The organism is Vagococcus fluvialis, from assembly GCF_003337315.1.
Lineage (GTDB): Bacteria > Bacillota > Bacilli > Lactobacillales > Vagococcaceae > Vagococcus > Vagococcus fluvialis.
The window spans coordinates 1-57671 of sequence record NZ_QPJV01000012.1; the positions used below are offsets into that span (position 1 = coordinate 1).

Genomic DNA, 57671 nt, shown 5'->3' on the forward strand with positions numbered 1-57671 from the left:
TTTTACTAGATAGACGACATGTTTTATATTTAAATAAACTAAAAAAGGACTGATGAATCAAAATTTGATTCATCAGTCCTTTAAATTATAGAGCCGTCATAACGACTACATGCTTTTTACACTACTGATTTCTTTTTAATAGGTGTGGCCATAGAGATTTCTACGAGGCCTTTACTTCGAATGATATTTAAATCGTCACTTTCAATGCCACGACTCAAGATAACGTCTAATACATGATTAACTTCAAAATCTTTAACTTCACGAGATTTGTTAACAATAACAACTTCAACATGTGTATCTGCGATACTGTGAACAACCAATGTTTTCCCTAATGAATAAACTTTGACGTAAGTCGCATCTGTATTTTCTAACTGTTTTGAGACGAGTGTTGCATAGCTGTTTGTTACGTCGATTAATTTCATTCTAATCACCTCTCACGTTATTAGGATAGACTCCTTCTATACTTCTATTATACCATAAAAAAACGGTTGCTAGTTGAATAACGCTTTTTATTTAAGGTTCGTACACTTAATATCGTTATTTGTTCAATAACAATGATAAAAAATGTTATTTTTCTTCGTTAACTTTTTTTGAAACTAAAATCTCGTCATTTTTTAGTGTTGCAACAAGATTTTTCTCATTAGGATGATCTAAATAAAAGTCAGCGATAGCATCTTCAATTTGTTCCTGGATAACTCTTCTTAGAGGTCGTGCTCCCATTTTAGGATCGTATCCTAAATCAACTAGTTTTTCTTTGACATCTTGGTCGGCTTCAATGTGAATTTCTTGATCTTCAAGTAAGTAATTCACTTCGTCTAGCATCAGAGAAACAATACTTAATAAGTTTTCTTTTGATAGAGGCTTGAATTCAATAATACCGTCAAATCGGTTTAAAAATTCTGGTTTAAAGAAGTCTTTTAATTGTCCTAAGACAGATTGACTAGTTCCGTCTACTGTCGCACCAAAGCCAACGCTTGCTTCAATTGCTCCAGTTCCAGCATTACTTGTCATAATGATAAGTGTGTCTTTAAAGCTAACAGTGCGTCCCTTAGCATCTGTTAATCGACCGTCATCTAATATTTGTAAGAACATATGTAATACATCAGGATGGGCTTTTTCGATTTCATCTAAGAGAATTAAGCTATAGGGATTTCTACGAACTCTTTCTGTTAATTGTCCCGCTTCTTCGTAACCCACATAACCAGGGGGAGAACCAATTAATTTAGCGACACTGTGTTTTTCCATGTACTCACTCATATCAAAGCGAATCATAGAATCCTTATCACCAAATAATTCAAAAGCTAATTGTTTAGCTAATTCTGTTTTTCCGACACCTGTTGGTCCAACAAATAAAAAGGAACCAATCGGACGATTCTTTTTATTTAAGCCGATGCGGTTACGTCTAATGGCACGAGTGACTTTGTCCACTGCTTCATCTTGACCAATCACATGTTTCTTAATATCAGTGTCAAGATTTCTCATTTGTGTTTGTTCTTTTTCTTTTAATTCCCCAACTGGAATACCAGTCATAATCTCAACAACTTGCTCCATATCTTTAATGGTTACTGTTGGTATGTCTTCGTCAGCGACTTCTTTTTCTTTTAGATTATTTAAGTTTTTCACTTGATCCCTGTAATAAGCAGCTTTTTCAAAATCTTCCTCTTGAGAGGCGATTTCTTTTTGTTTTTCAGCTTCAACTAAACGCTCCTCAATAACCTTAGGATCAAGTGCTTGAATCGTTAAGTTTTTCTTAGAACCAGTTTCATCTAATAAATCGATAGCTTTATCTGGTAAATGTCTATCTTGAATAAAACGGCTAGAAAGTTTAACTGCTCCAACAATCGCGTCATCTGTATAAGAAACATGATGGAAATCTTCATAGCGTTTTTGGATTCCTTTAAGAATGGTAATAGTTTCTTCTTCTGTAGGTTCATCTACACGAACAGGTTGCATACGTCTTTCAAGTGCTGCATCTTTTTCAATAATACGGTACTCAGATAAAGTGGTAGCACCAACTAATTGAAGTTCGCCACGAGCAAGAGCTGGTTTTAATATATTTCCAGCATCCATATTCCCATCCCCTGCAGAACCAGCACCAACGATTTCATGAACTTCATCAATAAAGAGAATAATATTATTATTTTCTTTTAGTTCTGAAATAAGTTGTTGCATTCTTTCCTCAAATTGACCTCTAATGCCTGTACCTTGAATAAGAGAAGCGACATCTAGTCTAATAACTTCTTTATTAAGTAATTTCTGAGGAACATTGCCTTCCACAATTCTTAAAGCTAATCCTTCGACAACTGCTGTTTTACCAACTCCAGGCTCACCAATTAAGACAGGATTATTTTTTGTTCTTCTATTTAATATCTCAATAACTCGAGTTGTTTCTTCGTCTCGTCCAATAACTGGGTCAATGTTTCCGTTTCTAGCAGCATCTGTTAAATTATCACCAAACTCTTGAAGAAGTGAGCCGCCACTTTTATTTGGTGGCATAGGAGGTCCCATTCGACCCGCTTCAGTTGGTGGTATTTGATTATTAGATGTTGGTTGTTGTTTGTTTTGTTCTTGTAGTTGACGGAATAAATCATTTAAAGATCCAAAACCAAAAGGATCTTGTGTCATACGTTCTCTGTGTGCTAAGTCTTCTTGCTGTTTGATTTGACGATAGCATTGTTGGCACAAATCAACTTGTTTTTTTTGACCTTGTACTTGTGTGTAAAGATGTATAGTAGCTTCGTTTGATTGACAATTTTGGCAAAGCATACATTCACGCTCCTTATTATTCATTTTGAAAGGTAAAAGGATTTGATTGACCTTTTTTGACCTTGATTTAATTATACTTACTTAAAGTATTTTTTTCAAGAATTTGAACTTTACTTCTATTATAATAAAATAAAAGAAGTGCTATACTCTTATATATAAATATAAGATAAAGGAGAGAGATTTATGGAAAATCCTTATGTAGAAAAAATAAATTTATTAATCAGTGGAGAACTAGAAGAATTAGTTATAGAAAAGCCGGATTTTTTCGAGTTTAGAGAAGCTTGGTTAGCTCATCCTGAGAAAAATAATTTAAAAGGTGAAGCTGGTTTAGGTGGAAAAGTAATCTATAGGAAAATATTAGAAAACTAAACGGGAACTTTTGTCAATGACAACGTTTTCTTAAATGAAAAAAGTTGTTTATAGATAGAAAACATGGTATTCTTTATCATTGAAAGGGTTACTTTTTTTTTTAACGCTATATTGTTTGAATAAAAGTAGTCCTCAAATCAAATTCGATTACAGAGGAGAATGATTTATTATGGAGAAAAAAGATTTTCACGTTGTAGCAGATACAGGGATTCACGCGCGTCCAGCGACTTTATTGGTGCAAACTGCAAGTAAATTCAGCTCAGACATTAACTTAGAATACAAAGGTAAATCAGTAAACTTAAAATCAATCATGGGCGTTATGTCTTTAGGTGTTGGCCAAGGAGCTGACGTAACTATTTCAGCTGAAGGTGCTGACGAAGCAGAAGCAATCGCAGCTATTGAAGAAACAATGAAAAAAGAAGGTTTATCAGAATAATGGCAAAGCAATTAAAAGGTATTGCGGTTAGTGATGGCATTGCAGTTGCAAAAGCTTATCTTTTAGTTGAGCCAGACCTTTCATTTGAAAAAAAATCAATTGAAAATGTCGATCAAGAAGTTGCTCGTCTTACTGATGCACTAGGTCAATCAACAGTTGAGTTACAAGCTATTCGTGACAAAGCTGCTAAGAGCTTAGGTGAAGAAGAAGCGCAAGTGTTTGATGCTCATTTAATGGTACTTTCAGATCCAGAATTAATTGGAGCTGTTGAAGGAAACATTAAAGATAACAATGTTAACGCTGAATCAGCATTAAAAGAAGTAACAGATATGTTTATCGGTATGTTTGAAAGCATGGAAGACAATCCTTACATGCAAGAGCGTGCTGCTGACATTAAAGACGTAACTAAACGTGTTATGAGTCACTTAGTAGGTGTTAAATTACCAGATTTATCAATGATTAACGAAGAAGTTATCATTGTCGCTGAAGATTTAACTCCAAGTGATACTGCTCAGTTAGATCGTAATTTCGTTCGCGCCTTTGTTACAAACATTGGTGGACGTACATCTCACTCAGCTATTATGGCTCGTTCATTAGAAATCCCAGCAGTAGTTGGAACAAAAAATATTACAGAAGCTGTATCTGAAGGCGATGTTTTAGCTTTAGATGGTAGTGAAGGTGATGTTCTTGTTAATCCATCAACTGAAGAAATAGCTGAATTTGAGGCAAAGAAACAAGCATTTGCTGATTTGAAAGCTGAATGGGATAAATTAAAAGATGCTAAAACAGTAACAGCTGATGGTAAACATTTTGAATTAGCTGGAAATATTGGAACACCTAAAGATTTAGAGGGTGTTAATGGTCATGGTGGAGAAGCAGTTGGTTTATACCGTACTGAATTTTTATACATGGACTCACCAGATTTCCCTAGTGAAGATGATCAGTTTGAAGCTTATAAAGCAGTACTTGAAGGTATGAATGGTAAACCAGTTGTGGTTCGTACAATGGATATCGGTGGAGATAAAGAGTTACCTTACTTAACACTCCCTGAAGAAATGAACCCATTCTTAGGTTACCGTGCTATTCGTATCTGTTTAGCTGAAGACGCTATGTTCCGCACACAATTACGTGCTCTTTTACGTGCATCTGTATACGGTAACTTACGTATTATGTTCCCAATGATTGCTACATTACAAGAATTCCGTGATGCTAAAGCAATGTTATTAGAAGAAAAAGCTAAACTAGTTTCTGAAGGTGTTGAAGTTTCAGAAGATATCCAAGTTGGTATCATGATTGAAATTCCAGCTGCAGCAGTTATTGCTGACAGATTTGCTAAAGAAGTGGACTTCTTCAGTATCGGAACAAATGACTTAATCCAATACACAATGGCTGCAGACCGTATGAACGAACGTGTTTCTTACCTATACCAACCATATAACCCTGCAATCTTACGTTTAATTAAAAACGTTATTGATTCAGCTCACGCTGAAGGTAAATGGGCTGGTATGTGTGGAGAGATGGCTGGAGATCAAACAGCTGTTCCATTATTAGTAGGATTAGGTTTAGATGAGTTCTCAATGAGTGCTACAAGTATTTTACGTACTAGAAGCCTTATGAAACGTCTAGATTCAACTAAGATGGAAGAATTAGCTAATAAAGCGATTACTGAATGCGATACTGCAGAAGAAGTTGTGGCATTAGTAGAATCTTACACTGCTGAATAATATACAAAAGAGGATGACTTTTTAGTTATCCTCTTTTTTTGTGGTATAAGACTACTTTTTCTTCACCTTATTTTATTTTTTAATAATAAAAATTGTGCTATAATAAAAAATTGTAAACTTAAGACTATGGTATGATGTTTAAAATATTATTTTCAAGTATAGTGATAATTAAGGAGTGAATTAATTGCTGAAGATTAATATGTTTTCTTCTGCTGATAAAGTAAAAGGTCAAGGTGTAGGTAGTGCCTATAACGAATTAGTAAAAATGTTAAAAGAGCAGTTTCCTGAAGAGTTTGAAATCAGAATTAATAAATATTCTAAATCTGATATCTCTCACTATCATACAGTTGATCCACTCTTTTATTTATCAACTTTTTTCAAAAAAAGAAGAGGCACAAGAATTGGTTATGTTCATTTCTTACCAGAAACACTAGAAGGAAGCATTTCTATTTTTGGACCTTTTCAAAAAATATTTAATCGTTACTTGATTTCTTTTTACAAACGAATGGAGCAATTAGTAGTTGTTAATCCGTCTTTCATAGAAAAATTAGGAGAGGCTGGAATCGATACAACAAAAGTAATCTATATTCCTAATTTTGTTTCCAAAGATGTTTTCTACGAAGCGGATACAGTAACTAAACAAACTTGGCGTAAAGAAGCAGGTTTTGAAGAGACTGACTTAGTTGTTCTAGGTGCTGGTCAAATTCAACAAAGAAAAGGTTTAGATGATTTTATTAAACTAGCTATGGACAATCCTGATATTCAATTTATTTGGGCAGGTGGTTTTTCATTTGGAAAAATTACAGATGGCTATGAGCGTTATAAAAAAGTCTATGATAACCCACCGAGTAATTTATTATTTACAGGAATTATTGACCGTAGTGAGTTAGTTAAATATTATAATTTAGCAGATATCTTTTTACTACCTTCATTCAACGAGTTATTTCCGATGTCTATTTTAGAAGGATTTAACTGCGGAACACCTATTATGTTAAGAGACTTAGAGTTATATCATTCAATAATAGATGGTAAATATATTAGCACTGATAATGTAGTTGATATGGAGAGAGAATTAAGAAAAATAAATAAACAAAGAGACTTACTAAATACATATCAAGAAGCTTCAAGAGAAGCAGGGGCCTATTATTCTAAAGAAAATGTCTCTAAAATTTGGTATGATTATTATACAAAGTACAGCAACAAATAAAGGGAGGTGAGAGTTGTGAAGATTGGTTTTTTTACAGATACCTATTTTCCACAAGTGAGTGGTGTTTCGACATCTATTAGAACATTAAAAGAAGAGTTAGAAGCTTTAGGTCATGAAGTCTATATTTTCACAACTACTGACCCTAATGTTCGCGAGTTAGAAAATCGCATTATTAGAATGCCAAGCGTCCCTTTTATTTCCTTTAAAGAGCGTCGTGTCATTATTCGAGGAATGCTTTATGCCTATTATGTGGCAAAAGATTTAGAGTTAGATATTATTCATACCCATACAGAATTTGGTTTAGGCATGCTGGGTAAACAGGTTGCTAAGGCTTTAGGTATACCATGTGTGCATACCTATCACACGATGTATGAGGATTACCTTCATTATATTGCTAATGGTAAATTAATCCGTCCCGTCCATGTTAAACAGTTTTCAAAACTTTATACAGCTCATATGTCAGGCATTATTTGTCCTAGTCAACGAGTTGTTGATAAGTTGGAAGAGTATGAAATTGAAATACCTAAATATATTGTACCTACAGGAATTGATGTGTCTAAATTTAGACCTGTACCTAAAGAAGCCACTGATAAAATAAAAGCAGATTATGATATTACAGATGAGCATATTTTCTTATTATCAGTGAGTCGTATTTCATATGAAAAAAACATCCAAACAATTTTAGCTGGAATGCCAGAAGTTATTGCAGCTTTTCCAAATGTTCGTTTACTTGTTGTGGGAGAAGGGCCTTACAAAAAGGATTTAGAAGAACAAGCAGCGGAATTAGAAATTAATAAAAACGTGATTTTTGCTGGGGAAATTCCTAATGAAGAGATATCTCCTGTCTATCAAGCAGCTGATATTTTTGTTAGTGCTTCTGATTCTGAAACGCAAGGTTTAACTTATACAGAAGCAATGGCAGCTAAAACACGAGTTGTGGCTAAAGGGAATGCCTATTTAGATCCATTATTTGACTCATTAAGTTTAGGTGTGACATATAAAGAAAATGAGGATTTTGCTAAAAGTTTAATTGCGTATATAAATGGTGACTATCCAGAGGACGATGAGATACTTAAAAACAAACTTTATGAAATCTCAAGTGAAGCTTTTGGTAAGACAGTTTCAGCTCTTTATGAAAAAATTATTTCAGACTATGAGTACAGCGAAACTGAAATAGAGGATGAAGACGAGGGGCTTAGTTCTCTTAGAATCTTTAGAAAATAAAAAGATGAGGTAGCTCATGAACAAAAAAAATAGTTTTTATTTGATATTAGTCTTTGTATTAGGCTTTTTAGTTATATGGAATGAGCTTCGCCAAGTGAATCTGCAAGACTTTTTACTAGAGGTTGCCAATGTTAATTTGTTGTGGATAGGCGTAGCCATTCTTCTAATGCTAATACACTGGGGTGTGGAAGGTAAGATTACTCAAATGTTTTTGAGAAAAACAAATCCAGATTATTCTTTTAAAAATTCTTACAGAATCCCTTTGATTCAACATTTATTTAACGCTATTACACCTTTTTCTACTGGGGGACAACCAGCTCAAATAGTAGCAATGGGAACTTCTGGTGTAGATTACGGAGTAGCAGCCTCAGTTTCTTTAATGAAATTTGTTGTTTATCAGGTTTGGGTAGTTCTTAATTTTATTGTCTGTTTGCTCTTTGGTTTCCACTGGGTATCTAGTAATTTTAATAAACTGTCTTACCTGATAATTTTAGGATTTGTTGTTCATTTTGTCGTTGTTTTTTGTTTACTATTGATTATGTTTTGGCATAGCTTGGCTAAAAAAATAGTTCTAGGATTTTTTAATATCACGTCTAAATTTAAATTAGGTCGAAGATTAGCAAGATTTAAAGAACCTGTAATGGAAAAACTAGAAAGCTTTTACGAACAGAGTCGCGTAATGAAAAGCTCTCCTAAGTTAATGATAAAGACAAGTTTAATGACTATTTTACAGTTGATGATTTACTATGTAGTTCCTTATTTTGTGCTACTGGCTTTACATATTGAGGATGTAAATGTGTTTAAAGTCATTGTCTTTCATGCTTTTATTATCATGATTATCTCTTTATTTCCAATTCCTGGTGGCACTGGTGGGGCTGAATATAGTTTTAGTCTATTATTTGGAACTTTTGTTGTTGTCCCAGGGAAATTAGTTTTAGCCATCTTTTTATGGCGTATTGTGACTTATTATTTAGGTATTGTTTTAGGACTATTTGTCTTAATGATCAAACCAGATAAAAAGTTGAGGTTGTGACATATTTATGTCGCAGTCTCTTTTTTGTGTTCAACTTAAGCACTTTCTTATTTCCTTAGACTTGTCTATAATAAAGATATTAATCAAGAGAGGTGAACCAAGAATGAAAAAAATAGGCTTTATTGGAACAGGAGTTATGGGTGCTTCGATTGTTAAGCATTTACTTAATGCTGATTATGATGTGGCAGTCTATAACCGTACGAAATCTAAGACAGATGAATTAGTCGAAAAAGGTGCTACGTGGTATGATACACCTCAAAAAGTAACAGAAGTCAGTGAGTTAATTTTTACAATGGTTGGTTTCCCACAAGACGTTGAAGAAATTTACTTTGGAGAAGCAGGTGTTTTAAGTGCAGATATTACTGGTAAAATAGTAGTAGATATGACAACAAGTACACCCTCTCTAGCTAAAAAAATTGCTGATAGAGCTAAGTTTAATCACGGGTTTGCATTAGATGCTCCTGTATCAGGTGGTGACTTAGGGGCAAAAAATGGTACTCTGACAACTATGGTTGGTGGAGAGGCTGAAATTTATGAAGAAATCAAACCAGTTTTAGAAGTTTTCAGTGGTAAAGTTAATTTACAAGGAAAAGCCGGTAGTGGTCAACATACGAAGATGGCTAATCAAATCATGATTGCTGGAACAATGACTGGAATGACTGAATTATTAGTTTATGCTAAAGCAGCTAATTTAGATGTGGAAAAAGTTCTTGATACAGTAGGCGGAGGAAGTGCAGCTAACTGGTCATTAACTAATTATGCTCCTAGAATATTAAAAAGAGATTACACACCAGGCTTTTTTGTTAAGCATTTTGTTAAAGATTTAAACATTGCCTTAACAGAAGCAGAAAATATGGGAATTGATTTACCAGCCACAAAAGAGGCTAGAAACCTATATAATCAGTTGATTGAGAAAGGTTTTGAAAATGATGGTACACAAGCTTTAATCAAACTTTGGTGGGATGAATAAAATATTTTTATAATAATGAAAAAAAAGTAGTATTTTAAATGCATATTGAGTATCTTTCTGTTACAATAAAGCAGAAGAAATTTTAAGGAGGCTAGCTCTATGAAAAATTCTAAATTGATAGCAATCATTAAAAGATTGAGCGCTATGGTAGAGGCAAACGATACAGAGGTACAAGTTCGTCGTTTTGAAAATGAAGGACAAGAGCGATGCATCGTAACATTTGATAGTAGTACTGAAATGTTCGAGTTAACAGAATCTGGTTCTCAACAAGTTTATCAATTTGATGACATTGATTTAGTGGCATTGGAAATCTTTGAATTATTACAAGATTAATTAAGAAATAAAGAAATGTAGGTGAGACCATGTTGTCCACCTCTTTTTTTTGCTTAGAAAGTGGAGTGAGTTAATGTTAGAGATGCCAGATTTATTTGAAAGAAATATGACATTAGGTAGTCAAGCATTTGATGATCAAAACTATGAAATGGCTAGAGATTACTTTGAAGCAGCATACAATATAAAAGATGATTTAGTAGCAAATACGTCACTAACAAAGTCTTTAGTGGAATTAAAAGAATTTGAGGCAGCCTATAGTATTTTGTGTGAGAAAAAGATATCTTACTTAAAAACAAGTGAGTTGCAACTTTTATATTTTAATATTTTACTGCAGTTAAATTACTTTTTTGAAATAGAAAAACTATTAGTAAGTTTAGTAGTTGAGAATTCAGGTGACTTAAAAAAAGCTTATGATATTTCAAAAGAATATCACTTAATGATTAACAAAACTAAGTATCGAAAACTTCAAGATGATATTAGGGCAATGGTTGATTTACCAAAATTAAATCAAGGTATCGTTTTAAAAAAAGTGAAATTTTTGCCAAAAGAAATGGTTGTAGATGTAGCTAAGGATCTTTTGGTTGATGAAAGAGTTTCTATTTTTAGTCGCAGTGAAATTTGTCAATTACTTGTACAAGTAAAACTAGATGAAGAAATAGAGGTCTTAACATTTAATGGTGAAATAAAAAGTTTTAGACCTAAAACAAAAAAAGTATTAGCAAAAGAGTATGGAGAGAGCGTCGTCTTAAAAGAAGTGTCACACTTCTTTGATACGAATAATCCAAGTATTAAAAATGAAGTCGAAAAATCAATTAAACTTCATATAGGATGTTTATATCCTTTTGTTAGTGAAGTGATGAAACCCACAGACAAATGGATAACAAGCTACATTGAAAAATTTCAAGGAAATACTAGCGAAACTGATTTTAAAAAAATTAGCCAGATTCAAAATCAAATTGATTCTGAAGTGTTGAAAATGATGTCTTTTAATTAAAATAGGTCAAGGAAAAATGTTTACAATTTAGGTCCTTTAGTGTAAGATTGAAAGGTATGCAAGGAACTAAAAAAATTACAAATAGATACTGTGGAGGTACATATTAATGTCTGCAAAATGGGAAAAAACAGGAACTAACGAAGGTACTTTAACTTTCGAAATCGCTGAAGAAAAAATCCAAGAAGGTTTAACTGCTGCATTTAACAAAGTTAAAAAAGATATCAGTGCACCAGGATTCCGTAAAGGTAAAATCAACCGTCAAATGTTTAACAAAATGTACGGAGAAGAAGCTTTATACGAAGATGCTTTAAACCACGTATTGCCAGAAGCTTATAGCGCTGCAATTGACGAGTCTGGAATTGAACCAGTTGCTCAACCAAACATCGACGTTAAAAGCATGGAAAAAGGTCAAGCATGGGTTATCACTGCTGAAGTAACTGTAAAACCTGAAGTTAAATTAGGTGAGTACAAAAACTTAACAGTTCCAGCTCAAGACCGTGAAGTAACAGATGCTGATGTAGAAGAAAACTTAGCACAAAAACAAGCTAGCCAAGCTGAATTAGTCATTAAAGAAGACGTTGCTGCTAATGGCGACACTGTAGTTATCGACTTTGAAGGATTTAAAGGTGAAGAAGCTTTTGAAGGTGGAAAAGGTGAAAACTATTCATTAGAATTAGGATCTAACTCATTCATCCCTGGATTTGAAGACCAATTAGTTGGAACAAAAGCTGGAGATGATGTAGAAGTTAAAGTAACTTTCCCAGAAGAATACCAAGCTGAAGACTTAGCTGGTCAAGAAGCAATCTTCAAAGTTAAAGTTCATGAAGTTAAATCTAAAGAATTACCAGAATTAGATGATGAGTTTGCTAAAGATGTTGACGAAGAAGTTGAAACATTAGCAGAATTAAAAGCTAAAATCAAAGAACAATTAACAGCTGCTAAAGAAGAAGCTGCTAAAAATGCTATTGAAGAAGCAGCTATTGCTCAAGCAGTAGAAAATGCTGAAATCGTAGAATTACCACACGTTATGGTACATGATGAAGTACACCGTGGCATGAACGAATTCTTAGGAAACATGCAACGACAAGGTATCTCACCAGAATTATACTACCAAATGACTGGTACTACTGAACAAGACTTACACGTTCAATTCGAAGGTGAAGCTGAAACAAGAACTAAAACTAACTTAGTTATTGAAGCTATCGTTGAAGCTGAAAACTACGAAGTAACTGACGAAGATCTTGAAGCTGAAATCAAAGATTTAGCTGCACAATACAACATGGAAGAAAGTGCTGTACGCGGTGCATTAAACAATGAAATGCTAGCACATGACATTAAAATGAAACGTGCAGTAGATGCAATTGTTTCATCTGCTAAAGAAGAAGCTTAATTTTAACTTGTTCGTAAAAAAGGAGGCTGACTCATGTGAGTTAGCTTCCTTTTATTTTGTAAGGGAATATTAAGAGAACACCTTTTTTAATGCATGGAATAAGTTGTTGTGTTAGAATATACGGGATGAGAAACAAAAGCTTTGTGAATAAAGACTTTTGTTCAACAGGAGGGAAGTCCATGTACGACAATACAGATGAGAACAATGATGTGCGTTGTTCTTTTTGTGGGAAATCACAAGATGAAGTAAAAAAATTAGTTGCAGGCCCTGGCGTGTATATCTGTAATGAATGTATTGATTTATGTAAAGAGATCATTGATGAGGAAATCCAAGAAGAAATCTCTTCTGATTTAATCAATGTCTTAAAACCTAAAGAAATTTTAGAAGTTTTAAATGAATATGTTATCGGTCAAGAAAGAGCTAAACGAGTTCTTGCTGTTGCAGTATATAATCACTACAAACGAGTTCAACAAATGGCTCTTGAAGAAGAAGAAGATGCTATTCAAGACGAAGTAGAATTACAAAAAAGTAATATTTGTTTAATCGGACCAACTGGATCAGGTAAAACATTCTTAGCACAAACATTAGCAAAAACACTTAATGTGCCATTTGCTATTGCTGATGCGACAAGTTTAACTGAAGCAGGTTATGTAGGGGAAGATGTGGAAAATATTCTTCTGAAGCTTTTACAAGCTGCGGACTACAATGTAGAAAAAGCTCAACGTGGCATTATCTACATTGATGAGATTGACAAAATTGCTCGTAAAAGTGAAAATGTTTCGATTACTCGTGACGTTTCTGGTGAAGGGGTACAACAAGCTTTACTTAAGATTTTAGAAGGAACAGTTGCTAGTGTCCCACCTCAAGGAGGACGAAAACATCCTCAACAAGAGTTAATCCAAATTGATACAACAGAAATTCTGTTTATTGTTGGTGGGGCTTTTGCGGGAATCGAAAATATTGTTAAAGAACGTTTAGGTGAAAAAATTATTGGTTTTGGTACGACAAATAAAAACCGTGACGAAGAAGTAAGTATTATGTCACAAATTATTCCAGAAGATTTACTTAAATTTGGTTTAATTCCTGAATTTATTGGTCGATTACCTGTGATTGCTTCATTAGAAAAATTAACTGAAGAAGATTTAGTTAACATTCTAACTGAACCGAAAAATGCTTTAACAAAACAATACAAAAAATTATTATCACTTGATGAGGTTGCCTTAGAATTTACACCTGGCGCATTAAATGCAATTGCTAACCAAGCGATTGAAAGAGACACAGGTGCTCGTGGTTTACGCTCAATTATTGAACATGTCATGATGAACGTCATGTACGAAATTCCAACAAGAGATGATGTTGAAAAAGTCGTTATTACAAAAGAAGCCGTTATTGGTGAAGGCGAACCTGAATTACAAAAGAAAAAAGTAAGTTAAAATAAAAGAAACTATTACTTTGTAGTGACCCCCAAAAAGTTAGAACAAAAATCTAACTTTTGGAGGTCGCTACACTTTAGTTAATAGTTTCTTTTTTGTTATATTCGTTATAAATTTTACTTTCTCGAGATGAAATTTACATTAAATTGACTAAAAAAATTTAAAATGTAAATAAATATTCAAAGATTTACTATTTTTACGAAACTTTTACAAAGAACAGACATTATTTTTTACATTAACTTGTTAAACTCTGTTTGTAATCAAAACAAACGAACAAACAAAGGAGATTTACAAACTTATGAAAAAAATATTATTGTCTTTAACAACTGTAGGGATTCTATTCACATTAGCTGCTTGTGGTGGAGGAAACGATAAAACAGATTCTTCTTCAAAAGAAGGAGCAAAAGAATCAGGTTCTAAAACTGAACAAGTATCAATTACATCAGTTGGTTCTACGGCAATTCAACCATTAGCAGAAAAAGTAGCAGAAATTTATATGACAGATAATCCAAATTACTCAATCACTGTTCAAGGTGGAGGAAGTGGAACAGGACTTACTCAAGTATCAACAGGAGCAGTTGATATTGGGAATTCAGATGTATATGCTGAAGAAAAAGATGGTATTGATTCATCAAACTTAGAAGATCACTTAATTGCAGTAGTAGGAATTGCACCAGTTGTTAATAAAGAAGTTGGTGTAAAAGATATTACTAAAGAACAATTAAAAGATATCTTCACAGGAAAAATCACTAACTGGAAAGAAGTTGGTGGAGCAGATCAAAAAATTGAAATTGTTAACCGTGCTGAAGGAAGTGGAACTCGTGCGACATTTGAAAAATGGGCACTAGCAGGTGAAGCACCAGCAAAAGGACAAGAACAAGATTCATCTGGAACAGTTAGAAAAATCGTTGCGGAAACACCAGGAGCAATTAGCTACTTAGCGTTCTCATATATTGATGATTCATTGCAAGGTTTAAGTCTTGATGGTGTTGAACCAAAAGATGAAAATGTAGCAGATAACTCATGGACAATCTGGGCATATGAGCATATGTATACACAAAAAGATGCTAAAGAAGAAGTATTAGATTTTGTAGAGTATATGAAGAGTAAAGATGTACAAGAAAATGTTATCAAAGAATTAGGTTATATCTCAATGGCTGACATGAAAGTTGAACGTGATATGGAAGGTAACATTAAGTAAACTGGTCATTTAAAAGCTCATCTATTCTATGGTATAGTGTAGTTAATTAACAAATGCTAAGAAAGGGTGTGCTTTTTAATGAAAAAGATTCTAGTAGTAGATGATGAACCTTCTATTACCACACTGTTAAAATATAACCTTGAAAAAGAAAATTTCGAAGTAGATGTGTGTCATGACGGAGAAGATGCGATTAACAAAGCTCTAACAAATCAATACGATTTTATTATCCTTGATTTGATGTTACCTAAAGTAAATGGCTTTGATGTCACTAAAAAACTTCGTAAAGAAAGAATCTCGACACCTATTTTAATGCTAACAGCAAAAGATGAAACAGTAGATAAAATTATTGGACTTGAAATTGGGGCAGATGATTATTTAACTAAACCATTTAGCCCAAGAGAATTAGTAGCACGTATTCGTGCCGTAGAAAGACGATTAGACATATCTGGTGACAAAATTCCTGAATCAGCACCGAAAGAAGTTATTCAAGTAGGAAGTCTGATTGCTTACCCGAAAGATTATCGTGTGACTAAAAATGATGAAGAACTTAATTTTACAAAAAAAGAATTTGAGCTGCTGATTTATTTAATGGAGCGCCAAAATAGAATTATTAGTCGTGATGAATTAATGACATCTATCTGGCAAGATGATATGTATCACTTATCAAGAACTGTGGATATTCATATTTCTCATCTGAGAGAAAAAATCGAAGATGATCCCAAAAAACCACAGTATATTAAAACAGTCAGAGGATTTGGTTACAAGTTTCAGGAGATAGAAGAATGAAAAAATTAACTCCTAAATTAATTGTTATCTTAGTAATCAGCTTATTAGTAGGTGGTGGCCTTTACACCACCTACTTTTTTAAACAAGAAGTCCTGAATCAACAAAGAGAGAAATTAAGTAGTGAAATTGATGTGTTAATCCCTTACTTATTTGATAAAGGAAAATTGGATTTAAATGAAGAAAAAATTGATAAAAGTGTTGAGAATACTGGCAGACTAACCATACTAGATAAAACAGGCATGATATTGTATGATACTTCCCACAAACAAACAGCCAAAGGAACAAGAGAAAAACGCTCCGAGATTAAAGAGATTCTAGTAGATGGTAAAGAGGAAGGTTACGCCGTTAGAGAAAGTACAACCTTAGATGAAAAACTAATTTATGTGTCAAAAGCAGTTTTCGTTGATCAAGAATTAGTGGGTATTTTAAGACTTTCAGAAAAATACACAGGTGTAAGTCAAGACTTAAAACAATTCCAAGGCTATGTTCTAGCTTCATTAGTGGTGATTAGCGGGATTATTTTGTCGATGTATTTTTATATTTTAAGACAAAGCCGTAAGCCGATTCAGTTTATTCTTCCTATTTTAAGAAATGCCATAAAAAATCCTGAGAAAAAACAAGATGTTGTTGACGCACCAAGTGAATGGCAGGAGTTGTATCAAACTGTGTATGAATTAATGGATGAAACTAAATTGCTATATTACAAGCAATTACAAAATGAAGAAAAATTAGCCTTTCTTTTTGAAAATTTAGATATTGGTATTTTCATCTTAAATAGTGACTTGGAAGTTGTTTTAGCAAATGGTGTCACAGAAAAACTATTTGCCTCTCCTAAAAAATCAGCAAACTATGAAGAGTGGTTTGGACATAAAAAAATGAACCGCTTGATTAAAGAAGCAGTTTCAACAAAAGAGCAAGTTCAAGGTGATATTCATTTAAAATCTCCTAAAAATCATGAGCTTAACGTGATTATTAGAATTTTAGAATCTAGTACAACAGAATATGTTGGTATTATTTATGACGTGACGGAGATGAAACAAATTGAAAAAGTTCATGAAGACTTTATAAGCAATATCTCTCACGAATTAAAAACTCCAACCACTTCCATTATCGGCTTTGCAGAGACATTACTTGCAGGAGCTAAAGATGATCCTAATGCTTCAGAAGAATTTATTCAGATTATTGAAAGTGAAGGTAAGAGATTACTTGCATTAATTCAAAATATTATGATGTTACTAAAAACTGAGAAGGATATTTATATGCTTGATACAGTTGTCAGTAACCCAGTAACAGTGATAGAAGAAGAGCTAGAAAGATATCTCTTTAAATTATCTGAAAAGAATATTCGAGTTACTTTTGATAGCTCTTTATCCAAAGAAGTTGCATTACCAGGAAATGCCTTTCAATTAATTGTTAAAAATTTAATTGAAAATGCTGTTGAATATACAGGGGAAAATGATTCGATTTTTATCTATTTGAAAGAGATGGATGATGAATTGATTTTAACTGTAGAAGATACTGGAATTGGAATCTCTGATGAGGATCAGAAAAGAATTTTTGAAAGATTTTACCGCGTCAGTCAATCAAGACAACGAAACACTGGTGGCTCTGGCTTAGGTTTATCCATTGTACAACACTATACTGAAATTTTAGGTGGTACAATAAAACTAGCTAGTGATTTAGGAGAAGGAACTACAGTGATTGTCAAAATTCCAATGACTAATAATTGAAAGAGGTTGTGACTTAATATGTCACAACTCTTTTTTAAACTTTACAATTGACAATTGTAAACTATAAAGTTATGATAGATTTGTAAATAGCTATTGAGGAATTAAAATATAAGGAGGTCATCTTATGACTAACAAACAAATCGAAACAATCACTGATGCAGAATGGGAAATTATGAGAGTTGTTTGGACTAAAAAAGAAACAACAAGTACAGAAATAATTAATGTCTTGGAAAGTAAAACTGAATGGAAACCATCAACAGTTAAGACGTTACTTTCAAGATTAGTTGCTAAAAATTATTTATTTACAAGAAAAGAAGGTAAACAATTTGTTTATCAAGCTTCTGTTCAAGAAGATGATGCGATTAAAGAGGCACGTAATGAATTATTTGATAAAATTTGTAATAAAAAAATCGGTAGCACTTTAATTGAAACTGTAAAAGAAAGAGAATTATCTATTTCAGATATCGAGATTTTAGAGAAATTACTAAGAGAGAAAAAAGATTCAGCACCTACTGAGGTGTCATGTAACTGTATTCCTGGTCAATGTAATTGTTAGGAAGGAGGAAAAAGAAAAATGAGTAACCAAAGAGTTTATAATATTGAAGGGATGACTTGTGCGTCCTGTGCTCAAACAGTGGAAAAAGTAGTCAGTAAAGTTCCAAGCGTTGAGGAAGCAAGTGTTAACCTAGCAACGGAAAAATTAACAGTTTCATTTGATGAAAATAGTGCTAATGAAGAAGCGGTTATTAAAGCAGTTGATGATGCCGGTTATCAGGTAGTTATGCCTGGAGAGCATATGCAGTATGACATTGTTGGAATGACCTGTGCTTCATGTAGTCAAACGATTGAAAAAGTTATTAACAAATTAGATGGTGTTCAATCAGCAAGTGTCAACTTAGCCACAGAAAAAATGGTTGTTGATTTTAACCCAAGTGAATTATCATCTAATGATATTATGGAAGCTGTAAAAAATTCAGGTTATAGTGCTAAAGAAAGTTTATCTCAAGAAGCTCAAGCTGATTTAGATAAAGAGAAAAAAGAAAAACATATTAAAAGAATGTGGTCACGTTTCTGGCAATCAGCTGTATTAACAGTACCCCTATTATATATTGCAATGGGTGAGATGGTTGGCTTACCGATTCCAGAAATGATTCATCCGATGGTTTATCCAGAAAGATTTGCTTTACTGCAACTTGCTTTAACGATTCCAGTACTCATTATTGGTCGTCCGTTTTTCATTGTTGGATTCAGAGCATTATTTAAAGGGCATCCTAATATGGATTCCCTTGTAGCTCTTGGTACAAGTGCTGCAGCCCTTTATAGTTTATACGGCACAATCATGGTCTTATTAGGTGATCATCATTTTGCTATGAACCTGTACTATGAATCAGCAGCGGTTATTTTAACTTTAATTACATTAGGAAAATACTTTGAAGCAGTATCAAAAGGGAAAACTTCTGAAGCTATCAAAAAATTAATGGGACTTGCTCCTAAAACAGCGATTGTGATTAGAGATGGTGTTGAAACTGAAATTTCAGTAGATGATGTGGTATTAGGTGACGTGATTGTTGTTAAACCAGGAGATAAAATTCCAGTTGATGGTGTTATTGTTTCTGGGACAAGTGCTGTTGATGAGTCAATGCTAACAGGGGAAAGTATTCCAATAGAGAAAAAAGCTGGGGATAAAGTCATTGGAGCAAGTATTAACAAAAATGGTTCTTTCCAATTTGAAGCAACAAAAGTTGGAAAAGACACAACTCTTTCTCAAATTATTAAATTAGTTGAAGACGCTCAAGGCTCAAAAGCACCAATTGCCCAATTAGCCGATAAAGTATCCGGGGTTTTTGTACCAATTGTTATTGTTTTAGCAATTCTTTCAGGTATTGCTTGGTATTTTTTAGGCCAAGAATCATGGGTTTTTGCTTTAACCATTACAATTTCAGTTTTAGTCATTGCTTGTCCTTGTGCCCTAGGCTTAGCGACTCCAACAGCTATTATGGTAGGGACAGGTAAGGGAGCAGAAAATGGTGTGTTAATTAAAAGTGGTAACGCTCTTGAAACAACTCATAAAATTGAAACTATTGTGTTTGATAAAACAGGAACAATTACAGAAGGAAAACCTGTTGTAACAGATATTTTAGTAACAGGTAGTCTATCTAAGGATGATTTCTTATTATTAGCAGCTTCAGCTGAAAAAGGCTCAGAGCATCCACTAGGCGAAGCGATTGTTTTAGCAGCTGAAGAACAAGGAATGACCTTCAAAGAAATTGATCATTTTGTAGCTATTCCAGGTCATGGGATAGAAGTAGAGATAGAAAAAGAAACATTCATTTTAGGTAATAAAAAGTTAATGCTAGAAAAACAAATTGATTTACTTGATTTTGAAGAAGAATCAAATCGATTAGCAAAAGAAGGTAAAACACCAATGTACATTGCTAATAGTCATGAATTACTAGGAATTATTGCTGTAGCAGATACAATTAAAGAAAGTAGCTTAAAAGCTATTGAAAAACTTCATCGTATGGGGCTGGAAGTTGCTATGCTTACAGGAGATAACAAACGAACAGCTGAAGCCATTGCTAAACAAGTTGGCATTGACCGCGTTCTAAGTGAAGTATTACCTGAAGATAAGGCAAATGAAGTGAAGAAACTTCAACAAGAAGGTAAAAAAGTGGCAATGGTTGGTGATGGAATTAATGATGCTCCAGCACTTGCACAAGCTGATATTGGGATTGCTATTGGTTCAGGAACAGATGTGGCAATAGAATCTGCTGATATTGTATTAATGAGAAGTGATTTAATGGATGTACCAACAGCTATTGAATTAAGTCACGCAACTATTAAAAATATTAAAGAAAATCTTTTCTGGGCATTCCTATATAACACATTAGGTATTCCAGTAGCTATGGGACTTTTATATTTATTTGGTGGTCCACTACTTAATCCAATGATCGCTGGAGCAGCCATGAGTTTTAGTTCCGTTTCAGTTTTATTGAATGCTTTAAGATTAAAAAGATTTAAACCAAGTAAATAAAAAGAACCAGTATCATAAGTTTTTACTTTTGATACTGGTTCTTTATTTAATTAAAAAAGAATAAGGCTAGCGAGGGAGAGTTTATTTACTGATTGGTCTTACTTTTTACTTTTACTACTTAAAGTTGAGCTAAATTATTATGCTTTTTTCGTTGGAAATTAATTGTTGTTCTGTCTTCTTTCATTACTAACTTAAAGTACTTGAAAAATGTTGAAACGCTAACTAATTAAAAATGTGTTACGCATAAACTCGCTAACCTTATCGATAACAAGTAAGGAGTACCAAATTCCCACTTCCTTTACTACTTATGTTGCCTAGATACATATAAACTCGATCAATTGTTGATGTTTTGTTACCTTCACTCTTCAACTTCGGGAATCTATATGCTCCTTACACCTTATTTATACCATGGATTTAAAAATAATGCAAACGTTTACATCTTAAACTAAAAAAAAGCTGATAAACAGCTTTTTTTTTGTTTTTTTAGATTAGTACCAACCGTTACTCATCCAAAAGCTTTGTGCATTTTCCCATGAACCATAACGATCGGCAACATATTGATCCGCAACACGTTCTTGATTTTCTGGTGAGTAGTCACCATTTAAGTAACTATCAGTTAATTGGTAACGTCCAACATATTGACCGTTCATAGCTGAATAGCTACCATTAGATTCTCTTTGAGCAATCCATTCTTTAGCACTTGATGAGTTTCCTGAGTAAGCAGGAGCTTGTGCTACAGGAGCAGCAGGAGCTACGTAAGTTTCTTCAGCAACAGGAGCTACATAAGTTTCAGCAGGTGCTTGTGTTTCAACGTAAACCATTTCACCATCTGTTGTAATTTTTAATTCTTGACCAACATGAATCAAGTCAATATTTTTAATGTTGTTTTCTTTAGCGATAGTATTGATTAGGCTATTATCTCCAACAAAGTTATGAGAGATAGTTGATAAAGTGTCTCCTGATTTTACAGTATATAAAGTATCAGCAAGTACAGTAGTTCCAAAAATTCCAAAGCCTAATGCCATAGTAGTTCCAAGTAATATTTTTTGTAGTGATTTCATAAGATTAAAAAATCCCCTTCTCATTTAAATAATTTTTTGTCGCTCTTAACGACTGAACATACTTTACCATCGAAAATTATTTCGTAGGTAAAGAAAATTGTTTAATTTGATTACAGAAAGGTTGATTTTGTAACAATTTATCTCAATTAGAAATATTTAATAAAAGGATTTTGTTTTGAAAATAAGGTGTCGTTAGTTTGTTAAAATAAAGTACACGGAGAAAAGAAATGTGTGATAAAATCAGTTATAACGAATAAATAGATTAAGATTATTCACTTGTTTTTGTTTTAAGAGGGTTTTAAAAAGACGAATGTTCGTTCTTTTCATAGTGAATCAGTTATTCATTTATTACAAGGTTTACTCTTGTTTCTGAAAAGACACATGTTTGTAGCGTAAAATCAAGCTTTCTTTTTTGAAAATATTAAGAAAAAGCTGCTTTTTTCAATAAAAAAAGAATAAAATTAATAGAAGGGGGCTATTTTTTATGTTAGTAGATTCAAATTTACCTGTAGATCGTGACCGATTGAAGAATCGTTTAATTCGATTAGTGAAAGAAGATGAAGAAATATTAGGTTGTTTCTTTAGTGGGTCTATAGGCACAAAAACTGAGGATAATTATTCTGATATTGATGCCAGAATCATTGTAAAAGATAATATTAATTTAAAAAGAAAACAAGTTGAGATTATTCGAGCTATTGGAAAATACTTATTTATTGAAAAACTTGAAGAAAAAAGTTCTATTATTCATTATGATACATTTATAAAGTTAGATTTATTTGTTTACACTGTTGAGGACTTAACACCAAGTATTTGGATGAAAAACATTGCCATTGTAAAAGACTTTGGCTTATTAGAAGATTTATCTAAAAAATCTCAAAGTTTAAGTTATTCAATTACTCAAAAAGAATTCGACGAGCTAATTAATAATTATTATGCGGATTACTTTGAATTATATCGTTGCTGGAAAAGAGAAGAATATAATTATTTAGAACAGTTAATTTTATCTATGAAGCATTGTTTAGTTTCTATGTGGTATGTTTCAAAAGGTTTTGCTCCTAATCCTGCTATGGATTGGGCTAAATATGAAGGTCGAAAAACAAAATTAACTCACTTAGAAGCGAATTTTATTTTGTCCTACACACCTTTTGAATTAGAACAATTAGAAGAATTCACTAAAAAAATGGAAATTTTAGTATTTGAAGCAGCTGAAAAGATATCAACGTATAACCGATTATCTTTTTCTCAAGAAACCTTTAAAAAAGTACATCGACGAATTTCTTTCAAAGTAGAATTACCTGAGGAAAATAAAGAGTAAGTAAACTATGGTATAAGTTTAAAACTTATACTATAGTTTTTTATTATGCTCAATACTTATTATTAGTAATTAAACTAAATAAATAGTACAATTCAACTAATAAAAAGTAAGAGAGGTTTTAATGATGGAAAACAATCAAACAATCCAATTAGGAGCAGTTACATTAAATGTAAATAACTTAGAGATACAAGGGAGATTTTATGAGGAAGTAATTGGGCTGCATATAATAGAAGAAAGTAGTCAAAAAATTTCTTTAGGTATAAAAGAAACAGGGGAAATATTATTGAATTTACTGCCTTTAGAACCAAAAAAAAATAGATTAAGAGAGACAGGTTTATACCACGTTGCCTTTTTATTACCAACACGTGGGGCTTTAGGTGGCATATTGAGACATCTATTAGAAATTAAAGCACCATTAGGTGGGGCGGCAGATCACGGTTACAGTGAGGCTTTATACTTAAATGACCCAGAAGGAAATGGAATTGAAATTTACTGGGATAAACCAAGAGATGTTTGGAATGTTCAACCAAACGGCAAAATACCTGGAATTACTATTGAAATGGATGCTCAAGGAGTACTTGATGCTTCAGTTGGGAGTTTATCTAAAATGCCAGAGGGAACAAAAGTAGGTCATGTCCATTTAACAGGTGTCGATTTTGAAAAAAATGTTTCTTTCTATCAAGATATACTTGGCTTTTCTTTAACTGATGATTTAGGCGGACATGCAAGATTCTTTGGAATGGATGGCTATCATCATCAAATCGGTGTGAATAACTGGTTAGGAGAAGGAATTCCCACAAGAGAAGAAAACTCTTTAGGAATTAATCAATATGAAATTATTTGGGAAAGTGCTTTAGACTTTATAGAAATGAAAGAAAAATTAGCGCAAAAAAACTATCCAATTGAATTAAAGAGTGACAACGTATTCAAAATAGTTGATCCAAATGGTATCATAGTATATATGGAATTAAAAAAATAAGAACATAAGCGCCAACTTATGTTCTCGTCATGTTACTTATTTAAGGCTTCTTGAGCAAGAAGGTTTAGGTAATTCCATGGACGGTCGAAGTGAGGCTGGAAGAAGAAATCACTGATAGCTAAATCTTCGACTGTCATTTTATTTTGAATAGCTAATGATAACGTATTTGCGGATTGAGTGATGTCATATTTAGACATTAACTGTGCTCCTAAGATACGTTTTGTTTGTTTTTCAAAGACTAATTGCATCATAACGTTCTCAGTTGTTGGCATAAATTCTGGGCGGTAGTTATCTTCTAGATAAACAAAATCAGCATCAATGCCACTGTTTAGTGCATTTTCAATAGTCATTCCTGTTGAACCAATTTTCCAACCGAATAAGTAAAGGCCAGAAGTTCCTTGTGTTCCGCGGTAAGCTAGAGTATCTTCTTTAATATTAGCGCCAACTAATAACCCTTGTCTAACAGCATTTGTAGCAAGTGTAATATAGCTTACAGAATCAGTTGGGTTGTAGTGAACAACAGCACTGTCACCAGCAGCAAAAATATCAGGATTACTTGTTTTCATGTATTTATCAACAATAATCGCACCATTTGGTAACATATCAACTTTGTCTTTTAATAATTCTGTAGACGGTCTAAAACCAACACACATAATAACCATATCTGCATCAAATGAAGAACTTGGTGTGTGGACTGTTTTAACTTTACCATTTTCATCCGCGTCAAATGATTGAACATTTTCCCCTAAGGCAATGGTTACACCACGTTCTCTTAAATCTTCTTCTAATTTATCAGTGAAAGACTTATCTAAATATTTATTTAAAATACGATCTAAGCCATCAATTAAAGTAACTTCTTTACCAGATTCTACAAAGGCTTCAACTAATTCAATCCCAATATAACCACCACCGACAACAACTATTTTTTTAGCTGTTTCAGCTTTTGCGATGATTTCATTAGCTTGATTGAAGTTTTTACATAGTAAAATGTTCTCTGCTTTTATACCAGTAATAGGAGGGACAATTGGCCAAGAACCTGTTGTCATAACAAGTTTGTCATAACTACTTGTTTCAACTTCGCCTGTATTTAAATTAGTTGCTGTTACTTGTTTATTTTCAGTGTCAATGGATGTCACATTATGCTCCATTTTAAGCACTGCACCTAGTGAGGCAAGCTCGGCAGGATTTGAGTAGAACAGGTCGTTGGCATTTTTTACAACGCCACCAACATATAAAGCAATACCACAAGATAGGAAAGAGACATTGTTGTTTCTTTCGTATACAAGTACTTCAGCATCTGGTTGATGCTTTAAAATATTTTTTACAGCTGCTGTTCCAGCGTGGGTACAGCCAATAACGATAACTTTCATATGAAGTTACTCCTTTATAATTATTTGTATCACAAAGGTTTAGTTTCGTAATACTTCTTGAATATATCAGATAAAAAATGAGTTTTCTAAAGTTATGCTTGTGATAAAAATTTAAAAAAGGAGTAATAAAAAATAAAAATAAGTTTATTTGTGAAAATAATAATCAATGTTTTCTAAGGGTTGGTGCGTTAGTGAACAAACTTTTTAACTTGTTTTTTATGTGAAAAGAAAAAATGATTAAAAATATTTTTTTAAAGAGAGGTATTTAGAATAAAAAGTCAAAATAAAGAGATGAATAATACAATATAAGATATAATGATTAAGTAAAATAAGCAGATTGAAAACAGTTGAAGGTGGTTGTTTGGTATGAAGTATTTGATTAGTAATTTTAAGAAAACATGGGAGTTTATGAGTGAGTCTAAAGGTTTTTATTTAGATGTTTTATTAATGCATGGATTTATTATGTTTTTCTTTACTCCTTTTTTAGTAAGTGTAACTCAGTTTATTTTAAGACAAGGTGGTATTCCTTACATTTCTTATGATAATTTAGGAGTGATTATGTCCCAGCATCCATTTGTCTTCTTAGGATTAATAGGAATGTCACTTCTATTAGTAGTTTCTGTCTTTTTTGAATTTACTTTCCTATTACTAAGTGTTTATTTTATTAAAATTAGGAAGAAAATATCCTTAAAACAGTTGCTAAAAGGAACATTTTTACAGCTTAAGAAAATCAGTATAGGAGCTCTTTTATTTTTCTTATTTTATTTCTTTTTAGTACTACCTTTAAGTGGTATTAAATTTAACTCTGAATTATTAGCGAAGTTTCAAATTCCAGTCTTTATTTTAGATGTGATTTTTGAAAACCGTGTCTTGTTTATAGCTCTATTTATTTTGTTTTATATTATATTGATTTACTTAGCGGTTCGCTTTATTTTTACTTTACCAGAAATGATTTTAAAAGACCGTTCTTTCAAAGAATCTGTTAAATTTTCTTGGGAAGAAACAAAAGGTAACTTTTTAAAAGTCTTAATTCAGTTTGTCATTGTGATGGGTTCTTTTATTTTAATTTCGGGATTAGTTACATCTTTAATGATATACATCCAACATTTAATTGAAGCTAATATGGCTAAATATGCTCTAGGTTCGGCCATTGTATTAATGACAGGTATTCAAGTAGTTTGGTTGTTAAGTTTAGTATTTTCACTTGTGGGGATTTTCTTTGTCACGATAGATTACTTAGGAACAAACAACTTTTTACCAGAAACTTTATCTTGGTATAAAGTAAAAACTCAAAAAGAACAAGCTAGTTGGATGAAATTTTCAAAAGGTTTAGGTATGGTTCTTTTAGTCATTGGTTTAACAGTTGTTGTTGGAACAGCTAATGCAGAGTTTTTAAGTAATCCAGCCTCAGTTGAACCAATCAGAGTGTCACATCGAGGAGTTGATAATGGTAATGGCGCTCAAAATTCAATAGATGCCTTAGTTAAAACAAGTAAGACAACACATCCAGATTATGTTGAAATGGACATTCAAGAAACGAAAGGCCAAAAATTTGTGGTTTTCCATGACTTTAATATGAAAGCATTAACTGGAACAAGTGTGAAACCAAATCAATTAACTTTAGAAGAAGCAACAAAACTTACAGTTAAAGATAATGGTAAGGAAGAACCAGTTGCTTCATTTGATGATTATTTAGCAAAAGCTAATGAAATTGACCAAAAATTAATGATAGAAATCAAGCCAACTAAAGATGATACACCAGAAATGATTGATAATTTTATTGAGATGCATGGTGATAATATTTTAGAAAAAGGTCATGTCATTCAGTCTTTATCTTTTGATATTGTTAAGGAGTTAAAGAAAAAAGCACCAGAGATGGTAGTAGGTTATATTATGCCATTTAGTGTTGTTGGACCGCCAGAAGGAGAGATGGACTTCTTTACCTTAGAGTACACAACTTTAAATGCTAACTTTATAAAATCAGCCAATGCTCAAGGAAAAGCTGTTTATGCTTGGACACCTAATGATGAAGAAACCATGTCACGTATGATGTTCTACGGCATTGATGGGATGATTACAGATCAAATGGAATTATTAAATGAAACAATTACTGATACAAGTAAAGAAGATATTACTTACTCTGATAAATTACTTTACTTTGTTATTGGAATTGGTTAATAAACAAAAATAATAAACTGGAAAATAAGGATAAAAACTTATTTTTCAGTTTTTTTAGTAGTTATATGCTATCTTTGTATGTTTAAACTGTGTATAAAGTAAAGTTTAAAAAACACAAGTCGCTGTATTAGTTTAATTATTATCCAAGTGGTATAATCGTTGGCGTTGGAATTTTTTATAGAGAGCAAGGGAAAATACAAAATGAAGAAAAAAATGCTTATAGCAGTAGTTGTAGGAACATTAACAAGCGGTATTGTTTCACCAATAATTGGCTATGCTGCTACTAACGAATTTGTGACTAAAGAGAGCCAAACTGAAACTTTAGTAACTGAAGAAGAACAACTTTCAGAAGAAGAAACAGTTGACACATCTGAGGAAGAAACAACAATAAGTTCAGAAACAGAAGCGTCAACAGAAACAACTGAAAAAGAATCAACAACGACAACAGAATCTTCAGAAATAGAAGAAACAACAACTGAAACTAGTAATGAAACAACAGAAAGTTCGACAACAGAAGGAACAACTTCAAGTGAAGAACCTAAAAAAGAAGTGGTGACACCAAAAGAACCTGTTAAAGAAGTAGCACCGATTATTTCAGAAATAGAGCAACCAAATACTGAAGTTTCGACTTCAGAAATAACAGTAGTTAAAAACCAATCAACAGAAGAATTTATCGAAAGTATTGGGGACAAGGCTAGAGAAGTTGGTCAAGAATATAATTTGTATGCCTCTGTAATGATTGCTCAAGCAATTCTTGAAACAGGATCAGGAACAAGTAAATTAAGCCAAAGTCCAAACTATAATCTTTTTGGTATCAAAGGTTCTTACAAAGGACAATCAGCTAATTTTTATACAAATGAAGATAATGGAAAAGGTCAACTTTATACGATTCAAGCATCATTTAGAAAATACCCAAGTTATAAAGAATCTTTTGAAGATTATGCTGAACTTTTAACAAATGAAAAAGAAGGTAATGGTAGATTTTATAAAGGTGTTTTAAAAAATCAAGCCAAAGATTATAAAGAAGCAACTAAGTTTTTAACGGGTCGCTATGCTACTGATACTCAGTATGATCAAAAATTAAACAAATTAATTGAAACTTATGATTTAACTTTCTTTGATAAAAAGTTAGAAAAACAAGGTAGTATCCAAGCTGTTTACCACGATGTAAAAGAAAAAGACACAATCGATAACTTATTAACTGAATACAAGATTACTAAAGAAGAATTATTAGCTTGGAATAAAACTATTAAAGAAGCTGATTTACTGAAACAAAGTAAACTTGTTGTTGGACAAGAAAAAGTAACTAGTTACCCAATTAGAAACATTAAAACAAAACAAGAAAGTCGTTTTATTGTGCCATTAAAAGAAGGTTATGTTATCTCTAGCTCATTTGGTGATAGAGGGGCAGAACACCATAACGGAATTGATTTAGCTGTTCCTGAAAATACGTTAATTTATGCAAGTTCTAAAGGAAAAGTTACGGCTAAAGGATTTGACTCTTCTGCTGGTAATTATGTGATTTTAGAACATGAGAATGGCTTAAAAACAAGTTATTTCCATATGAACCGTGTAGTAGTTAGCTTAAATCAAACTGTAGAGATGGGTGAGATGATTGGTTTTGTTGGTTCAACAGGGAACTCAACAGGTGCTCATTTACACTTTGCTATTAATACAGAACTATGGTCAGGTTACATGAATCCAGCAAATTATTTAAATTTTAAATAGAAATCAAGTAGAAATGGATACTCCTAGTGTTCATTTCTTTCTTTTTTTGTTAAGATAGGAAAGACTAAAGAAAGAAAGTGGCGATAACATGAAAGTACATAATGCCGAAATCGTAATTAGTGCGGTTCAACCAGAACAATACCCGAATACAAAATTACCAGAGATTGCCTTAGCAGGCCGTTCAAATGTTGGTAAATCTTCATTTATAAATACGCTTATTAACCGTAAAGGCTTAGCAAGAACATCTGGTAAACCAGGAAAAACTCAAACACTTAACTTCTATTTAATTGAGGAAGCTCTTCATTTTGTAGATGTTCCAGGCTATGGTTATGCTAAAGTTTCTAAAACAGAACGTGCTAAATGGGGTAAGATGATTGAAACTTATATTACTGAAAGAGAGCAATTAAAAGCAGTTGTTTCACTTGTAGATATGAGACATGATCCAACAGCTGATGATATTCAAATGTATGAATTTCTAAAATATTATAATATTCCAGTGATTGTTGTAGCAACAAAATGTGACAAAATTAAAAAAAATCAATGGAATAAACATGAATCAGCTATTAAGAAAAAATTGAATTTTGATCCTAGTGATGATTTTATTGTTTTCTCTTCTGAAACAAAAGAAGGCAAAGAAAAAGCTTGGGAAGCTATTGAAAAATATTTATAAAAAATAAAACAGACTCATGAAAGAGTATTTATCTTTTATGAGTTTTTTTGTTTAGAATTATTTTTTTGACAAAATACTTATATTATATTTAAGAAGGAGAATAGAAGAATAAGATAAATCTTTTTATTTTTTAAGAAAGACAAAGGATGTTAGATATGAGTATAAAAGAATACTTAATTCTGAATTGTTTAATTTTTATGTTTGGGAGTAGTTTGGGATCATTTTTTATTTTGGTTATTTCTAGAGTTGCTAATAAGCAGTCTATTGTATTACCTAAATCTCATTGTACTAGTTGTAAAAATAAGCTTAGTTGGTACGAGATGATTCCAGTTTTTTCGTGGATTTATTTACATGGAAAATGTCGAAAATGTAAAACACGAATCCCTATTAGTTATGTACTAATTGAGAGCTTTTCAGGACTTTTGATGCTTGTTTGTTATCATTTATTAGGATGACACAATCAAACAGTTGGAAAACCATCTAAAAAAAGTGATTCCATTTATTTGGAATCACTTTTTTCATTGTCTTTAAATGTGACAGTTGCATTTGTTATATCCACTTTAAATTGCGTGTTTTTGTTAATGGCTTTTTCGTTTTCTTTTTTATCTGGGTCAATAGCAAATTCTTCAAATAATTTTTCTAAACTATCTTTTTTCTTAAAGGTCATTCCCATAAGTAATCCCCCTTTATTTTTTACTATCATATCACAATTTTAGTTAATTAGGGTAGATATAGCTATTAGGTTTGCTGCGATAATTTTCAAAATCTGTGCTTTTTTCAAGACACCAATCGGCCAATGTTTTACCGATAATCGGTCCAGTTGTTAAGCCAGAGGAACCTAATCCGCTAGCCACTAATAAATTAGGTAAGGTACTAATTTCTCCAAAGAAGGGAGAAAAATCAGAGGTATAAGCACGAGTTCCGATTCTAGTGTGTTTTATATCGAAATTAGCTAAGTCTTTCATTATGTTTGTTCCTTGTTCTTTTAAGGTATTTAATACGTCTGGTTCTTTTTCTAAGTTAAAACCTGCTTCGTTTTGATGAGTTGCTCCAATTAAAATTTTTCCTTGATCAAATGGAATAATATCTGTTTCACCAACAGGCATAATAACAGGCCAGTTTGTTGTATCTAGATTAGTATCTAATTCAATTAATTGCCCCTTTTGAGGTCTAACATCAACATAAAAATTTAAAGGACGTAGCAACTCACCAATCCAAGCACCGCTTGCTAAAACTAATTGGTCAAAGGTATAAATGTTATTATTACTTGTTACTTGCCACTGATTATCAATGTAATTAATAGCAGTTACTTTATCTGAGATAATAGTATTTCCTAGAGATTTAACTTCATGTGTTAGAGCAGATACTAAAGCAGCTCCATCAATTTTAGCACCACCTGAAATATATAAAGCATCATCCTCAATGGAAATATTAGGAATGTATGTCTTAATTTCTGTTGGTGTTAAAGTAGCAATCTCACCAATTTCTGGTGCATCAATCTTTCGTTCAGTTGCTAATTTTTCAAGTTTTTCTAATAGTTTTGGATTTTTTTTATATAGTAAGGTTCCTGTTTGCTGATAAATAGGTGCTGTATCTGTTGTTTCACTTAAGTCTTTTATTAAGGTGTGGTAAAATTTAGCTCCTTCTTTTGCTAAAAAATACCATTCTTTATTTCTTCTTTGAGATAGCCAAGGGGAGATAATTCCAGCTGCTGCTGAAGTAGCTTGTCCAACGCCATCATCAAAAACAGTAATCTCTTGCCCTTCTTTTGCTAAGTAGTAAGCAGTAGTAGAACCAACGATACCAGCTCCAATAATACCAATTTTTTTTGTCATATTTATTGCCTCTTTCAAAATATAATTATTGTTCTTAGTATAACAAAAAACTAGTTAAGAACTAAAAAATTCTTAACTAGTTTTGATTTATTCAACTGGTTCTACGTGAACATCAATATCAAAAATATCAAAAGTTGCTTTTAATTCTTGTTCCATACAATCCACGATTTCATGACTTTCTCTAACAGTTAAGTCAGGATTCATTCTTACTGTAATATCAAGAAAAACATTAGCACCAAGAGTTCTAGCTCTTAAAACAGTTACTTCTTCAATGCCAGATGTTTTAAGGATTTCTTCTTTGTAAGCAACTAATTTTTCACGGTCAAAACCATCTGATAGTGAGAAAGTACTTTCTCTAAAAATATCAAAGGCAGTTTTTAAAATAATTAACGCAATAATTAAAGCAGTTAGTGTATCTAACCAAGCTAAGTTGAAAGTAGCAGTAAAGACGGCAATAGCAGCACCTAAACTTGTTAGCATATCGCTAAAATTATCTTTAGCGACAGCTTGGAGGGAACTACTATTATATTTTTCACCAAGCTTTTTATTGTATAAATAAACTAAAAACATCACAACAGCTGAGAAAATACCAACAGCTGCAGCAATTGGTTCAGGTTGTTGAATATTTCTATTAATAACGGATTTAATACCGCTAATTAAAACTTCAAAACCAACAGCAAACATAATCAATGAAGTTAGTAAGCTAGCTACATTTTCAGCTTTCCAGTGTCCGTATCTGTGTTCATTGTCAGCAGGCTTTCTTGAAACCATTAATCCAATTAGAATTGCAACAGAAGCAATCGTATCTGTAAAGTTGTTAAGTCCATCTGCGTAGAGGGCCTTTGAGTTAGCGTAACTTCCGACACCTAATTTTAAAAGAGCTAGGAAAACGTAGGCGATAATACTAACAATAGCTCCTTTTTCTGCTTGTTTTAATTCGGCACTTCTTTTTGACATGTATGGTTCGACTCCTTTTTTATGACTGAATGAAAGTATAACAGACCAAATAGGTTTTAGAAAAGGTGGAAAATAATAATTAAGCACTCCTAAAAATATCTACTAGGGGAAACAAAAAATAAGAAGAACACTAAGCTTGAGCTCCAGTATTCTTCTTAATATAGGTTTTAAATTTTTTCGTTAATAGAAACGCCATTAATATTGTTGACTGCTGATAAATTAATACGCTCATCATAAGCAGAGTCAGTCCCAACAATTGAGAAGTTTAGGTAAAGATCTTCTCCTTGATAAACTAGTTCAAAGAAATCGATATCTAGGTGAACACTTCTTTTTGTATTGTTATAAACAATAATTAGTATCCCTTTTTCAAGATAAAGAGATGTCTTTAAAATACTATTTGTAATCTCAACTAGAGATAATTTTTTTCTAGACATATACATCACTCCTTAAAATAAGTTTATCATAGCAATTAACAGAGGAAAAGTAAAAAATCTTATTTTTTAATAGATTTATTAAACAACTGAACCTATTTTTAATGTTATTAAAATTCTAGTTTTTCAATTTTGTCAAAGGCTTCTTTTAATACATCAATACTTTGTGTAGCGGCCAGTCTGATGTAGTTGTCTCCAGAATTTCCAAATGCTTTACCAGGAATTACTAAGACTTGTTGTTCTTGAAGTAACTTAGTTGCAAAATCCATGGAAGTTAAACCAGATGCTGAGATATTAATAAAAGCATACATACTTCCTTTAACAGGATGTAAACTTAAGAATGGAATCTCCTTAACACGTTTTTCAACATATTCTAAGCGTTCTTTAAAAACAGCAACAACTTCAGGCACTAATTCTTGGTAGTTATTTAGAGCATAAATACCAGCTCGCTGAGAGGGGGTTGGTGCTGAGAAAGTAATGTCCTCGTTTAATAATTTGCAGGTAGCATTAATATAATCTGGTGCAATCATGTAGCCAATTCTCCAGCCAGTCATAGCAAAAGCTTTAGAAAAACTACTAAAAGTAATCGTATGATTTGGAGCAAAAGTTGCCATAGGTGTGAAGCCTTCATAGAAACTAAAGGCCTCATAAACTTCATCTGATAAAATAAAGAAATCGTGCTCAATAGCTAAATCAGCAATCTCTTTAAATGTTTCTTTAGAGAAAACAGCACCAGTTGGGTTATTTGGTGAATTAATAATAATCGCTTTTGTTTTAGATGTAATTGCCGCTTTCAAGATATCAATATTGATTTGGAACTCATCCTCCTCAAAAGTTGGGATGATAACAGGTGTTCCACCTGCTTCAATGACTTGAGTTCTGTAAGGCGAGAAGAAGGGCTCGTGAATGATAACTTCGTCCTCTTTATTAAGTAGAACTTGTAATGTTAAATACATCCCTTGTAGTGCTCCTACAGTGGCGCGAACTTGATTTTTTTCAAAGTTTAAATCATATTGTTTTTGATAAAAATTAATCACGCTTTCAATAAAATCAGCACTACCATCTGATGCTGTATAATGAGTATGTCCATTTTTAACATCTTCAAACGCAGCTTGGCTAATGGCTAAATTAGTAACTAAATCTGGGTCACCAATTGATAAATTTAAAAGGTTATCCATTTGGCTAGCCATAGTTGTAAAATCCATTAAAATATTTTCTTCAGGGTGTTGATAAAAGGTTTTTAAGTATCTTGAATCCATCGTAATCCTCCTATTATGTCAAAATAAAAAAGGCAGCTTTTTATAGTTGCCTTTTTATTTATGTGTCTATTTGTATTATAACACTTTACTTAAGAAATCTTGTGTTCTGCTGTTTTGTGGGTTTGTGAAAATCTCTTCTGGAGTAGCATCTTCTTGAACAATTCCATCAGCCATAAAAATGACACGATCTGCTACTTCTCGGGCAAATCCCATTTCATGAGTCACAACAACCATCGTCATACCTTCTTTAGCTAAGTCTTTCATAACTGCTAATACTTCACCAACCATTTCTGGGTCAAGGGCTGATGTTGGTTCATCAAAAAGCATGACATCTGGATTCATAGCAAGAGCTCTGGCGATTGCCACACGTTGCTGTTGTCCACCTGAAAGTTGAGAGGGGAAGCTAGTTGCTTTATCTTTAAGACCAACACGCTCTAAAAGTGTTAGAGCAGTTGCTTCGGCTTCTTTAGGGTCTTCACCTTTTACTTTAATAGGGCTAATAGTTAAATTTTCTAGCACTGATTTATGAGGGAAGAGGTTAAATCCTTGGAACACCATTCCCATTTTTTGACGTAGTTGATTGATATCTGTTTTTGAGTCAGTTAAATCAACACCTTCAAAATTAATGGTTCCTGTTGTAGGTTGTTCCAAAAGATTTAAACATCTTAAAAAGGTACTTTTACCACTTCCAGAAGGGCCGATTACCACAACTACTTCACCTTTATTAATAGTCAGGTCAATTCCTTTTAAAACTTCATTTTTATCAAATGTTTTTGTTAAACCTTCAATATTAATCATTGGCCATTCTCCTTTCAGCAACACCTAAAATTCTAGATAGTGTAAATGTTAAGACAAAGTAAATCAGTGAGGTAATCATAATTGGTAAGAAAGGCTTGAAGCTTGCTCCTTGAACTACACCAGATTGGAACATCAACTCTGATACACCAATAACAGATACAACAGATGATTCTTTAATAACTGTGACAAATTCGTTTCCTAAGGCAGGTAAAATATTTTTAATCGCTTGTGGTAAGACAATATGACGCATAGCTTGTGCTTGATTCATACCAAGAGATCGTGCTGCTTCAGTTTGTCCTTTATTAACGGCATTAATACCGGCACGCACAATTTCAGCCACATAAGCACCACTGTTTAAAATAAGAGCTAAACAACTTGCTGTTAAGGCACTTAATTCTAAACCTAATACATTTGAGCCAAAGAATACTAAGAAGATTTGAACAAGTAAGGGAGTTCCACGAACGTATTCAATATAAACAAAAGCAATACCTTTTAGTAATTTGTTTTTTGATAGTTTCATAAGAGCTAAAACAGCCCCTAAAATAGAACCGAAGAATACACCAACAAAAGCAAGGAAAACAGTATATCCAGTTCCTTTAACGTAATAAGGTAAATATTTTTTTAAGAAAGATTCTTCATTAAACATTAATTCGTAAGCATCTTTTTTGTAGCCAGCCATTAAATCTTCATCTAAGACTTCTTTAATTGATTGGTTAATTGAGTCTGCAAAATCTGTTGAATCTTTTGGAATAGCAACAGCAGTTTGTTTTGTGCCATCTTTAAATTTAATATCAGAGAAAGATAAAGCTGAGTTTTGAGAAATATAAGCTTCAGCAACTGGCCCCTCAATAACAGCACCTTCAATTTTATTGTTTTGTAGTTGCATTATGATATCAGGTAAACGTTGTAGAGAAACTGTATCTGCAAGTAATTCATTCATAGCTAATTCTTCTTGAGTACTTTGTTTTTGGGCACCAACTTTTAAGCCTTCTAAACTATTTAACTCATCATATTTACCAGCATCACTTGTACGCACGACAACTCTTTGTTCTACAGTCATGTAAGGATTAGAGAAATCAACTTCTTTTAATCTCTCAGGTGTTGGGGACATACCGGAAATAATCATGTCGATTTTTCCAGTTTTCAAAGCGCCAATTAAAGCGTCAAAACCATACTCTTCAACTTTTAGTTCAACACCCATATCATCAGCAATTTTTTGTGCGATATCGATATCCATACCAACAATCTTGTCTTTTCCATCAACAGTGGCATGAAACTCATAAGGTGCGTAGTCAGCAGAAAGTCCCACTGTTAAAACACCTTTATCTTGAACTTTTTTCAGGGTTGGATCATTTGTTTCAGCTTGGACAAAAGTTTGTCCGAATAAACTGAAAATAAAAATAAGGGCAATCGTTAATTGTTTTTTACATTTATTTATCATTCGTTGTACTCCTTTTATTTTTGTCGATGTTTGAATTATACATATAAATTGAATAATATTCAAGTTAAAAATGAATATTTGTATAAAATTCTGAATATTTGTTGATTTTTATGCATAAAAAGTCTATTCTTTATTTAATGAAATTAAGGGAGGGCTATTTTTTATGAATAGTTTGATTGTTAGAGGTGCGCCAGAAGAGTATATTTGCGAGGTTGGAGCATGGAGTTATTTAGAAGAACACTTAATAAGAAGGCAAATAGATAAAGTATTAATTTTGCATGGTGAAAAATCTTTAGCAGTAGCAAAACCATTTTTACCAGAATTTAAAAAGGTAGAAGGCATATATGCTCATTATCAAAATGAATGTCAGTTTGAAATTGCTGATTATTTTATAGAACTTGTTAAAAAAGAAAATATTAATGGAATTATTGGGATTGGTGGTGGAAAAGTACTAGATTTAGCAAAATTAGTAGCAGACTCTCTAAAAATAAAAAGTATTTGTCTGCCTACATTAGCATCAACTTGTGCAGCTTATACACCTGTAAGTATTGTTTATAATCAAAATCATGAGATGGTTGATTTTAAAATCTTATCTCAAAGTGTTAGTTTAACTTTAATTGACCCAAGTATTTTATTAAACTCGCCAAAAGATTATTTAGTAGCAGGTATAGGTGATACACTAGCAAAATGGTATGAGGCAGATCCGATTATTTCAATTATTAAAGAGCCATCAGTTGAAATCTCAGTGGCTCATTTTGCAGCTAAATCCTGTCAGGAAAACTTAATGACAAACAGTGAAAAAGCTCTTCAAGATTTAGAAGATAATCAGTTGTCATCAGAGTTTATTAAGGTGATTGAAACGAATATTTTACTTGCGGGAATGGTCGGTGGTTTTGGAGATAAATACGGGCGAACATCAGGGGCTCACAGTATTCACGATGCTCTGACCTTTATCCCAAAAACAAGTAGTGTTCTTCATGGTAAAAAAGTAGCTTATGGTATCTTAGTCCAACTAGGAATTGAAGAAAAATGGAATGAAGTCAAAAAATTATTACCATTTTACAAGTCACTTGGTTTACCAACTAAATATTCTGAAATGGGTATTTTAAAAGAAGAAATGGAAAAAGTAGCTGATTTGGCAAGTAAAGACGAGTGTATGCTCTTGTTACCACTAGAAATTACAACAGAAAAAGTATTAGCAGCCATTGAAAGTTTAGAAGAGCTGTAACTAATGACAAGAACGGGTGAGGTAAGTTTATCCTTATCTCACACCTTTTTTATGAAACCGTTGACTTTTTTTGAAACACTTGTTAGTATTAATTTTATAAACAACAACTTAACGGATAGTGACATTTAGTTGGCTAAACCTAATTTTTCTAAAGACGAGGCATTTTTGTACTCATTTTTAGAAAGGTTGGGTTTTTCTTTTTATCCAAGTGACCTTGAAGTTTAAGAAAATATAGACGGAGGTAAGGAATATGGGCTTTAGAAAAGATTTTTTATGGGGCGGAGCAACTGCTGCCAATCAGTGTGAAGGTGGATATGACAAAGGTGGACGTGGCTTAGCTAACGTTGATTTAGCACCAGTTGGAAAGGACCGTTTCCCAGTTATTACAGGTGAAATGAAAATGTTCAATTTTGATGAGGATCATTTTTATCCAGCAAAAGAAGCTATTGATATGTACACTCATTTCAAAGAAGATATTGCTTTATTTGGAGAGATGGGATTTAAAACATATCGCCTGTCAATCGCTTGGAGTCGTATTTTCCCTAAAGGTGATGAAACAGAACCAAATGAAGAAGGACTACAATTTTACGAAGATTTATTCAAAGAATGTCGTAAATATGATATTGAGCCTTTAGTAACGATTACTCACTTTGATTGTCCAATGCATTTAGTTGAAAAATACGGGGCATGGAGAAGCCGTGAATTAGTAGGATTTTACGAGAATTTATGTCACGTCATTTTTAATCGCTATAAAGGCTTAGTAAAATATTGGTTAACATTCAACGAAATTAACATGATTTTACACGCACCATTTATGGGAGCTGGACTTTACTTTGAAGAAGGCGAAAACAAAGAGCAAGTTAAATATCAAGCAGCTCACCACGAGTTAGTAGCAAGTGCTATTGCCACTAAAATTGCTCATGAAGTAGACCCAGAAAATCAAGTAGGTTGTATGTTAGCAGCAGGAACAAACTATGCTTATACACCAAAACCAGAAGATGTTTGGGCAGCTAAAAAAGCAGACCGAGAAAACTATTTCTTCATTGATGTTCAATCACGTGGGGAATACCCAGCATATGCTCTTAAAGAAATGGAACGTAATGGAATCAACATTAAGATGGAAGAAGGAGATAAAGAATTACTAAGAGCTCATACTGTAGACTTTATTTCATTCTCTTATTATTCATCACGTGTTCAAACAACTGATCCAGAATTGTTAGAACAAACAGCAGGTAACATCTTTGCTTCAGTTAAAAATCCTTATTTAGAAGCTAGTGAGTGGGGATGGCAAATTGATCCACTTGGACTTCGTGTGACGATGAATGATTTATATGATCGTTACCAAAAACCATTATTTATTGTGGAAAATGGTTTAGGAGCAGTAGATACTCCTGATGAAAATGGTTATGTGGAAGATGATTACCGTATTTCTTATCTAGCAGCTCACGTTCAGGCAATGAAAGATGCTGTTGAATTAGATGGCGTTGATTTATTAGGTTATACAACATGGGGATGTATTGACTTAGTAAGTGCTGGAACTGGGGAAATGAAAAAACGTTACGGCTTCATTTATGTAGACCGTGATAACGAAGGTAATGGAACCCTTAAACGTTCTAAGAAAAAATCATTTGATTGGTATAAAAAAGTTATTGCTACAAATGGTGAAGATTTAAGTAACAACTAACAATTGAAGAGAGACTGAAATTCTGACAGTCTCTTTTTTTATGGCTAAAAAATAAAAACGGTTACAAAAAAAGGAGAATAAATATGAAAAAATCAGTTAAACTATTAGGTGTTTTATCTTTAAGTATTTTATTATTAGGAGCTTATGGTTCAAATAAAAAAGCTAACGAAAATACTACTACAAAGAAAAAGGAAGAGTTAGCCTTATATGTGGTTCGTCATGGTAAAACAATGTTAAATACAACTGACCGCGTACAAGGTTGGTCAGATGCTGTCTTAACAAAAGAAGGCGAAGAAGTTGTAACAGCTGCTGGAAAAGGCTTAGGAGATGTTGATTTTCAAAATGCTTATAGTAGTGATAGTGGTCGAGCTGTTCAAACAGCTGAATTAATTATCAAAGAAAATAAAAAATCATCTCAATTAGAAGTCCAAAAAGACCCTGGGTTAAGAGAGTTTAACTTTGGAACTTATGAAGGCGATTTGAATCACACAATGTGGGGAGATATTGCGAAAAAACAAGGAGTAACAACTGAAGAATTTATGAAAACAATGACACCTAAATCATTTGCTGATAGTGTGGCAGAAATCGATAAAGAAAAAAATGTTGATGGTAAAAATTGGTCAGCAGAAGATTTTGAAACAATTACAACTAGATTAACAAAATCAATTGATGAGATTGTTGAAAAAGAAATGAAAAATGAAGGTAGTGGAAATGTCTTAGTTGTTTCTCATGGTCTAAGTATCTCTGCCTTACTAGATACTTTGTTTGATGATTTTAAAATGCCAGAAGGTGGTTTGAAAAATGCTAGTGTCTCTGTGATTAAAGTAAAGGATGGAAAATATAACTTAGAGTCAGTTAATGATACAAGTTATATTGAAGCAGGGAAAAAATAGATTAAATTAAAAGACTTTGACGTAAAGGTAGATTCCTACGTCAAAGTCTTTTTTAAAATTGTAAAGTAAATAATATTAGCGGCTCATCTGTTTGATTTTTAACATTGTGATTAGTAAAAGGTTCTAAATAAATAGCATCACCTTCATATAAAGTTTGCATTTCTCCAGTTAAATCAATAGCGGCTTTACCACTAATAATATAATTAATTTCACTTAAATTATGAGAGATTAATTGACCACTTGAAGATGAATGAGCGTCAATTATTATTTTTGAAACAATCATATTTTCTGAGTGAATAGGCATATTAAATAAAGTGTGATAGTAGGTAGCGCTAGATTGCCAAGGTTGATATAAAGTTTCTTTAGGTTCTCTGAAAATTTTGTAGCCATTGTATGTTTCAATACCAGATGAGTGATTCACATCATTATGACTAGCTAGTAGTGAAGCTACTTCAATTTCTAATACATCACATATTTTTCGTAATGCTTCAATGGAAGGTCTGTTTAAACCACGTTCAATTTGAGATAGGAAACTTGCTGTATAGCCAGTTTTTTCGCCCAATGTTGCTAAAGTCATATTTTTAGATTTTCTAATATCTTTAAGATGCTTAAAGTCCATAATAGACATCCTTTTCGAATTTATATTTTATTGCCATAACGTATTATGACTTAAAATTTTATGTTTTTCAACAAATGATATCCGGCTCATTATTTTTTAATTTATTTTTAATAAAACTATTGACTTATGCAAATAGAGAGATTACTATTGTTAACAATTAGTTAAAAAAATAAACAAATTTAACCATTTGTTAAAAAGGGGTGTTTCTATGAGAATCACAAAAGTTAATGTTTCCTCAAAAGCGATTAAATTAAAATCACCACTCATTATTTCATTAGGAAAAATTGAATATGCCATGAGCGCTGTTGTTAAAATTGAGACAGATGAGGGTATTGTAGGAGTTGGTGAAGGAGCTCCAGGGATTTTAATTACAGGAGAAACTTTAGATGGAACGGTTCAGTGTATTAAGGAAATTGGTAAAGTGATATTAGGTTGTAATCCTTTAGATTTTGAAAAGATTTACTTTTTAATGAATAGTGTAGCAGCTCACGCACCGTCTGCTAAAACAGCTATTGATATTGCGATTCACGATATTATTGGAAAAGTTAGTAATCAGTCGATTGCTCAATTGTTTGGAGGTTACCGTGAGTCAATTGAAACAGACATGACTTTGAGCATTGATGACGCAGATATTATGGCAAAAAAAGCTAAGCAGCACATCGAAGCAGGATTTAACACACTGAAAGTAAAAGTTGGCGTTGATGAAAAACTTGATGTAGAACGAATTAAAAAGATTCGTGAATCTGTCGGTTCAGCAACTAAAATCCGTTTAGATGCTAATCAAGCTTGGTATCCTAAACAAGCTATTCAGATGATTGAGCGATTAGGTGAATATGATATTGAGTTGGTAGAACAACCTGTTAAATCTCATAATTTAGAGGGATTAAAATTTGTTCGTGATCATTCGAGAATTCCAATTATGGCTGATGAAAGTTGTTTCACTGCAAAGGATGCTCTTCGATTAGTTCGAATGGAAGCAGTTGATTTTGTTAACATCAAGTTAATGAAATGTGGTGGTCTTTATGAAGCTGCTAAGATCAGTTCTATCTGCGAAATAGCTGGTATTGAATGTATGATTGGTTGTATGGCAGAGGAAACCAATATTGGTGTCACTGCAGCAGCTCATTTAGCGAGTGGTCTAAAAAATATTACACGCTGTGATTTAGACGCTACTTTTGGTTTGACAGAAGTAGTATTACCAGGAGGAGTACCATTAGAAGAGACTAAAGATATTAAGGTTAGCCATGAAATAGGATTAGGAATTGGGGGTTAATTCATTGAAATACGATTTAAGTTATTTAAGCATACCTTTACCAGAAGATGTGTCAAAACTAAAATATTTTGGTGACTTTAAAGGAGCAAATGCCTTAATAGATTTTCTATTAGAAAGAAAATCAACACCTATTTCCCTTAGAAAACGTCTTGAAATTGAAAAAGATGTATTAGGTATGATGGGAAATAACGAATATCCTTATTCTTTCGAAGAAGCTAGGCAAATGATGACTGAGGATATTAAAGATTTTAAGGCAGATGAGCTTGTAGTGTTAAGGAATACTGGGAAAGTTGATTGGATTTATGTTGATGGAGAAGTTAAATTTCAACGTCGTTTTTTAGCGAATTTATTTAAAACACAAAGTACCTATAGTGATCGAAGAATTTCTTCAGAAGATAATGCAGTTGAAGTTTTAAGACAACAAGAATTAGATGAAAATGTTGTTTTGATGAAAGAAAAAGGAAAACGTCAAGTTGAAATAACCATTAAAGGATCTATTAAAGTTAAAAAAGAACATGAGAGAGTAGGAGAAAAAGTTAAGGTTTATTTACCTATTCCAAAAGCTTGTAAACAAAATTCTGAGATTAAAATTATTAGAACTTCACCAACCGCTACTTTCATAGCACCAGAAGATGAGGAACAAAGAACAATATATTTTGAGACAATTTTAGAAGAAAATCAAGTTTTTGAAGTAACTTATAGTTATGTTCACACAATTCCTTATAGAGAACTTGATTCAGATAAAGCTATGGTATGTGATATAACAACTGATTTAGAAGAGGTGTTACCTCATATGGCTTTTACGCCATATTTAGAAAATTTATTGGAAGAAATTTTAGAAGATGAAACAAATCCAATCAAACAAGCGAGAAAGATATTTGATTTTGTGACGACAAAGGTGAATTATTCTTTTATGCGTGAGTATTTTACTATTGAGAATATTTCTGAATATGCAGCGGTAAATCTAAAAGGTGATTGTGGCGTACAAGCCATTCTATTTATTACACTTTGTAGAATGAGTGGAATTCCTGCTAAATGGCAATCAGGTCTTTATGTTTCAAGTCATTATACAGGGTGTCATGACTGGGCACAATTTTATGTCGCACCTTATGGTTGGGTACATGCAGATTTATCATTTGCAGGAGGTGCGTATCGAAATAAAAAATTAGAACGTTGGAATTATTATTTTGGTAATTTGGATATTTTTAGAATGGTTGCTAATTCAGCTATTCAACAAGATTTTAATCCAGCTAAAGCTGAGTTAAGGGCTGACCCAATTGATAATCAACGTGGGGAGTTTGAGTATGTGGGACAAGGATTACCTTATGCTTGTCTTGAAGTAAGTCAAGAATTAGTGGAGATGAAGGAATTGAATTAAAAGGGGCGAGTTAAGTATGAGGAAAAAGCAATATTTAAAATTGGGAATCCTTGTTATGGGGACTATGTTATTAGCTAGTTGTGGTAATCAAGAAACTACTAAAGAAAAGACAACAAAGAATAAAGACACTTCAACTGAAAGTCGTACAATCAATTTAATGGAGCAAACAGAAATTGGTTCATTAGATACGATTTTCACTCAAGATGAAGCAAGCGTTAACTTACAAGCTAACGTATTTGAAGGATTGTATCAATTAGATGAAAAAGATAATGTTCAACCTGCAATTGCTAAAGAGTTGCCCAAAATTTCTGAAGATGGCAAAACATATACAATTAAACTGAGAGAAGATAGCAAATGGAGTAACGGGGATCCTGTCACAGCTAATGACTTCGTTTTTGCTTGGCAAAAAATGGCAGATCCTGCTAATCAGGCAAATTATTTCTTTTTACTAGATGGAACGGTTGAAAATGGGACAGCTATCATTAATGGAGATAAAAAACCTGATGAATTAGGTATTGAAGCAAAAGATGATTACACATTAGAAATTAGATTAGAAAAACCAGTGACTTACTTTACATCAATGTTAACTTTCACACCATTTTTCCCTCAAAATCAAAAATATGTAGAGGAAAAAGGAAAAGAGTATGGAACATCAAGTGATGCAATTGTATCCAATGGCGCTTATTTAATTAAAGACTGGAACCAAGCGTCAATGAGTTGGGATTTAGAAAAAAATCCTGATTATTATGCTGTTGATGAAGTAAAAAATGATAAGTTACATTTTGAAGTTATTAAAGAGGCAAATACAGCTTATAACTTATTTGAGTCAGGGGAGCTTGATATTGCAACTATAAGTGGTGATTTAGCAGTTAATAATAAAGAAAATCCTAACTTCAAAGCTGTTCAAACGTCTAAAATATATTATTTAAAACTTAACCAAGTAAGAAATGGAAAACCATCTATTTTTGCTAATGAAAATGTTAGAAAAGCGATTGCTTACGGTTTAGATAAAGAAACATTAACAGAAAGCATTGTATCTGATGGCTCTAGACCTGTTTATGGTTATGTTCCTTATGGCTTTGTATCTAATCCAAAAACAGGAGTCGACTACCGTGAAGAAGCTGGAGATGTGGCGAAAACAGATAGTAAAAAAGCAAAAGAATATTTAGAAAAAGCGAAAGTTGAACTAAATGGTGAAGTAACTGTGGAGTTTTTATCAAAAGATGGAGACAGTGATAAGCGAATTGCTGAGTATATTCAAGGGCAATTACAAGAAACATTACCAGGCTTAAAATTAGATATTAAAACAGTTCCACAACAAAATAGTATTGAACTAACTAAAAAAGGTGATTATGAAATCGCTATGGGGACTTGGGCACCAGATTATCAAGACCCAACTTCATTCTTAGGTAATCTAAAGAGTGGTAATAATAGTGGATATAGTAATCCTAAATTTGATGATTTATTAGATGATGCAGCCAATAAATATGGTAACGATCCAGTTAAACGATGGGAAACCTTAATAGCGGCAGAAAAAATTATGGTTGAAGATGATGCAGCGATTGTTCCATTATTCCAACAATATCGAGGACAACTTGTTAATGATAAGTTAACAGGGATTACTCGTCATTTGTTCGGTTCAACAATGACTTATAAGACATTAAAAATTGAAGATTAGTTTTAAAAATAAGGAATTGTGCTATAAGAAATATCTTCTTATGCACGATTCTTTTTTGTTTTTTTATATGAGGATTATTAATAATATATTAAAATAAGATTAAAATAAAGTTGCTTTGTTCTAATTTTTGTAATAAACTAACATTTATAACAAAAAAGGGGTTTGATAGTATGAAATATAAAAAGCTATTAGGGAGCGTTGTTTTAATGAGCTCTGCTATTTTACTAGCAGCTTGTTCAGGTGGCGATAATAAGAAGAATGAAGGTAGTGCTAGTTCGGGTAAAAAAGAGACAAAAACAGAACAAGTAGCTAAATTTGGTATTCCTCAAGAGATTGCTAGTGTGGACCCAGCAAGAGCTACAGATAAAGTAAGTTTTGGAGCTTTAAATCAGATTTATGAAGGTTTTTACCGTATGAATGCTGATAATAAACCAGAACCTGCTGGCGCAAAAGAATTGGCAGAAGTTAGTGAAGATGGCTTAACATATACACTTAAATTAAGAGAAGAAGCTAAATGGAGTAACGGAGAACCTGTTGTAGCAGCAGACTATGTCTATGCTTGGCAACGAGTAATTAACCCAGAAACAGCTTCAGAATATGCTTATTTGATTGAAAATGTTAAAAATGCTGGTGCTATTATGAAGGGCGAGAAAAAGCCTGACGAACTAGGTATCGAAGCAGTGAACGATCATGAAATTAAAATCACTTTAGATAATGCCATTCCTTACATGGACTCATTATTAGCTTTCCCAACTTTCTTCCCGTTAAACCAAAAAGCTGTTGAAGAATTTGGAAATGACTTCTCAAATACAAGTGAAAAAGCAATCTACAATGGCCCATTTGTATTAGCAGAATTTGATGGACCAGGATCAGATGTTGAGTGGAAATATTTAAAAAATAAAGATTACTGGGATGCAGACAGTGTGAAAATCGGTGAAGTTCAAGCAACTGTTGTTAAAGAAGCATCAACAGCATTAAATCTTTATGAAGATGGCCAACTTGATGATGTTATTATTTCTGGTGAGTTAGCTAAGCAATATGCTAATGATGATAACTTTGTTGGAGATAAAGACGGACGCGTTGTTTATTTAGATATGAACAAAAAAAGCAAAACAGTGCCCTTTGATAACTTAAACTTTAGAAAAGCTCTTTTCTATGCTGTTGATAATGAAACAATCGTTAACACAGTATTAGGAGATGGTTCTCAAGCAGTAAATGGTATTGTACCAAGTAGCCTATCAGTAAATCCAGAAACTGGAAAAGATTTCGTTGAAGAGTCTGGTGGCTACAAAACTTTTGATGAGAAAAAAGCCAAAGAGTATTTAGAAAAAGCTAAAAAAGAAACAGGCAAAGATAAATTTACCTTTGATATTTTAACAGATGACAATGACTCAACTAAGAAATTAGCAGAATACCTACAAGGAGCATTTAAAGAAGTGTTAGGTATTGAAACAACAGTTACAGCAGTAACAAAACCAATTCGTTTAGATCGTACAAGTATTGAAAAAAGTGATTATGACTTTGTTGTTACAGCTTGGGGAGCAGACTACACAGATGTCAGCTCATTCTTAGACCTATTTGTAACAGGTAATGCTTACAACAGAGGTCTATACTCAAGTCCAGCTTATGATAAAATTATTGACGAGGCTCGTACAACGAATGCAGTTAAAGAAAAAGAACGTTGGGAAAATTACTTAGATGCTGAGAAACTTCTTTTAGAAGATGATGCAGCAGTTATCCCAGTTTACCAAGTAGTTGAAGCTCACTTAAGAAATCCTAAAATGTCAGGCTATATTAGTCATAGTGCAGGAGCTTCATACGAATACAAATATTTAGAGATGAAAGAATAAAAGAGTTGACGGCCTAAATAATATTTGTTATTGTATCTCTTAACAAATAAAATAATGGTCTGAGTAAATGTATTGAAAAGGAAAGTAATTACTTGTTGATGTTTTTAGAGAGTCTCGGTTGGTGAAAAGAGATAACGGAAAGAGTAATGAAAATGGCCTTTGAACAGATAGGTTGACTAATTAAACCTATACGGGGGTGCCTGTTAACGCACAATGGTATGATAGTACCGGAAAAAAGCAGACGCTTTTCAACGAAAAGGTGGTAGCAAAGAAAGAATCTTTGTCCTTTAATAGGGCGAGGATTCTTTTTTTATTCTTTTTTAACACTTTTACTGACCGATAAAGGAGATTTTACAATGAAAAAAAATATTTTGTTAGGCAGTATTGTTGTGTTGTCACTTATTCTTGGCGCTTGTGGTAATAATGGTGGTAAGACAAGCGAGACGACTAAAAAAGAAACGAAAGAGGCTATTTCTCAGAGTATAGTCATTAGTACACCAGCCCCAATCTCAACCTTAGATACAACTCAGACAACAGATAAAAATACATTTACTATGGTTCAACATTTGTTTGAAGGTTTAACTAGATTTGATGAAACAACAACGCCAGTTCCTGGTATTGCAAAGACAATTGATGTAAGTGAAGACGGTAAAGAATATAACTTTACCTTAAGAGAGGATGCGAAATGGAGTAACGGTGAAACAATTACAGCTCATGATTTTGAGTATGCTTGGAAACGCCTGTTAAGTCCTGATACGCAAGGTCCTAATGCTTATTTACTTGATAATGTTGTTAATGGATTAGCTGTTAGAAATGGTGAGAAACCAGTTGATGAAGTTGGTTTTAAAGCAACTTCGGACACAGAATTTAAAGTAACTCTAGAAAATCCTCAACCGTCATTTCTATCTGTGTTAGCAATTGGTTGGTTAGCGCCACAACAACAAGCCTATGTTGAAAAAACAGGAGCAGCATACGGCACAAATTCTGATTCACTTCTTTACAATGGCGCCTTTGTTTTAACGAACTGGGATGGTACAAGTGATACTTGGACTTTAGAAAAAAATAAAGAATATTACGATCAAGAAGCTGTTAAATTAGAAGAAGTTTCTGTTCAAACATTAAAAGAAGAAAACACAGGAATTAGTTTATTTGAAGGTGGCGATCTTGACCTAGTAAGAATTAGTGGTCAAAATGTTGCACAGTACAGTAACTTAGATGGTTATGTGACGTTTAATGATGTGGCAAATAGCTTTTTAGACTTTAATAAAAAAGAGGGTTCACCATTAGCTAATCTTGATTTAAGAAAAGCAATTGCTTTAGCTATTGATAAAGAAGCTTTAACTGAAAGTGTATTAGCAGATGGTTCAAAACCGTTAAATGGTTTAGTACCAGCAGGACTTGATTCTAATCCTGAAACAAATGAAGATTACCGTAAATACTCAGGAGATCATGTGACTTACAATGTTGATGAAGCTAAAAAACATTGGAAACAAGCTCAAAAAGAAGTTGGAGAAAAACTAGAAGTTAATCTTCTAGCAGCTGATACAGACCAAGGTAAAAAAGTTTCTGAGTATATTCAAAGTCAATTAGAAGAAAATTTACCAGGATTAAAAATCAACGTAAATTTACAACCTTCTAATAATGTTAACCAATCAAGAAGAGAAAAAAATTATGAAATTTCATTATCAGGTTGGATTGCAGGAAGCAGTGAAATTGATTCTTACTTTAACTTATACGTAACAAATTCATCATATAACTATGGTAACTATAACAACAAAGAGTATACTGATTTAGTAGTGAAAGCTAAAACAGTTGATGCCAATGATAGTAATAAACAGTTTGAAGATTATAAAAAAGCAGAGGAAATATTACTTGAGCAAGATAGCGCTCATGTTCCCGTTTATCAAAGTGCTTCAAATTATTTAGTAAATCCTAAAATTAAAAATGTGGAATATCCATCATATGGAGGTTATTTCTTCCTCAGAAATGCTGAATTAACAGAATAATTAGGAGAGTGACACATGAAAGAGACGTTATTAAAAAGATTTATCCAGTATGCTAAATTAAATACCAGATCTGACGCTAGTAGTTCAACGATTCCAACAACTAAATCTCAAGAAGAATTTGCTTTTATTTTAAAAGAAGAACTAGAAAGAATAGGATTATCTAAGATTGATTATAATCAGACAAATGGCTTCTTAACAGCTGTCTTACCTAAAAATGCTGACAATTATCCAAGTGTTGGCTTAATTGCTCACTTAGATACTGCAGATTTTAATGCTGAAAATATTACACCACTTGTTCATGAAAATTATGACGGTAAAGATGTGCTGCTTAATAAAGAACAGGATATTGTGATGAAAGTCAGTGAATTTCCTAATCTAAAAGACTATATAGGGGAAACATTAATTACTACTGATGGTACAACTCTTTTAGGAGCAGATGATAAAGCTGGTATCGTAGAAATTTTAGGAGCAATTGATTATTTTATTGCAAATCCTGATGAGAATCACGGTGATATTTGGGTAGCCTTTGGACCTGATGAGGAAATTGGTCAAGGGGCTGACCATTTTGATGTGTCACGTTTTCCAGCTGATTATGCGTATACTATTGATAGTGGTCGTGTGGGACATTTTGAATATGAAACTTTTAATGCTGCTCAAGCAACAATAAAAATTGATGGCACAAGTGTACATCCAGGAACAGCCTATGGCATGATGGTTAATGCAAATAAAGTAGCTAATTTAATTGATCAAAGACTGCCACAAGATGAAGTGCCAGAAAAAACACGTGGTAAGGAAGGTTTTTATTTACTACACGACTATCATGGCTCAATTGATAAAGCTGAGATGGTTTATATTATTCGTGACCATGACACGGCACTTTTTGAATACCGAAAAGAAAGACTAGTTTCTATAGTAGAAACACTAAATAAAGAACTAGACCGTCCAAGAATTCAAATTGAACTAAAAGATCAGTACTATAATATGAAGGAAATCATTGAAAAAGATATGACTTCAGTAGATGTTGCTATTAAAGCAATGAAAAATTTAGGAATTGAACCGATTATTACGCCTTTTAGAGGTGGAACAGATGGCTCTAAAATTTCCTTTATGGGACTACCGACACCTAATATTTTTACAGGCGGTGAAAACTTCCACGGTCAATATGAATTTATTACCTTAGAGGCGATGGAAACAGCTACAAAAACAATTATTGAAATTATCAAAGAAGGTAAATCATAAAATTTTAAAGGTAGTAATAAGAGTTCAAACTCTTTTTACTACCTTTTTTAATTAATTTAAATGTGAAAAAAACAGCAAAAAAGGTTGAAAAATTATTTATACCATTGTACACTCAATATGTGAACAAGTTATTGAAATCACAATCTTTTTTGGAGGGAAACAAATAATGAAGAGTAAAATGTTTAAAACAGTAACAACTAGCTTAGCAGTTATGTTTTTACTAGCTGGCTGTGGGAGTAATAAAACAGCAGATACAAAGGAAAGTTCAAAATCTTCTGAGTCAAGTACTGAAGTAACAACAGGTGCTTCGGAAAAAGGATACACTGATCCTAAAGAGATGAAAGATGAGTACGATATTATTATTGTTGGTGCTGGTGGAGCAGGGATGGCTGCAGCAATCGAAGCTAAAAATGATGGTAAAAATCCAGTTATTTTTGAGAAAATGCCAGTGGCTGGTGGAAATACACTTAAATCTTCAAGTGGTATGAATGCTTCAGAAACTAAATTCCAAAAAGAAGAAGGTATCGAAGATAGTAACGATAAATTCTTTGAAGAAACATTAAAAGGTGGACATGGAACAAATGACCAAGAATTATTACGTTTTTATGTTGATAATTCAGCAGATGCTATTGATTGGTTAGATTCTATGGGAATTAAATTAAACAACTTAACAATTACAGGTGGTATGAGTGAAAAGAGAACTCATCGTCCTGAAGATGGTTCAGCAGTTGGTGGTTATTTAGTAGATGGTTTAACAAAAAATGTATTTGAAAAAGAAATTCCATTATTTGTTAATGCTGACGTAACTGAAATCACTGAAAAAGACGGACAAGTAACAGGTGTTAAAGTTAACGTTGAAGGTACTGAAAAAGAAGTTAAAAGTAAAGCAGTTGTTGTGACAACTGGTGGCTACGGTGCTAACCCTAAAATGTTAGAAGCAGAAAAACCTGAATTAAAAGGTTACGTAACAACTAACTCAGATGGTAGTACTGGTGATGGTATTAAGATGATTGAAAAATTAGGTGGTCAAACAGTTGATATGGACCAAATTCAAATTCATCCAACAGTACAACAAGATAAAGGTATTTTAATTGGTGAGGCTGTACGTGGTGAAGGTGGTATTTTAGTATCCCAAGAAGGTAAACGTTTTGTAAACGAAATGGATACACGTGATAATGTATCAGCAGCTGAAAATGCTCTTAAAGAAAAATCATCTTACTTAATCTTTGACTCAGGTGTTAAAGAACGAGTAAAAGCAATTGATTTCTATGAAAAACAAGGTTTTGTTACAAAAGCTGATTCAGTAGAAGTTTTAGCTAAAGAGCTTAAAATGGATGAAAAAACATTACAAGAAACAGTAGATACATGGAATAAAGCAGTAGCTGATAAAAAAGATACTGAATTTAAACGCGAAACAGGTATGGACAATGGTTTAGATGGTAAAGAATTCTATGCTATTAAAATTGCACCAGGTATCCATTACACAATGGGTGGTGTGAAAATTAACACTAAAACAGAGGTTCTAGATAAAGATGGAAAAGCAATTCCTGGACTTTTTGCAGCTGGTGAAGTAACTGGTGGTTTACACGGTGAAAACCGAATTGGTGGTAACTCAGTAGGAGATATTATTGTATTTGGTCGTGAATCTGGTAAACAATCAGCAGCCTTTGTAAAATAATAAATGAATGATTGTGCTGTGGCATAAGTTATAATACTTATGTCACAGTATTTTTATTTAAAAAGGAGTAGATTAAGATGGACATCACTAATTATTTATTAGTTTGTTTAATGGAAGAAAGTGCTGAAATAGCACAAGCAGCAGCAAAAAGTATTCGCTTTGGTTTAGATGATTCTCATCCAGAACGAGTAGGAGAAACTAATGAAGATGACCTACTAGAAGAACTGTATCAGTGTATTGCTGTTGTTGAGATGCTTCAAGAAAATAAAAATTTAAAAACTTTAACAAATGAAGAGATACAGTGTATTAAGAATAAGAAAAAAGAAAAGATGATAAAATACATGAGTTATTCTAAAGAAAAAGGACAATTAAATTAGTAATTGATTAGTGTCTTTTTCTCTATTTTTTGATACACTATTAATACAGTGTCTTTAATGTATTTGTTAGGAGGAGAAAAATGAAGCGAATTGACCGAGTTTATCAATATGTCAAAAGTGAAACTGAAAATTTAAATAGCTCAGAGATAGATAATTTTGTTGGTGTTACCACTAATCAAGTAGCTGAAAATTGCAATATTCAGCGTAGCAATGCTAGTAAAGATTTAAATAGTCTTGTTCGTGAAGGGTTGATAGATAAGCTTGATGGCAGACCAGTGCGATATGTCTGTAAATCTGTCTTTCGTCATAAACCTCTTTCTAAATACGTAGAGAGTTATTTAGAAACAGAGCCCAATGTCAAACCACCTAAAAAAGTTGAGACTTTTACGTCAGAAGATATATTTAAGCGAGTTGTTGGGGCTTATGGTAGTATGAAAAATTCGACAGAGCAAGCAAAAGCAGCTATTCTTTATCCACCAAAAGGTTTGAATTGTTTAATCATTGGCCCAACAGGCTCAGGAAAAACTTTTTTTGCTCATACTATGTTTCAATTTGCCAAAGAAAATCAAGTCATCGATTCTAAAAAGGAAATGATTGTCTTTAACTGTGCTGACTATGCCAGTAACCCAGAGTTATTAATGAGTCATTTATTTGGTCATGTAAAGGGAGCTTTTACAGGAGCAGAGCAAGAAAAAGAAGGTTTGATTAGTTTAGCCAATAATAGTTATTTATTCTTAGATGAAATTCACCGTTTACCTCCAGAAGGACAAGAAATGGTTTTTTATTTTATGGATAATGGCAGTTACGCTAAATTAGGTGAAACTCAAAAAACGCATCATGCTAATGTACGTATTATTTGTGCCACAACAGAAGACCCAAGTTCATCTCTTTTAAATACCTTTGTCAGAAGGATACCAATCACTATTCAGTTACCTAATTTTAAGGATCGAACAGCTAAAGAAAAAATTGATTTAGTTAAGATGATGATGGCTATGGAGGCTAAACGAATCCAAAGAAAAATTATTTTAACAGAAGATGTGATTAAAGCTCTAATTGGTAGTGTGTCATATGGAAATGTGGGGCAATTAAAATCTAATGTGCAGCTAGTGACAGCTCAGGCCTTTCTAAATTATATGGATAAAGATGAACTTTATATTTCACTTGATGAATTAAATGAAAATATCAAAGAAGGTTTAATTACTTTAGCTCATGATAGAGAGGGCATGTCCGAGTTGACATCACAATTAACACCGCAAATTTCAATTTCACCAAATACACCATTAGATATTTTTGAAGAAGACTCTTATGAGTTGCCATATAACTTATACGAAATTATTGGTGATAAAGCGGCTGTTTTAAAAGAAGATGGTTTAACACAAGATGCCATTAATCATTTTATTTCAACAGATATTAATGTTCATTTGAAGTCATTCTATAGAAATCATGGATTTACTTTTGATACAGAAAGTAAATTAACAGAAATTATTGATGAGCGAATATTAAATACGACTAGAAAAATATATGAGTATGCCAAAGAAGCTCTAGACTATGATTTTCAGACGAACTTTTTATATGCAATGGGATTTCATATTAGCTCTTTCTTGAACCGTTTGAAAAATGAAAAAGATACGGTGCACGCCAATAACGAAAATATCCAAAACATGGTAGCACACTACCCAGAAGAGATGAAGGTAGCTCAAGTTTTTAAAGAAATCATTGAAGAGGATTATCATGTGAAAGTTCCAGACTCTGAAGTTCAATACTTAACTGTATTACTCGTTTCCCTTAGAGAGAGTAAGGCTGATGGCAGAATTGGAATAGTTGTTGCCGCTCATGGTAATTCAACAGCAACAAGCATGGCACAAGTAGTGACTCAACTATTAAAAGTGGACAATCTAAGAGCTGTTGATATGCCTCTAGAGATGAAACCAAAAGAAGCTTTTGAAAAAATAGTTGATGAAGTTGTTGCTGTTGACGAGGGGAGTGGTGTCATGCTACTTGTTGACATGGGGTCTCTTAGTACGTTTTCAGATGATTTGAAAACAAGAACAGGTATAGAAGTCAAAACCATTGATATGGTAACAACTGCTGTGGTTCTTGAAGCTGCCAGAAAATCTAGTTTATTAGATACAAGTTTGACAGATTTACACCATTCGATTCTTGATTTCCATGGTTATACAATGGGAGACAAGGAAGAAGTTGAGATTAAAGAAACTCACTTTTCAAAAGAAAAGGCAATTGTTGCTATATGTGCCTCTGGAAAAGGAACTGCTCAACGAATGAAGGAGTTAATAGATAAGTATTTGTTATCTCATCTTGAAGAAGATATTCACGTTTTGCCGATTTCAGTAGTAGAGATGCATGCAAAGATAAAAAGTATTCAGGAAGATTACCATATAATAGCTACAACAGGTATTAAGGATCCAAAAATAGAGTCACCGTTTATTTCTATGGATCTTTTATTTTCGAGTGAAGGTTCACAAGTTTTAGAAAAAGTTATTTTTGATGATTTCGAAGAAGTTACCTCAGAGTTATCTTTAGAAAAAGCTCAAACTCTTTGTTATGACTATTTAAAAGATAGTTTTACGTTTATTAATCCGGATAAATTAATGCATCCTTTATGGGATTTTGTTACAAAAGTTTGTCAGTTAAGTCAGCTACCTACGAATGAAACATTTTATATTAATCTTTGCTTACACACAGCAGGAGCTATTGAAAGAGAACTTAGAAGTGATACCTTATCAACAGAAATAACAGAATTGCAGCAAATGAAAACTAATCCATTGTACCTATCCATTGAACCTGCCTATGAGTTATTAAAGGATACCTTACAAATCGAGTTTTCAGATAGCGAGAAATTTTTTATTCTAAAAATTGTTGAAAATGAATTAAATAAATAATGACTTATAATACAGTAACAATACACATGTTCAGGGTGAATAGTGTATTGTTACTGTATTTTTTTTAGTGTATTCCGTATTGTGTTCTTATTAAACCTTGCTATATATAGGTTTGGAAAATATAAAGGATGATGAGAAAGTTGGCACGGAAATTGCTTATAATATTGTATAGAAGCAAAAGTGTTTTTTTAGTATGTATTCTTTAAGAGATGGTTTAGGAGGTTTTTTATATGAGCATAGACATACGTCTGGCACGTATAGATGATCGCTTAATTCATGGACAGGTTACAACAGCTTGGTCTAAGCAAATGGACATTAATAGAATTTTAGTCATTAGTGATGAAGCAGCAAATAATCCGATGAGAAAAATTTTATTAAAACAAGCTGCACCCTCAGGTATTAATGTCAATGTTTTAAGTGTTTCAAGAATGATGGAAGTTGCTCAAAGTCATATTTTAGAAGGTGAAAAGTTAGCTCTTTTATTTACAAGTCCAGTTGATGTTGAGGCTTTAGTTAGAAGTGGACTTCAAATTTCTTCTATTAATATAGGCGGAATGAGTTTTTCTTCTGGTAAACAAATGGTAACTAATTTCGTTTCAGTAGATGACCGAGATATTGAAGCCTTTGTTTTTCTAGATGAACAAGGCATTGAACTTGAAATTAGAAAAGTACCTGCAGATCATAAGACCAACTTAATGGAAGTATTAAAAAAGCAAAACTTCTTATAGCTTTAAAGAAGTTTTCTACTATTATAGTAGGAAAGATCTTTTAAGATAAATAATAAAAAGGTAGGAGGTAAAAGAATGGTAGGAATTATCCTAGCAAGTCACGGTGAATTTGCGACTGGTGTTTTACAATCAGCTTCAATGATTTTTGGCGAGCAAGAAAATGTAGCAGCTGTTACATTAATGCCTTCAGAAGGACCAGAAGATGTTAAACGTAAAATGGAAGAAGCAATCAGTAGCTTTGACAATCAAGATGAAGTATTATTCTTAGTTGATTTATGGGGTGGTACTCCGTTTAATCAAGCAAGTAGTTTACTTGAAGGACATAAAGACAACTGGGCAATCGTTGCAGGTATGAATTTACCAATGATTATTGAGTCATATGCATCTCGTTTTTCAATGGAAAGTGCGCATGATATAGCAAAACATGTTTTAGCAACAGCTAAAGAGGGTGTTAAAGTAATGCCTGAAGAGTTAGAGCCAGCCGTAGTTGAAACTGCAGCCAGTGAAACAGTAAATGCAGGTCGTCCTGGTAAATTAGAGTATGTATTAGCACGTATTGATTCACGTCTTTTACATGGACAAGTAGCAACAGCTTGGACTAAAACAACAGGTCCAACACGTATCATCGTTGTTTCAGATGCTGTAGCAAAAGATGAATTACGTAAAAAATTAATTGAGCAAGCAGCTCCTCCTGGGGTAAAAGCTCACGTTGTGCCAATTGATCATATGATTAAATTAGCTAAAGACGAAGATCATTTCGGTGGTCAAAAAGCATTATTATTATTTGAAACACCTCAAGATGTATTAAAAGCTGTTCAAGGCGGTGTACCGTTATCAACAGTTAACGTTGGATCAATGGCTCACTCAACAGGTAAAGTACAACCTAATAAAGTGTTAGCATTTGACCAAAATGATATTGATACATTTAAAGAGTTAAAAGACTCAGGTATTTCTTTTGACGTTCGTAAAGTACCAAATGACTCAAAAGGTAATATGGAAGAGATTCTTAAAAAAGCACAAGAAGAAATTAATAAGCACTAATTTTTTATTACAAAAGGAATGGAGGAATTATTACCATGGATTTAAATTTTATTCAAATAATCTTAGTGATTATCGTGGCATTTTTAGCTGGTGTTGAAGGTATTCTTGACCAATTTCATTTCCATCAACCAGTTATTGCCTGTACGTTAATCGGTTTAGTAACAGGAAACTTAATCCCTTGTCTTATTTTAGGTGGTACACTACAAATGATCGCTCTTGGTTGGGCTAACATTGGTGCTGCCGTAGCACCTGACGCTGCATTAGCATCAGTTGCATCTGCCATTATTTTAGTTTTAGGTGGACAAGGGGAAGCTGGGGTATCATCAGCAATCGCAATCGCTGTACCTTTAGCTGTAGCAGGTCTTTTATTAACAATTATCGGACGTACATTAGCAACTGCCTTCGTACATTTAATGGATGCAGCAGCAGCTGAGGGAAATATTAGAA

General features: G+C 32.8%; 49 protein-coding genes and 1 other annotated feature (1 of these 50 running past the window's edge). Of the genes, 37 read left to right on the forward strand and 12 right to left on the reverse strand.

What is annotated here, in order from left to right; all coding sequences use genetic code 11:
• Positions 1-116 precede the first annotated feature (116 nt).
• Both DFR54_RS10620 and DFR54_RS10625 read right to left on the reverse strand, forming a co-directional pair.
• Positions 117-422 (reverse strand): DUF1827 family protein, encoded by a 306-nt coding sequence (locus DFR54_RS10620; RefSeq protein ID WP_114290208.1) that lies wholly within the window; start codon positions 420-422, stop codon positions 117-119.
• A 145-nt stretch (positions 423-567) separates the two neighbouring features.
• Entirely contained in the window at positions 568-2766 is a 2199-nt protein-coding gene (locus tag DFR54_RS10625; RefSeq protein WP_114290209.1) for an ATP-dependent Clp protease ATP-binding subunit, read from the reverse strand.
• A 183-nt stretch (positions 2767-2949) separates the two neighbouring features.
• Between DFR54_RS10625 and DFR54_RS10630 the strand changes: the two genes are divergently transcribed.
• From DFR54_RS10630 to DFR54_RS10705, 16 genes are all read left to right on the forward strand, one after another.
• The gene (locus tag DFR54_RS10630) at positions 2950-3135 is read left to right on the forward strand and encodes a hypothetical protein (protein WP_114290210.1); all 186 of its coding nucleotides are present in this window, start codon (positions 2950-2952) and stop codon (positions 3133-3135) included.
• Positions 3136-3304: 169 nt separating this feature from the next.
• Positions 3305-3571: a phosphocarrier protein HPr gene (locus DFR54_RS10635; RefSeq protein ID WP_086341404.1), complete on the forward strand. Its 267-nt coding sequence runs from the start codon at positions 3305-3307 to the stop codon at positions 3569-3571.
• The gene (gene ptsP / locus DFR54_RS10640) at positions 3571-5295 is read left to right on the forward strand and encodes a phosphoenolpyruvate--protein phosphotransferase (protein WP_114290211.1); all 1725 of its coding nucleotides are present in this window, start codon (positions 3571-3573) and stop codon (positions 5293-5295) included. The genes DFR54_RS10635 and ptsP overlap by 1 nt, the downstream gene beginning before the upstream one ends.
• Before the next feature lie 184 nt (positions 5296-5479).
• Positions 5480-6502 (forward strand): glycosyltransferase family 4 protein, encoded by a 1023-nt coding sequence (locus DFR54_RS10645; protein WP_114290212.1) that lies wholly within the window; start codon positions 5480-5482, stop codon positions 6500-6502.
• Between the two features lie 15 nt (positions 6503-6517).
• Entirely contained in the window at positions 6518-7726 is a 1209-nt protein-coding gene (locus DFR54_RS10650) for a glycosyltransferase family 4 protein (protein ID WP_114290213.1), read from the forward strand.
• A 16-nt stretch (positions 7727-7742) separates the two neighbouring features.
• Positions 7743-8759 carry a lysylphosphatidylglycerol synthase transmembrane domain-containing protein gene (locus DFR54_RS10655; protein ID WP_114290214.1) on the forward strand — a complete coding sequence of 339 codons (1017 nt, stop codon included), beginning with the start codon at positions 7743-7745 and terminating at the stop codon, positions 8757-8759.
• A gap of 103 nt (positions 8760-8862) precedes the next feature.
• A complete protein-coding gene (locus tag DFR54_RS10660) occupies positions 8863-9729 on the forward strand; it encodes an NAD(P)-dependent oxidoreductase (RefSeq protein WP_114290215.1) in 867 nt (288 codons plus the stop codon).
• 99 nt (positions 9730-9828) lie between these two features.
• Positions 9829-10062 (forward strand): YkuJ family protein, encoded by a 234-nt coding sequence (locus DFR54_RS10665; protein ID WP_086341410.1) that lies wholly within the window; start codon positions 9829-9831, stop codon positions 10060-10062.
• 73 nt (positions 10063-10135) lie between these two features.
• On the forward strand, positions 10136-11056 hold the full coding sequence (locus tag DFR54_RS10670) for a hypothetical protein (protein WP_114290216.1): 921 nt from the start codon (positions 10136-10138) through the stop codon (positions 11054-11056).
• A gap of 106 nt (positions 11057-11162) precedes the next feature.
• Positions 11163-12446: a trigger factor gene (tig, locus tag DFR54_RS10675; protein WP_114290217.1), complete on the forward strand. Its 1284-nt coding sequence runs from the start codon at positions 11163-11165 to the stop codon at positions 12444-12446.
• 179 nt (positions 12447-12625) lie between these two features.
• On the forward strand, positions 12626-13879 hold the full coding sequence (gene clpX / locus DFR54_RS10680; RefSeq protein ID WP_114290218.1) for an ATP-dependent Clp protease ATP-binding subunit ClpX: 1254 nt from the start codon (positions 12626-12628) through the stop codon (positions 13877-13879).
• Between the two features lie 298 nt (positions 13880-14177).
• A complete protein-coding gene (locus DFR54_RS10685) occupies positions 14178-15080 on the forward strand; it encodes a phosphate ABC transporter substrate-binding protein PstS family protein (RefSeq protein ID WP_114290219.1) in 903 nt (300 codons plus the stop codon).
• A gap of 78 nt (positions 15081-15158) precedes the next feature.
• A complete protein-coding gene (locus DFR54_RS10690) occupies positions 15159-15866 on the forward strand; it encodes a response regulator transcription factor (protein WP_114290220.1) in 708 nt (235 codons plus the stop codon).
• Positions 15863-17596, forward strand: a complete 1734-nt coding sequence (locus tag DFR54_RS10695; RefSeq protein ID WP_114290221.1) for an ATP-binding protein — start codon at positions 15863-15865, stop codon at positions 17594-17596. Before DFR54_RS10690 ends, DFR54_RS10695 begins: the two co-directional genes overlap by 4 nt.
• A 124-nt stretch (positions 17597-17720) precedes the next feature.
• On the forward strand, positions 17721-18152 hold the full coding sequence (locus DFR54_RS10700; RefSeq protein WP_114290222.1) for a CopY/TcrY family copper transport repressor: 432 nt from the start codon (positions 17721-17723) through the stop codon (positions 18150-18152).
• A gap of 18 nt (positions 18153-18170) precedes the next feature.
• Complete coding sequence (locus DFR54_RS10705) at positions 18171-20630, forward strand: heavy metal translocating P-type ATPase (protein WP_126809090.1); 2460 nt, start codon at positions 18171-18173, stop codon at positions 20628-20630.
• Positions 20631-21118: 488 nt separating this feature from the next.
• Here DFR54_RS10705 and apf read toward each other — a convergent pair whose 3' ends face one another.
• Complete coding sequence (gene apf, locus DFR54_RS10710) at positions 21119-21691, reverse strand: aggregation-promoting factor (protein WP_086341418.1); 573 nt, start codon at positions 21689-21691, stop codon at positions 21119-21121.
• A 484-nt stretch (positions 21692-22175) separates the two neighbouring features.
• On the opposite strand from apf, the gene DFR54_RS10715 reads away from it, so the two are divergent.
• The gene (locus tag DFR54_RS10715) at positions 22176-23006 is read left to right on the forward strand and encodes a nucleotidyltransferase domain-containing protein (RefSeq protein WP_114290223.1); all 831 of its coding nucleotides are present in this window, start codon (positions 22176-22178) and stop codon (positions 23004-23006) included.
• A 124-nt stretch (positions 23007-23130) separates the two neighbouring features.
• Positions 23131-23985, forward strand: a complete 855-nt coding sequence (locus DFR54_RS10720) for a VOC family protein (RefSeq protein WP_170126958.1) — start codon at positions 23131-23133, stop codon at positions 23983-23985.
• Positions 23986-24017: 32 nt separating this feature from the next.
• Here DFR54_RS10720 and DFR54_RS10725 read toward each other — a convergent pair whose 3' ends face one another.
• Positions 24018-25355 carry an FAD-dependent oxidoreductase gene (locus tag DFR54_RS10725; protein ID WP_114290225.1) on the reverse strand — a complete coding sequence of 446 codons (1338 nt, stop codon included), beginning with the start codon at positions 25353-25355 and terminating at the stop codon, positions 24018-24020.
• A 366-nt stretch (positions 25356-25721) separates the two neighbouring features.
• Between DFR54_RS10725 and DFR54_RS10730 the strand changes: the two genes are divergently transcribed.
• The 4 genes from DFR54_RS10730 (at position 25722) to DFR54_RS13545 (ending at position 30386) form a co-directional block, all read left to right on the forward strand.
• The gene (locus DFR54_RS10730; protein ID WP_114290226.1) at positions 25722-27533 is read left to right on the forward strand and encodes a glycerophosphoryl diester phosphodiesterase membrane domain-containing protein; all 1812 of its coding nucleotides are present in this window, start codon (positions 25722-25724) and stop codon (positions 27531-27533) included.
• Between the two features lie 201 nt (positions 27534-27734).
• Positions 27735-29261, forward strand: a complete 1527-nt coding sequence (locus tag DFR54_RS13245; protein WP_126809088.1) for a glucosaminidase domain-containing protein — start codon at positions 27735-27737, stop codon at positions 29259-29261.
• Between the two features lie 88 nt (positions 29262-29349).
• Positions 29350-29931, forward strand: a complete 582-nt coding sequence (yihA, locus tag DFR54_RS10740; protein ID WP_114290227.1) for a ribosome biogenesis GTP-binding protein YihA/YsxC — start codon at positions 29350-29352, stop codon at positions 29929-29931.
• A 197-nt stretch (positions 29932-30128) separates the two neighbouring features.
• Positions 30129-30386 (forward strand): prepilin peptidase, encoded by a 258-nt coding sequence (locus tag DFR54_RS13545; protein WP_227259503.1) that lies wholly within the window; start codon positions 30129-30131, stop codon positions 30384-30386.
• A gap of 44 nt (positions 30387-30430) precedes the next feature.
• Here DFR54_RS13545 and DFR54_RS13250 read toward each other — a convergent pair whose 3' ends face one another.
• The 7 genes from DFR54_RS13250 to DFR54_RS10775 all read right to left on the reverse strand — a co-directional run bounded on the left by DFR54_RS13250 (position 30431) and on the right by DFR54_RS10775 (position 36649).
• The gene (locus DFR54_RS13250) at positions 30431-30604 is read right to left on the reverse strand and encodes an SPJ_0845 family protein (protein ID WP_167800259.1); all 174 of its coding nucleotides are present in this window, start codon (positions 30602-30604) and stop codon (positions 30431-30433) included.
• 43 nt (positions 30605-30647) lie between these two features.
• A complete protein-coding gene (locus DFR54_RS10750; protein WP_114290229.1) occupies positions 30648-31766 on the reverse strand; it encodes an NAD(P)/FAD-dependent oxidoreductase in 1119 nt (372 codons plus the stop codon).
• An 87-nt stretch (positions 31767-31853) separates the two neighbouring features.
• The gene (locus tag DFR54_RS10755; protein ID WP_114290230.1) at positions 31854-32723 is read right to left on the reverse strand and encodes a cation diffusion facilitator family transporter; all 870 of its coding nucleotides are present in this window, start codon (positions 32721-32723) and stop codon (positions 31854-31856) included.
• 167 nt (positions 32724-32890) lie between these two features.
• Positions 32891-33157 (reverse strand): hypothetical protein, encoded by a 267-nt coding sequence (locus DFR54_RS10760; protein ID WP_114290231.1) that lies wholly within the window; start codon positions 33155-33157, stop codon positions 32891-32893.
• A 107-nt stretch (positions 33158-33264) separates the two neighbouring features.
• Entirely contained in the window at positions 33265-34413 is a 1149-nt protein-coding gene (locus DFR54_RS10765; RefSeq protein ID WP_114290232.1) for a pyridoxal phosphate-dependent aminotransferase, read from the reverse strand.
• Between the two features lie 75 nt (positions 34414-34488).
• Entirely contained in the window at positions 34489-35211 is a 723-nt protein-coding gene (locus DFR54_RS10770) for an amino acid ABC transporter ATP-binding protein (protein ID WP_114290233.1), read from the reverse strand.
• Positions 35204-36649, reverse strand: coding sequence for an ABC transporter substrate-binding protein/permease (locus DFR54_RS10775; RefSeq protein ID WP_376716387.1), 1446 nt, complete (start codon positions 36647-36649; stop codon positions 35204-35206). The genes DFR54_RS10770 and DFR54_RS10775 overlap by 8 nt, the downstream gene beginning before the upstream one ends.
• 166 nt (positions 36650-36815) lie before the next feature.
• Here DFR54_RS10775 and DFR54_RS10780 point away from each other — a divergent pair, with 166 nt between their 5' ends.
• From DFR54_RS10780 to DFR54_RS10790, 3 genes are all read left to right on the forward strand, one after another.
• A complete protein-coding gene (locus DFR54_RS10780) occupies positions 36816-37880 on the forward strand; it encodes an iron-containing alcohol dehydrogenase family protein (RefSeq protein WP_114290235.1) in 1065 nt (354 codons plus the stop codon).
• 250 nt (positions 37881-38130) lie between these two features.
• Positions 38131-39564 (forward strand): 6-phospho-beta-glucosidase, encoded by a 1434-nt coding sequence (locus DFR54_RS10785; protein ID WP_114290236.1) that lies wholly within the window; start codon positions 38131-38133, stop codon positions 39562-39564.
• A gap of 83 nt (positions 39565-39647) precedes the next feature.
• Positions 39648-40457, forward strand: a complete 810-nt coding sequence (locus tag DFR54_RS10790; RefSeq protein WP_114290237.1) for a histidine phosphatase family protein — start codon at positions 39648-39650, stop codon at positions 40455-40457.
• Between the two features lie 52 nt (positions 40458-40509).
• On the opposite strand, the gene DFR54_RS10795 is transcribed toward DFR54_RS10790, so the two are convergent.
• Positions 40510-41076: an XRE family transcriptional regulator gene (locus tag DFR54_RS10795; RefSeq protein ID WP_114290238.1), complete on the reverse strand. Its 567-nt coding sequence runs from the start codon at positions 41074-41076 to the stop codon at positions 40510-40512.
• 208 nt (positions 41077-41284) lie between these two features.
• Between DFR54_RS10795 and DFR54_RS10800 the strand changes: the two genes are divergently transcribed.
• The 12 genes from DFR54_RS10800 to DFR54_RS10855 all read left to right on the forward strand — a co-directional run.
• Positions 41285-42349: a dipeptide epimerase gene (locus tag DFR54_RS10800; protein ID WP_114290239.1), complete on the forward strand. Its 1065-nt coding sequence runs from the start codon at positions 41285-41287 to the stop codon at positions 42347-42349.
• Positions 42350-42353: 4 nt separating this feature from the next.
• A complete protein-coding gene (locus DFR54_RS10805; protein ID WP_114290240.1) occupies positions 42354-43727 on the forward strand; it encodes a transglutaminase-like domain-containing protein in 1374 nt (457 codons plus the stop codon).
• A 16-nt stretch (positions 43728-43743) separates the two neighbouring features.
• Positions 43744-45405: a peptide ABC transporter substrate-binding protein gene (locus DFR54_RS10810; RefSeq protein WP_114290241.1), complete on the forward strand. Its 1662-nt coding sequence runs from the start codon at positions 43744-43746 to the stop codon at positions 45403-45405.
• Positions 45406-45575: 170 nt separating this feature from the next.
• Complete coding sequence (locus DFR54_RS10815) at positions 45576-47255, forward strand: peptide ABC transporter substrate-binding protein (protein WP_114290242.1); 1680 nt, start codon at positions 45576-45578, stop codon at positions 47253-47255.
• A gap of 63 nt (positions 47256-47318) precedes the next feature.
• Positions 47319-47546: a binding site (T-box leader), on the forward strand.
• Between the two features lie 65 nt (positions 47547-47611).
• Positions 47612-49261, forward strand: a complete 1650-nt coding sequence (locus DFR54_RS10820) for a peptide ABC transporter substrate-binding protein (protein WP_114290243.1) — start codon at positions 47612-47614, stop codon at positions 49259-49261.
• 15 nt (positions 49262-49276) lie between these two features.
• Positions 49277-50500, forward strand: coding sequence for a peptidase T (pepT, locus tag DFR54_RS10825; protein ID WP_114290244.1), 1224 nt, complete (start codon positions 49277-49279; stop codon positions 50498-50500).
• A gap of 178 nt (positions 50501-50678) precedes the next feature.
• Positions 50679-52178, forward strand: coding sequence for a flavocytochrome c (locus DFR54_RS10830; protein ID WP_207027361.1), 1500 nt, complete (start codon positions 50679-50681; stop codon positions 52176-52178).
• A 77-nt stretch (positions 52179-52255) separates the two neighbouring features.
• Positions 52256-52555 (forward strand): hypothetical protein, encoded by a 300-nt coding sequence (locus tag DFR54_RS10835; RefSeq protein ID WP_114290246.1) that lies wholly within the window; start codon positions 52256-52258, stop codon positions 52553-52555.
• 80 nt (positions 52556-52635) lie between these two features.
• Positions 52636-55455, forward strand: a complete 2820-nt coding sequence (locus tag DFR54_RS10840) for a sigma-54-dependent transcriptional regulator (protein ID WP_114290247.1) — start codon at positions 52636-52638, stop codon at positions 55453-55455.
• Between the two features lie 230 nt (positions 55456-55685).
• Positions 55686-56183 (forward strand): mannose/fructose/sorbose PTS transporter subunit IIB, encoded by a 498-nt coding sequence (locus DFR54_RS10845; protein WP_086341435.1) that lies wholly within the window; start codon positions 55686-55688, stop codon positions 56181-56183.
• A gap of 75 nt (positions 56184-56258) precedes the next feature.
• The gene (locus DFR54_RS10850) at positions 56259-57224 is read left to right on the forward strand and encodes a mannose/fructose/sorbose PTS transporter subunit IIA (RefSeq protein WP_114290248.1); all 966 of its coding nucleotides are present in this window, start codon (positions 56259-56261) and stop codon (positions 57222-57224) included.
• Positions 57225-57259: 35 nt separating this feature from the next.
• Positions 57260-57671: the 5' portion of a PTS mannose/fructose/sorbose transporter subunit IIC gene (locus DFR54_RS10855; RefSeq protein WP_086341437.1), read on the forward strand. The gene runs 395 nt beyond the window's last position; only the first 412 of its 807 coding nucleotides appear in the window; its start codon is at positions 57260-57262; the stop codon falls past the right edge of the window.

What these genes read in the sequence shown, in the direction of transcription:
- DFR54_RS10840 (WP_114290247.1), top strand. Translation starts at nt 52,636, where the DNA reads ATGAAGCGAATTGACCGAGTTTATCAATATGTCAAAAGTGAAACTGAA.
- DFR54_RS10810 (WP_114290241.1), top strand. Translation starts at nt 43,744, where the DNA reads ATGAGGAAAAAGCAATATTTAAAATTGGGAATCCTTGTTATGGGGACT.
- DFR54_RS10850 (WP_114290248.1), top strand. Translation starts at nt 56,259, where the DNA reads ATGGTAGGAATTATCCTAGCAAGTCACGGTGAATTTGCGACTGGTGTT.
- DFR54_RS10785 (WP_114290236.1), top strand. Translation starts at nt 38,131, where the DNA reads ATGGGCTTTAGAAAAGATTTTTTATGGGGCGGAGCAACTGCTGCCAAT.
- DFR54_RS10755 (WP_114290230.1), bottom strand. Translation starts at nt 32,723, where the DNA reads ATGTCAAAAAGAAGTGCCGAATTAAAACAAGCAGAAAAAGGAGCTATT.
- DFR54_RS10665 (WP_086341410.1), top strand. Translation starts at nt 9,829, where the DNA reads ATGAAAAATTCTAAATTGATAGCAATCATTAAAAGATTGAGCGCTATG.
- DFR54_RS10820 (WP_114290243.1), top strand. Translation starts at nt 47,612, where the DNA reads ATGAAAAAAAATATTTTGTTAGGCAGTATTGTTGTGTTGTCACTTATT.
- DFR54_RS10725 (WP_114290225.1), bottom strand. Translation starts at nt 25,355, where the DNA reads ATGAAAGTTATCGTTATTGGCTGTACCCACGCTGGAACAGCAGCTGTA.
- pepT (WP_114290244.1), top strand. Translation starts at nt 49,277, where the DNA reads ATGAAAGAGACGTTATTAAAAAGATTTATCCAGTATGCTAAATTAAAT.
- DFR54_RS10765 (WP_114290232.1), bottom strand. Translation starts at nt 34,413, where the DNA reads ATGGATTCAAGATACTTAAAAACCTTTTATCAACACCCTGAAGAAAAT.
- DFR54_RS10770 (WP_114290233.1), bottom strand. Translation starts at nt 35,211, where the DNA reads ATGATTAATATTGAAGGTTTAACAAAAACATTTGATAAAAATGAAGTT.
- DFR54_RS10620 (WP_114290208.1), bottom strand. Translation starts at nt 422, where the DNA reads ATGAAATTAATCGACGTAACAAACAGCTATGCAACACTCGTCTCAAAA.
- DFR54_RS10655 (WP_114290214.1), top strand. Translation starts at nt 7,743, where the DNA reads ATGAACAAAAAAAATAGTTTTTATTTGATATTAGTCTTTGTATTAGGC.
- DFR54_RS10630 (WP_114290210.1), top strand. Translation starts at nt 2,950, where the DNA reads ATGGAAAATCCTTATGTAGAAAAAATAAATTTATTAATCAGTGGAGAA.
- DFR54_RS10830 (WP_207027361.1), top strand. Translation starts at nt 50,679, where the DNA reads ATGTTTAAAACAGTAACAACTAGCTTAGCAGTTATGTTTTTACTAGCT.
- tig (WP_114290217.1), top strand. Translation starts at nt 11,163, where the DNA reads ATGTCTGCAAAATGGGAAAAAACAGGAACTAACGAAGGTACTTTAACT.
- ptsP (WP_114290211.1), top strand. Translation starts at nt 3,571, where the DNA reads ATGGCAAAGCAATTAAAAGGTATTGCGGTTAGTGATGGCATTGCAGTT.
- DFR54_RS10635 (WP_086341404.1), top strand. Translation starts at nt 3,305, where the DNA reads ATGGAGAAAAAAGATTTTCACGTTGTAGCAGATACAGGGATTCACGCG.
- DFR54_RS10790 (WP_114290237.1), top strand. Translation starts at nt 39,648, where the DNA reads ATGAAAAAATCAGTTAAACTATTAGGTGTTTTATCTTTAAGTATTTTA.
- DFR54_RS10660 (WP_114290215.1), top strand. Translation starts at nt 8,863, where the DNA reads ATGAAAAAAATAGGCTTTATTGGAACAGGAGTTATGGGTGCTTCGATT.
- DFR54_RS10690 (WP_114290220.1), top strand. Translation starts at nt 15,159, where the DNA reads ATGAAAAAGATTCTAGTAGTAGATGATGAACCTTCTATTACCACACTG.
- DFR54_RS13245 (WP_126809088.1), top strand. Translation starts at nt 27,735, where the DNA reads ATGAAGAAAAAAATGCTTATAGCAGTAGTTGTAGGAACATTAACAAGC.
- DFR54_RS10845 (WP_086341435.1), top strand. Translation starts at nt 55,686, where the DNA reads ATGAGCATAGACATACGTCTGGCACGTATAGATGATCGCTTAATTCAT.
- DFR54_RS10795 (WP_114290238.1), bottom strand. Translation starts at nt 41,076, where the DNA reads ATGGACTTTAAGCATCTTAAAGATATTAGAAAATCTAAAAATATGACT.
- yihA (WP_114290227.1), top strand. Translation starts at nt 29,350, where the DNA reads ATGAAAGTACATAATGCCGAAATCGTAATTAGTGCGGTTCAACCAGAA.
- DFR54_RS10720 (WP_170126958.1), top strand. Translation starts at nt 23,131, where the DNA reads ATGGAAAACAATCAAACAATCCAATTAGGAGCAGTTACATTAAATGTA.
- clpX (WP_114290218.1), top strand. Translation starts at nt 12,626, where the DNA reads ATGTACGACAATACAGATGAGAACAATGATGTGCGTTGTTCTTTTTGT.
- DFR54_RS10715 (WP_114290223.1), top strand. Translation starts at nt 22,176, where the DNA reads ATGTTAGTAGATTCAAATTTACCTGTAGATCGTGACCGATTGAAGAAT.
- DFR54_RS10700 (WP_114290222.1), top strand. Translation starts at nt 17,721, where the DNA reads ATGACTAACAAACAAATCGAAACAATCACTGATGCAGAATGGGAAATT.
- DFR54_RS13250 (WP_167800259.1), bottom strand. Translation starts at nt 30,604, where the DNA reads ATGGGAATGACCTTTAAGAAAAAAGATAGTTTAGAAAAATTATTTGAA.
- DFR54_RS10625 (WP_114290209.1), bottom strand. Translation starts at nt 2,766, where the DNA reads ATGCTTTGCCAAAATTGTCAATCAAACGAAGCTACTATACATCTTTAC.
- apf (WP_086341418.1), bottom strand. Translation starts at nt 21,691, where the DNA reads ATGAAATCACTACAAAAAATATTACTTGGAACTACTATGGCATTAGGC.
- DFR54_RS10695 (WP_114290221.1), top strand. Translation starts at nt 15,863, where the DNA reads ATGAAAAAATTAACTCCTAAATTAATTGTTATCTTAGTAATCAGCTTA.
- DFR54_RS10760 (WP_114290231.1), bottom strand. Translation starts at nt 33,157, where the DNA reads ATGTCTAGAAAAAAATTATCTCTAGTTGAGATTACAAATAGTATTTTA.
- DFR54_RS10705 (WP_126809090.1), top strand. Translation starts at nt 18,171, where the DNA reads ATGAGTAACCAAAGAGTTTATAATATTGAAGGGATGACTTGTGCGTCC.
- DFR54_RS10815 (WP_114290242.1), top strand. Translation starts at nt 45,576, where the DNA reads ATGAAATATAAAAAGCTATTAGGGAGCGTTGTTTTAATGAGCTCTGCT.
- DFR54_RS10800 (WP_114290239.1), top strand. Translation starts at nt 41,285, where the DNA reads ATGAGAATCACAAAAGTTAATGTTTCCTCAAAAGCGATTAAATTAAAA.
- DFR54_RS10750 (WP_114290229.1), bottom strand. Translation starts at nt 31,766, where the DNA reads ATGACAAAAAAAATTGGTATTATTGGAGCTGGTATCGTTGGTTCTACT.
- DFR54_RS10835 (WP_114290246.1), top strand. Translation starts at nt 52,256, where the DNA reads ATGGACATCACTAATTATTTATTAGTTTGTTTAATGGAAGAAAGTGCT.
- DFR54_RS10730 (WP_114290226.1), top strand. Translation starts at nt 25,722, where the DNA reads ATGAAGTATTTGATTAGTAATTTTAAGAAAACATGGGAGTTTATGAGT.
- DFR54_RS13545 (WP_227259503.1), top strand. Translation starts at nt 30,129, where the DNA reads ATGTTTGGGAGTAGTTTGGGATCATTTTTTATTTTGGTTATTTCTAGA.
- DFR54_RS10780 (WP_114290235.1), top strand. Translation starts at nt 36,816, where the DNA reads ATGAATAGTTTGATTGTTAGAGGTGCGCCAGAAGAGTATATTTGCGAG.
- DFR54_RS10685 (WP_114290219.1), top strand. Translation starts at nt 14,178, where the DNA reads ATGAAAAAAATATTATTGTCTTTAACAACTGTAGGGATTCTATTCACA.
- DFR54_RS10670 (WP_114290216.1), top strand. Translation starts at nt 10,136, where the DNA reads ATGTTAGAGATGCCAGATTTATTTGAAAGAAATATGACATTAGGTAGT.